This window comes from Companilactobacillus halodurans, assembly GCF_009600985.1.
In the GTDB taxonomy this organism is placed as follows: Bacteria; Bacillota; Bacilli; order Lactobacillales; family Lactobacillaceae; genus Companilactobacillus; species Companilactobacillus halodurans.
In genome coordinates, this window is record NZ_VDFP01000002.1 from 57,160 (window position 1) to 114,830 (window position 57,671).

At 36.3% G+C, this 57,671-nt stretch carries 53 protein-coding genes and 1 tRNA gene (2 of these 54 only partly in view); 46 read left to right on the forward strand and 8 right to left on the reverse strand.

Features of this window, described 5'->3' with window-relative positions:
* The 9 genes in view from purC to purD are tightly spaced (at most 15 nt apart) and all read left to right on the forward strand, a layout consistent with a single transcriptional unit that may run on beyond the window.
* Nucleotides 1–130: the 3' end of a phosphoribosylaminoimidazolesuccinocarboxamide synthase gene (gene purC / locus FHL06_RS01620; protein ID WP_153384504.1), read on the forward strand. 584 nt of this gene lie to the left of the window's left edge; 130 of the gene's 714 nt are visible here — the last part of the coding sequence; its start codon lies beyond the left edge, outside the window; its stop codon occupies nucleotides 128–130.
* A gap of 13 nt (nucleotides 131–143) precedes the next feature.
* Nucleotides 144–392, forward strand: coding sequence for a phosphoribosylformylglycinamidine synthase subunit PurS (gene purS, locus FHL06_RS01625; protein WP_153384505.1), 249 nt, complete (start codon nucleotides 144–146; stop codon nucleotides 390–392).
* On the forward strand, nucleotides 393–1,067 hold the full coding sequence (purQ, locus tag FHL06_RS01630) for a phosphoribosylformylglycinamidine synthase subunit PurQ (RefSeq protein ID WP_153384506.1): 675 nt from the start codon (nucleotides 393–395) through the stop codon (nucleotides 1,065–1,067). It abuts the gene before it with no gap.
* Nucleotides 1,067–3,277, forward strand: a complete 2,211-nt coding sequence (gene purL, locus FHL06_RS01635; protein ID WP_153384507.1) for a phosphoribosylformylglycinamidine synthase subunit PurL — start codon at nucleotides 1,067–1,069, stop codon at nucleotides 3,275–3,277. The genes purQ and purL overlap by 1 nt, the downstream gene beginning before the upstream one ends.
* A complete protein-coding gene (purF, locus tag FHL06_RS01640) occupies nucleotides 3,262–4,668 on the forward strand; it encodes an amidophosphoribosyltransferase (protein WP_162000183.1) in 1,407 nt (468 codons plus the stop codon). Before purL ends, purF begins: the two co-directional genes overlap by 16 nt.
* A 12-nt stretch (nucleotides 4,669–4,680) precedes the next feature.
* Complete coding sequence (purM, locus tag FHL06_RS01645; RefSeq protein ID WP_153384509.1) at nucleotides 4,681–5,703, forward strand: phosphoribosylformylglycinamidine cyclo-ligase; 1,023 nt, start codon at nucleotides 4,681–4,683, stop codon at nucleotides 5,701–5,703.
* Entirely contained in the window at nucleotides 5,700–6,263 is a 564-nt protein-coding gene (purN, locus tag FHL06_RS01650) for a phosphoribosylglycinamide formyltransferase (RefSeq protein ID WP_162000182.1), read from the forward strand. The genes purM and purN overlap by 4 nt, the downstream gene beginning before the upstream one ends.
* 15 nt (nucleotides 6,264–6,278) lie before the next feature.
* Nucleotides 6,279–7,820 (forward strand): bifunctional phosphoribosylaminoimidazolecarboxamide formyltransferase/IMP cyclohydrolase, encoded by a 1,542-nt coding sequence (gene purH / locus FHL06_RS01655; RefSeq protein ID WP_153384510.1) that lies wholly within the window; start codon nucleotides 6,279–6,281, stop codon nucleotides 7,818–7,820.
* 11 nt (nucleotides 7,821–7,831) lie between these two features.
* Nucleotides 7,832–9,088: a phosphoribosylamine--glycine ligase gene (gene purD, locus FHL06_RS01660; RefSeq protein ID WP_153384511.1), complete on the forward strand. Its 1,257-nt coding sequence runs from the start codon at nucleotides 7,832–7,834 to the stop codon at nucleotides 9,086–9,088.
* Nucleotides 9,089–9,166: 78 nt separating this feature from the next.
* Here purD and FHL06_RS01665 read toward each other — a convergent pair whose 3' ends face one another.
* The gene (locus FHL06_RS01665; protein ID WP_153384512.1) at nucleotides 9,167–9,793 is read right to left on the reverse strand and encodes a lysophospholipid acyltransferase family protein; all 627 of its coding nucleotides are present in this window, start codon (nucleotides 9,791–9,793) and stop codon (nucleotides 9,167–9,169) included.
* 62 nt (nucleotides 9,794–9,855) lie between these two features.
* On the opposite strand from FHL06_RS01665, the gene FHL06_RS01670 reads away from it, so the two are divergent.
* The 19 genes from FHL06_RS01670 (at nucleotide 9,856) to ribF (ending at nucleotide 31,234) form a co-directional block, all read left to right on the forward strand.
* Nucleotides 9,856–10,584: a tRNA1(Val) (adenine(37)-N6)-methyltransferase gene (locus FHL06_RS01670; RefSeq protein ID WP_153384513.1), complete on the forward strand. Its 729-nt coding sequence runs from the start codon at nucleotides 9,856–9,858 to the stop codon at nucleotides 10,582–10,584.
* Nucleotides 10,574–10,855 (forward strand): GIY-YIG nuclease family protein, encoded by a 282-nt coding sequence (locus FHL06_RS01675; protein ID WP_153384514.1) that lies wholly within the window; start codon nucleotides 10,574–10,576, stop codon nucleotides 10,853–10,855. Before FHL06_RS01670 ends, FHL06_RS01675 begins: the two co-directional genes overlap by 11 nt.
* Nucleotides 10,856–10,982: 127 nt before the next feature.
* The gene (gene rpsB / locus FHL06_RS01680) at nucleotides 10,983–11,804 is read left to right on the forward strand and encodes a 30S ribosomal protein S2 (protein ID WP_153384515.1); all 822 of its coding nucleotides are present in this window, start codon (nucleotides 10,983–10,985) and stop codon (nucleotides 11,802–11,804) included.
* A 69-nt stretch (nucleotides 11,805–11,873) separates the two neighbouring features.
* The gene (tsf, locus tag FHL06_RS01685) at nucleotides 11,874–12,749 is read left to right on the forward strand and encodes a translation elongation factor Ts (protein WP_153384516.1); all 876 of its coding nucleotides are present in this window, start codon (nucleotides 11,874–11,876) and stop codon (nucleotides 12,747–12,749) included.
* A gap of 168 nt (nucleotides 12,750–12,917) precedes the next feature.
* Nucleotides 12,918–13,652 (forward strand): UMP kinase, encoded by a 735-nt coding sequence (gene pyrH, locus FHL06_RS01690; RefSeq protein WP_153384517.1) that lies wholly within the window; start codon nucleotides 12,918–12,920, stop codon nucleotides 13,650–13,652.
* Nucleotides 13,642–14,199: a ribosome recycling factor gene (gene frr / locus FHL06_RS01695; protein ID WP_153384518.1), complete on the forward strand. Its 558-nt coding sequence runs from the start codon at nucleotides 13,642–13,644 to the stop codon at nucleotides 14,197–14,199. The genes pyrH and frr overlap by 11 nt, the downstream gene beginning before the upstream one ends.
* Before the next feature lie 7 nt (nucleotides 14,200–14,206).
* Entirely contained in the window at nucleotides 14,207–14,947 is a 741-nt protein-coding gene (locus tag FHL06_RS01700) for an isoprenyl transferase (protein ID WP_153384519.1), read from the forward strand.
* 18 nt (nucleotides 14,948–14,965) lie between these two features.
* Entirely contained in the window at nucleotides 14,966–15,760 is a 795-nt protein-coding gene (locus FHL06_RS01705; protein WP_153384520.1) for a phosphatidate cytidylyltransferase, read from the forward strand.
* Between the two features lie 19 nt (nucleotides 15,761–15,779).
* Nucleotides 15,780–17,042, forward strand: a complete 1,263-nt coding sequence (gene rseP / locus FHL06_RS01710) for an RIP metalloprotease RseP (protein WP_153384521.1) — start codon at nucleotides 15,780–15,782, stop codon at nucleotides 17,040–17,042.
* A 14-nt stretch (nucleotides 17,043–17,056) separates the two neighbouring features.
* A complete protein-coding gene (locus FHL06_RS01715; protein ID WP_153384522.1) occupies nucleotides 17,057–18,763 on the forward strand; it encodes a proline--tRNA ligase in 1,707 nt (568 codons plus the stop codon).
* Between the two features lie 37 nt (nucleotides 18,764–18,800).
* A complete protein-coding gene (locus FHL06_RS01720; protein WP_153384523.1) occupies nucleotides 18,801–23,102 on the forward strand; it encodes a PolC-type DNA polymerase III in 4,302 nt (1,433 codons plus the stop codon).
* A gap of 119 nt (nucleotides 23,103–23,221) precedes the next feature.
* A complete protein-coding gene (gene rimP / locus FHL06_RS01725) occupies nucleotides 23,222–23,695 on the forward strand; it encodes a ribosome maturation factor RimP (RefSeq protein WP_162853729.1) in 474 nt (157 codons plus the stop codon).
* Between the two features lie 10 nt (nucleotides 23,696–23,705).
* Nucleotides 23,706–24,962 carry a transcription termination factor NusA gene (gene nusA / locus FHL06_RS01730; protein WP_153384525.1) on the forward strand — a complete coding sequence of 419 codons (1,257 nt, stop codon included), beginning with the start codon at nucleotides 23,706–23,708 and terminating at the stop codon, nucleotides 24,960–24,962.
* A gap of 12 nt (nucleotides 24,963–24,974) precedes the next feature.
* A complete protein-coding gene (gene rnpM / locus FHL06_RS01735) occupies nucleotides 24,975–25,283 on the forward strand; it encodes an RNase P modulator RnpM (RefSeq protein WP_192917936.1) in 309 nt (102 codons plus the stop codon).
* Nucleotides 25,283–25,579, forward strand: coding sequence for a L7Ae/L30e/S12e/Gadd45 family ribosomal protein (locus FHL06_RS01740; RefSeq protein WP_153384527.1), 297 nt, complete (start codon nucleotides 25,283–25,285; stop codon nucleotides 25,577–25,579). The genes rnpM and FHL06_RS01740 overlap by 1 nt, the downstream gene beginning before the upstream one ends.
* 13 nt (nucleotides 25,580–25,592) lie before the next feature.
* Complete coding sequence (gene infB / locus FHL06_RS01745; RefSeq protein WP_153384528.1) at nucleotides 25,593–28,448, forward strand: translation initiation factor IF-2; 2,856 nt, start codon at nucleotides 25,593–25,595, stop codon at nucleotides 28,446–28,448.
* A 190-nt stretch (nucleotides 28,449–28,638) separates the two neighbouring features.
* On the forward strand, nucleotides 28,639–28,998 hold the full coding sequence (rbfA, locus tag FHL06_RS01750) for a 30S ribosome-binding factor RbfA (protein ID WP_153384529.1): 360 nt from the start codon (nucleotides 28,639–28,641) through the stop codon (nucleotides 28,996–28,998).
* A gap of 388 nt (nucleotides 28,999–29,386) precedes the next feature.
* Nucleotides 29,387–30,295: a tRNA pseudouridine(55) synthase TruB gene (gene truB / locus FHL06_RS01755; RefSeq protein WP_153384530.1), complete on the forward strand. Its 909-nt coding sequence runs from the start codon at nucleotides 29,387–29,389 to the stop codon at nucleotides 30,293–30,295.
* A 12-nt stretch (nucleotides 30,296–30,307) separates the two neighbouring features.
* Nucleotides 30,308–31,234, forward strand: a complete 927-nt coding sequence (gene ribF / locus FHL06_RS01760; RefSeq protein ID WP_153384531.1) for a riboflavin biosynthesis protein RibF — start codon at nucleotides 30,308–30,310, stop codon at nucleotides 31,232–31,234.
* A gap of 20 nt (nucleotides 31,235–31,254) precedes the next feature.
* On the opposite strand, the gene FHL06_RS01765 is transcribed toward ribF, so the two are convergent.
* Entirely contained in the window at nucleotides 31,255–31,797 is a 543-nt protein-coding gene (locus tag FHL06_RS01765) for a hypothetical protein (protein ID WP_153384532.1), read from the reverse strand.
* A gap of 179 nt (nucleotides 31,798–31,976) precedes the next feature.
* Between FHL06_RS01765 and hrcA the strand changes: the two genes are divergently transcribed.
* From hrcA to FHL06_RS01820, 11 genes are all read left to right on the forward strand, one after another.
* Nucleotides 31,977–33,023, forward strand: coding sequence for a heat-inducible transcriptional repressor HrcA (hrcA, locus tag FHL06_RS01770; protein WP_153384533.1), 1,047 nt, complete (start codon nucleotides 31,977–31,979; stop codon nucleotides 33,021–33,023).
* Between the two features lie 15 nt (nucleotides 33,024–33,038).
* Nucleotides 33,039–33,653 (forward strand): nucleotide exchange factor GrpE, encoded by a 615-nt coding sequence (gene grpE / locus FHL06_RS01775; protein ID WP_153384534.1) that lies wholly within the window; start codon nucleotides 33,039–33,041, stop codon nucleotides 33,651–33,653.
* Between the two features lie 47 nt (nucleotides 33,654–33,700).
* Complete coding sequence (gene dnaK / locus FHL06_RS01780) at nucleotides 33,701–35,566, forward strand: molecular chaperone DnaK (RefSeq protein WP_153384535.1); 1,866 nt, start codon at nucleotides 33,701–33,703, stop codon at nucleotides 35,564–35,566.
* Between the two features lie 137 nt (nucleotides 35,567–35,703).
* The gene (dnaJ, locus tag FHL06_RS01785) at nucleotides 35,704–36,843 is read left to right on the forward strand and encodes a molecular chaperone DnaJ (RefSeq protein ID WP_153384536.1); all 1,140 of its coding nucleotides are present in this window, start codon (nucleotides 35,704–35,706) and stop codon (nucleotides 36,841–36,843) included.
* Between the two features lie 111 nt (nucleotides 36,844–36,954).
* The gene (gene lepA, locus FHL06_RS01790) at nucleotides 36,955–38,802 is read left to right on the forward strand and encodes a translation elongation factor 4 (protein ID WP_153384537.1); all 1,848 of its coding nucleotides are present in this window, start codon (nucleotides 36,955–36,957) and stop codon (nucleotides 38,800–38,802) included.
* Between the two features lie 63 nt (nucleotides 38,803–38,865).
* The gene (locus FHL06_RS01795) at nucleotides 38,866–40,170 is read left to right on the forward strand and encodes a dihydrolipoyl dehydrogenase family protein (RefSeq protein ID WP_153384538.1); all 1,305 of its coding nucleotides are present in this window, start codon (nucleotides 38,866–38,868) and stop codon (nucleotides 40,168–40,170) included.
* Between the two features lie 67 nt (nucleotides 40,171–40,237).
* Entirely contained in the window at nucleotides 40,238–41,074 is an 837-nt protein-coding gene (locus tag FHL06_RS01800) for an AraC family transcriptional regulator (protein ID WP_153384539.1), read from the forward strand.
* Nucleotides 41,075–41,156: 82 nt separating this feature from the next.
* Nucleotides 41,157–42,344: an MFS transporter gene (locus tag FHL06_RS01805; RefSeq protein WP_153384540.1), complete on the forward strand. Its 1,188-nt coding sequence runs from the start codon at nucleotides 41,157–41,159 to the stop codon at nucleotides 42,342–42,344.
* Nucleotides 42,334–43,395: an alpha/beta hydrolase gene (locus FHL06_RS01810; protein WP_153384541.1), complete on the forward strand. Its 1,062-nt coding sequence runs from the start codon at nucleotides 42,334–42,336 to the stop codon at nucleotides 43,393–43,395. The genes FHL06_RS01805 and FHL06_RS01810 overlap by 11 nt, the downstream gene beginning before the upstream one ends.
* 319 nt (nucleotides 43,396–43,714) lie before the next feature.
* Nucleotides 43,715–44,056 (forward strand): winged helix-turn-helix transcriptional regulator, encoded by a 342-nt coding sequence (locus FHL06_RS01815; protein ID WP_153384542.1) that lies wholly within the window; start codon nucleotides 43,715–43,717, stop codon nucleotides 44,054–44,056.
* Between the two features lie 143 nt (nucleotides 44,057–44,199).
* Nucleotides 44,200–45,138 carry an NADP-dependent oxidoreductase gene (locus FHL06_RS01820; protein WP_153384543.1) on the forward strand — a complete coding sequence of 313 codons (939 nt, stop codon included), beginning with the start codon at nucleotides 44,200–44,202 and terminating at the stop codon, nucleotides 45,136–45,138.
* Nucleotides 45,139–45,228: 90 nt separating this feature from the next.
* Here FHL06_RS01820 and galE read toward each other — a convergent pair whose 3' ends face one another.
* The gene (galE, locus tag FHL06_RS01825) at nucleotides 45,229–46,221 is read right to left on the reverse strand and encodes a UDP-glucose 4-epimerase GalE (RefSeq protein WP_153384544.1); all 993 of its coding nucleotides are present in this window, start codon (nucleotides 46,219–46,221) and stop codon (nucleotides 45,229–45,231) included.
* A gap of 164 nt (nucleotides 46,222–46,385) precedes the next feature.
* Here galE and FHL06_RS01830 point away from each other — a divergent pair, with 164 nt between their 5' ends.
* The 4 genes from FHL06_RS01830 to FHL06_RS01845 all read left to right on the forward strand — a co-directional run bounded on the left by FHL06_RS01830 (nucleotide 46,386) and on the right by FHL06_RS01845 (nucleotide 50,138).
* Complete coding sequence (locus FHL06_RS01830; RefSeq protein WP_153384545.1) at nucleotides 46,386–47,045, forward strand: class A sortase; 660 nt, start codon at nucleotides 46,386–46,388, stop codon at nucleotides 47,043–47,045.
* 116 nt (nucleotides 47,046–47,161) lie between these two features.
* Nucleotides 47,162–49,471 carry a single-stranded-DNA-specific exonuclease RecJ gene (gene recJ / locus FHL06_RS01835; protein WP_153384546.1) on the forward strand — a complete coding sequence of 770 codons (2,310 nt, stop codon included), beginning with the start codon at nucleotides 47,162–47,164 and terminating at the stop codon, nucleotides 49,469–49,471.
* A gap of 21 nt (nucleotides 49,472–49,492) precedes the next feature.
* Nucleotides 49,493–50,011, forward strand: a complete 519-nt coding sequence (locus tag FHL06_RS01840) for an adenine phosphoribosyltransferase (RefSeq protein WP_153384547.1) — start codon at nucleotides 49,493–49,495, stop codon at nucleotides 50,009–50,011.
* A gap of 37 nt (nucleotides 50,012–50,048) precedes the next feature.
* Nucleotides 50,049–50,138 (forward strand) — tRNA-Ser (locus FHL06_RS01845).
* 141 nt (nucleotides 50,139–50,279) lie between these two features.
* Here FHL06_RS01845 and FHL06_RS01850 read toward each other — a convergent pair.
* Both FHL06_RS01850 and FHL06_RS01855 read right to left on the reverse strand, forming a co-directional pair.
* Nucleotides 50,280–50,441: a hypothetical protein gene (locus FHL06_RS01850; RefSeq protein ID WP_153384548.1), complete on the reverse strand. Its 162-nt coding sequence runs from the start codon at nucleotides 50,439–50,441 to the stop codon at nucleotides 50,280–50,282.
* A gap of 179 nt (nucleotides 50,442–50,620) precedes the next feature.
* Entirely contained in the window at nucleotides 50,621–51,586 is a 966-nt protein-coding gene (locus FHL06_RS01855; RefSeq protein WP_153384549.1) for a LacI family DNA-binding transcriptional regulator, read from the reverse strand.
* A gap of 227 nt (nucleotides 51,587–51,813) precedes the next feature.
* On the opposite strand from FHL06_RS01855, the gene FHL06_RS01860 reads away from it, so the two are divergent.
* Genes FHL06_RS01860 through FHL06_RS01870 form a run of 3 tightly spaced genes read left to right on the forward strand, consistent with a single transcriptional unit; the run spans nucleotide 51,814 to nucleotide 54,797 of the window.
* A complete protein-coding gene (locus FHL06_RS01860; RefSeq protein WP_153384550.1) occupies nucleotides 51,814–52,869 on the forward strand; it encodes a Gfo/Idh/MocA family protein in 1,056 nt (351 codons plus the stop codon).
* A 16-nt stretch (nucleotides 52,870–52,885) separates the two neighbouring features.
* Nucleotides 52,886–53,836: a GRP family sugar transporter gene (locus tag FHL06_RS01865; RefSeq protein ID WP_153384551.1), complete on the forward strand. Its 951-nt coding sequence runs from the start codon at nucleotides 52,886–52,888 to the stop codon at nucleotides 53,834–53,836.
* Between the two features lie 16 nt (nucleotides 53,837–53,852).
* On the forward strand, nucleotides 53,853–54,797 hold the full coding sequence (locus FHL06_RS01870; RefSeq protein WP_153384552.1) for a sugar phosphate isomerase/epimerase family protein: 945 nt from the start codon (nucleotides 53,853–53,855) through the stop codon (nucleotides 54,795–54,797).
* A gap of 128 nt (nucleotides 54,798–54,925) precedes the next feature.
* On the opposite strand, the gene FHL06_RS01875 is transcribed toward FHL06_RS01870, so the two are convergent.
* From FHL06_RS01875 to FHL06_RS01885, 3 genes are all read right to left on the reverse strand, one after another.
* Nucleotides 54,926–55,534, reverse strand: coding sequence for a hypothetical protein (locus tag FHL06_RS01875; RefSeq protein ID WP_153384553.1), 609 nt, complete (start codon nucleotides 55,532–55,534; stop codon nucleotides 54,926–54,928).
* A 63-nt stretch (nucleotides 55,535–55,597) separates the two neighbouring features.
* Nucleotides 55,598–56,044 carry an SHOCT domain-containing protein gene (locus FHL06_RS01880; protein WP_153384554.1) on the reverse strand — a complete coding sequence of 149 codons (447 nt, stop codon included), beginning with the start codon at nucleotides 56,042–56,044 and terminating at the stop codon, nucleotides 55,598–55,600.
* Between the two features lie 425 nt (nucleotides 56,045–56,469).
* A protein-coding gene (locus FHL06_RS01885; protein WP_153384555.1) for an alpha-L-fucosidase crosses the window boundary here: on the reverse strand, nucleotides 56,470–57,671 show its 3' portion. Its footprint extends 61 nt past the window's final position; 1,202 of the gene's 1,263 nt are visible here — the last part of the coding sequence; the start codon falls outside the window, past its right edge; its stop codon occupies nucleotides 56,470–56,472.

The window sequence follows — 57,671 nt, forward strand, 5'->3', positions numbered from 1 at the left end:
TGACAATTGTCGTCTTTGGGATAAACAAAGTCACGATTCAATGGACAAAGATGTTTTCAGAAAGCATGAAGCAGATTTAGTAACAACTTATCAAAAAGTTTTGGATCGCTTAGTATCGCAAGAAAATTAATTAGGAGAAGAAGATGAAATTAGTTAAAGTTTACGTTACCTTGAAAGAATCTGTTTTGGACGCGCAAGGAGAGGCAATTAAGTCTGCCATTCAAACTATGGGTTACAACCAAATCTCTGATGTCCATATGGGTAAATATTTTGAATTGAAATTTGAAAATGATTACGCAAATTTGGAAAAAGATGTTGATTTGATTTGTGATGATTTACTCGCCAATCCTAACGTGGAAACTTATCGTTATGAGATTTTGGAGGGAGAATAAATGAAGTTTGCGGTCATTAATTTTCCCGGTTCTAATTGCGATATGGATTTATATTATGCCATTCGCGACGGAATCAAAGAAGAAGTTGAATTAGTTGATTACAGAAAGACTAGCCTAGAAGGCTTTGATGGTGTTTTGATTCCAGGTGGCTTTTCTTATGGCGACTATTTAAGAAGCGGTGCAATTGCAGTTCATGCACCAATCGTGAAAGAAATTATTCGTTTTGCAAATGAAGGAAAAGTTGTTTTCGGAGTTTGCAATGGTTTTCAAATTTTAACTGAATTAGGACTTCTTCCTGGGGCTTTGATTAAAAACGAACAAGGACGTTTTATCTGTGAAACAGTCGCTTTGAAAGTTATCAATGATCAGACGCCATTTACGAATCTTTATCAAGCTGGTAAGAAAATCAGAATTCCCGTAGCTCATGGTGAAGGTCGTTATTATTGCGATGAAGCTACTTTAAAAGAATTGAAAGAAAATAATCAAATTGCCTTTCAATATGGCGACAATGTTAATGGCTCCGTCGACCAAATTGCTGGGGTTTTGAATAAGCAAAAGAATGTTTTAGGAATGATGCCTCACCCAGAACGAGCAATCGAAAAAATTCTTGGTTCTGACGATGGCTTAAAACTTTTCCAATCGATTATCAATTATCAAGTAAAGGTGAATAATTAATGGCTGAACCTACTCCAAAACAAATCAAAGACCAAAAATTATATCAACAATGGGGCTTAACAGACTCTGAATATGACTTAATCAGTGAAAAAATCCTTCAAAGATTACCCAATTACACTGAAACTGGTCTCTACTCAGTTATGTGGAGTGAACACTGTTCTTATAAGAACTCGAAAAAGGTTTTACGAAAAATGCCTAATAAGAGCAGCCGCGTTCTAGCAGGTCCTGGTGAGGATGCTGGGATTCTTGATATTGGCGATAACCAAGCGGTCGTTTTCAAGGCTGAAAGTCACAATCACCCATCAGCTGTTGAACCTTATCAAGGTGCAGCGACAGGTGTTGGTGGAATTATCAGAGATATTTTCTCAATGGGCGCTCAACCAATTGCACTTTTGAATAGTTTGAAATTTGGACCAATGAATAATGGTCATACGAAGCACTTGGTCAATGAAGTAGTTGCTGGAATCGGTGGTTACGGAAATTGTATTGGTTTGCCAACAGTGGGTGGCGAAATCTCTTTTGAAGATTGCTATGAACAAAATCCACTTGTTAACGCCATGTGCGTGGGTTTATTGAACAATGTCGATTTCAAACCAGGAACTGCTAGCGGCGATAATAATTTAATCATCTATGTTGGAGCAAAGACTGGACGTGATGGAATTCATGGTGCAACTTTTGCTTCTGACGAATTTACAGATACCAAGAATAAGCAACGTTCTGCCGTTCAAGTTGGTAATCCTTTTATTGAAAAATTATTGATGGATGCCTGTGTCGAAATTATTGCGAAACATCCAAACTGGGTCTTAGGAATTCAAGACATGGGAGCAGCTGGATTAGTTTCTTCAACTGCTGAAATGGCTTCAAAAGCTGGCAGCGGTCTAGTTTTGAATTTAGACAAAGTGCCACAACGTGAAACTGAAATGACGGCTTATGAAATGATGCTTTCAGAATCACAAGAAAGAATGGTCTTGTGCGTTAAGCCAGAATTTGGCGATGAGGTTATTCGTTTCTTTAAAAATTATGAATTAGATGCCGTTATTATTGGTCGAGTAACTAGTGATAAGCAGTATAAGATTTATCATCAAAATATTTTGGTCACTGATATTCCAGTCGATAGTTTGACAGAAGACGTTCCTGAATATGATCGAGCAGAAAAACAACCGGCAAGAATTGATCAAGATAAAGATTATCATTTCATTCCTGAAGTTAATTCACTGGAAGAAACTTGGAACAAGATGTTGCGACGTCCAAATATCGCCAGTAAAAAACACTTCTATCAAACTTATGACTCACAAGTTAAGGCTAATACCTTGATAAGGCCTGGCGGCGACAGTGGCGTCGTTCGAATTCGTGGAACAAAAAAAGCTATTGCGATGACTAACGATAGCAATTCCAAATATGTTTACCTCGATCCATACGTTGGTGGCCAAATCGCCGTAATGGAAGCTGCCCGAAATATTGTTGCCACTGGAGCATTGCCAATCGGAATAACCGATTGCTTGAATTATGGAAATCCCGAAAATCCTGAAGTCTTTTGGGAACTGGACCAAAGCGTTCAAGGAATCGCTAGTGCCTGTGAAGCAATTGATACACCAGTAATTTCAGGTAATGTGTCACTCTATAACGAATACAACGATGTGGCAATTTATCCTAGTCCGATGGTTGGAATGGTCGGCCTATTGACAGATATCGACGATTTAATGACGAGTGATTTCAAATCTGCCGGCGACTTAATTTATCTTTTTGGTAAGACAGAAGATGATTTCAATGGTTCAGAGATTCAAATGGAACAATTGGGTGAACTAAAAGGTGGACTTAGAGATCTTGATTTGAACCGAGAACGACTTCACCAAGACTTAATTAGACGCGCAATCAGTCAAAAATTGGTCAAGAGCGTTCATGATGTTTCGGAAGGTGGATTAGCGATTGCTCTTTCAGAATCTGCTTTTGACAATCATTTGGGCTTTGAAATCTCAACTGGCTTAACATCAGCCCAACTGTTCTCAGAATCACAATCTCGCTTCTTAGTTTCAGTAGCTCCAGAAGACCAATTTAAATTTGAAAAATTAATTCAACAAAATTTTGAATGTTTAGGAAAAGTTACTAACGAACCAATTTTTAACGTTAAAACTGCTAATGAAGCTGTCATGATTGATGGCAAAAAGGCAGCAACTAATTGGAAAGAGGCGATTGCGTGCTCAATGAAGTAAAGAGTTTAAATGAAGAATGTGGGGTTTTTGGCGTCTGGGGCGCTGAAAATGCGAATTACCTAACTTATTTAGGTTTGCACAGTTTGCAACATCGTGGTCAAGAAGGGGCCGGAATCGTTGCTAACGATGGTAAAAAATTGCGAACTTATCGTAATTTAGGATTGTTGACACAAGTTTTTTCTAAGCCTGAATATTTGAATAGTTTAGTGGGGAATTCTGCTATTGGCCACGTTCGTTATTCAACAGCAGGTGAAAACAAGATTGAAAATGTGCAACCTCTACTATTCGATTTTACCGATAGCCAGATTGCTTTAGCTCATAATGGTAATCTAACAAATGCTTTTACTCTAAAAAAAGAACTCGAAGAAAAAGGTCATATCTTTAAATCGAGTTCTGATTCAGAAGTATTGATTCATTTAGTTAAACAATCCAATCAACCAACTTTACACCAGCGCTTGATTGAATCGCTCAATAAGATTCAAGGTGGCTTTGCCTATATCTTGCTTACAAAAGACGCTTTGATCTTAGCTTTAGATTCACATGGATTTCGTCCTTTATCAATTGGAAGATTAGATAATGGCGGTTACGTTGTAGCCAGTGAAACTTGTGCTTTGGATGCCGTTGGAGCAACTTTTGTTAGAGATGTGTTGCCTGGTGAATTGATTACCATTACTGATCAAGGGATGGATATCGACAAGTGGACAGATAAAACACAATTGGCTATCTGCTCTATGGAATTCATCTACTTTGCTCGACCAGATTCCAATATTTTAGGAATCAACGTCCATTCAGCTCGTAAACGTATGGGGGCTAATTTAGCTAAAGAAGCTGATGCACTTGGAGATATCGTTGTCGGCGTTCCTAATTCTTCATTGTCAGCCGCTAGTGGTTACGCTGAAGCAAGCGGTCTGCCTTACGAAATGGGCTTAATCAAAAACCAATATATGGGTCGAGAATTTATTCAACCAACTAAGGAATTACGAGAAAAAAGCGTTCGTCAAAAATTAGCAGCCGTTAAAGGTGTCGTTGAAGGAAAACGCGTAATTTTAGTCGATGACTCAATAGTTCGAGGAACAACCTGTGCTTATATCGTGCAATTATTGCGTGACGCCGGAGCAACTGAAGTTCATCTAAGAATTGCCTCACCAAGATTTATGCATCCTTGTTTTTATGGAATCGACATCCAAGAAAAAAGCGAATTGATTGCGGCTCATAAGAGTATTGCTGAAATGAATGAAATGTTTGGCTCCGATTCCTTAGAATTCTTGAGTGAAAAAGGTTTGATCGATGCTATTGGGATGAATGCCGATGCACCATATACTGGCCTTGACATGTCTTATTTCAATGGTGATTATCCAACTTATCTCTATGATTATGAGTCAAAAAAATAAGGAGGACGAAAAATGTCTAATCCCTATCAAGATGCTGGCGTGAATGTTGAGTCAGGCTATAAGATTTCTAAGTTTGTCAAACAGCACACCAACAATAATGGAAACATCGGAAATTTCGGTGGTATTTATGAAATTCCCGAAGGTTATCAACATCCTGTTCTCGTTTCAAGCGATGATGGCGTAGGAACGAAATTGCTCTTAACTAATCAAGCTAAGAAGTGGGACACGATTGGAATCGACTGTGTCGCAATGTGCGTCAACGATATCTTGTCTCAAGGGGCAACGCCGCAGTATTTTCTTGATTATATTTCTACTGGTAAGGTTGACCAAAAAGTTGAAGAAATCCTTAAAGGCGTGATAGCTGGCTGCAATTTGGCTAATGCTAATTTAATTGGCGGAGAAACAGCTGAAATGCCTGGCGTATATGGCAAAAATGATTATGATATTGCTGGATTCAGCGTCGGTATTTGTGAAAAGGACGACCTTTTGCAAAAAGAAAACCTCAAAGCTAACGATGTTTTGATTGGTTTGAAATCTAGCGGGATTCATTCCAACGGTTATTCGCTTGTGAGAAAGATTTTCTTTGAAGACCATGATTTCACGATGGAAAACATTTTGCCAGAAGCACCTAAGAAAACTCTTGGTGAAATGCTGTTAACCCCAACGAGAATCTATGTTCAAGACATCGTTCCCTTATTAGATGAAAGATTGATTAAGGGAATATCTCATATTACTGGTGGCGGATTTTACGAGAATATTCCTCGGATGTTGCCGGATGACTTAGCAGCAGAAATCAACGTTGATATTTGGCCTGAACTTGAGATATTTAATATCTTGCAAAAATATGGTCAATTAAAACTGGACGATATGTACCATATTTTCAATATGGGTATCGGGATGGTTTTAGCAGTTGATAAATCAAAAGAAATCGAAGTTCTAGATTTATTGAATGAAAATCAAACTGTCGCTTACACGATTGGCGAGTTAGTTCCAAAAACAAAAGCTAGTTTAGTTTTAAAGGGGGAAAAACTGTGAAAGTAGCAATTTTTGCCTCTGGAAATGGCGGCAACTTTGAAGCTATTGCTAGTTCAAAAGAACTGAAAGCTGCGGGACTACAAATTGAAATCTTAGTTTGTGATCAGCCGAATGCACATGTCATTCAACGAGCAGAAAAGTATCAAATTCCGGTCTTTGTTAATAAATTGTCTGATTATGACAACCGGGGCCTTTATGAAAAAGCCATTATTGAAAAGCTTCAGCCTTATCAAGTGGATTATATTTTGTTAGCAGGCTATATGAAAGTAGTTACAAAGGTTTTACTGGGAGCTTATCCTAATAAAATCATCAATATTCATCCATCGCTCTTACCAAAATATTCTGGTTTAGAAGCAATTGAACGTACATTTGCTGCTGGAGAAGATGGGGGCGTGACGATTCATTATATTGATGAAGGAGTCGATACTGGTCCTATCATCAAACAAAATCGCGTGATTCGTTTACAAGGTGATACCGAAGAAAGTTTTGAACAACGAATTCACCAAACGGAACATCAGATGTATCGCAGAGTAATTCTTGATCTATTAAATAAAAAATAATGGAGTAGATAAATAATGAAGAGAGCATTGATCAGTGTTTCAGATAAAACAGGTGTTGTGGAATTTGCTAAGGGCTTAATTGCTAATGGTTATGAAATTATTTCAACTGGTGGTACTTACAAGAAATTGCAAGAAAATGATGTTGATGTAATTGAAATTGACGAAGTAACTAAATTCCCTGAAATCCTCGACGGTCGTGTTAAGACGCTTCATCCAGTAGTACATGCTGGTTTACTTGCTAAGCGCGACAATCCTGAACACATGAAGACTTTGGAAAAATTGAATATTGAAACGATTGATTTAGTTTGCGTTAACTTATATCCATTCAAGGAAACTATTTCTAAAGCTGACGTAACACCAGAACAAGCCATTGAACAAATCGATATCGGTGGTCCCTCTATGATTCGTTCCGCTTCAAAGAATTTCAAGAGCGTTTACGTTGTGATCGATGCTAATGATTATGAAACAGTGCTAGAAAGTATCAAGTCAAATGATGACGATTTAGTTTTGAGACGTCGTTTGGCTGCTAAAGCATTTAGACATACAGCTGAATATGACAGTATCATTGGTCACTACTTGACTGATTTGAATGGCGACGAATTCCCTGATGTAGAAGTTTTAGGTTACGATTATCACCAAGAATTACGTTATGGTGAAAACTCTCATCAAAAAGCTGCCTTTTATAAGAGTGCGATGCCATTTGAATATTCCATCGCTTCAGCTAAACAATTGCACGGTAAAGAATTATCATTCAATAATATTAAAGATGCTGATGCTGCTTTAAGAATCGTGGCTGACTTCAAAGAACCTTGCGTGGCCGCTTTGAAACACATGAACCCTTGTGGCGTTGGTGTCGATGACGAATCAATTTATCAAGCCTGGAGAAAAGCTTATACCGCTGATACGATGTCGATTTTTGGTGGAATCGTAGCTGTTAACCGCGAAGTAACTAAAGAAATTGCTGAAGAAATGCACAAGATTTTCCTTGAAATCGTGATTGCACCAAGTTTCTCAGATGAAGCACTTGAAATCCTTGAGGCTAAGAAAAATATTCGTCTATTAACTTTGGACTTCTCAAAAGCTAAGGATGCTCAAAAGCATGAATACGTTTCAGTTATGGGTGGTTTATTAGTTCAAGAACGTGATACGACCGTTGATCAATTATCAGAATTTAAGGTTGTTACTGAAAAGGCCCCAACTGATGAAGAAATGAAAGCTCTCTTGTTTGGTCAAAGAATCGTTAAGCATGTTAAGAGTAATGCGATTGTTATTTCAACAACTGATAAGACTTTGGGAATTGGCGCCGGTCAAATGAATCGAATCGGTTCCGTTAAGATTGCTATCGAACAAGAAGAACAAGCTACACAGCATTCACCGCTTGTTATGGCTTCTGATGCCTTCTTTCCCATGGATGACTGTGTCCAATATGCAGCTGAACATAATATCACTGCTATTGTCCAACCTGGTGGTTCCATCAAGGATCAAGATTCAATCGACATGGCCAATGAACATGGCATCGCTATGGTCTTCACAGGCAGAAGACACTTCAAACACTAAGAGGTGATTTAATGAAGATACTAGTTATTGGTTCCGGAGGTCGAGAAGATGCAATTTGCAAAACTCTTTTGAAAGAACCAACTAATACAGTTTTTTGTGCTCCAGGAAATGATGGCATGCGCTTATCAGGAATCAAAACTATTTCAATCGATGAAGATGATTTTTCTCATTTGACCAATTTTGTTCAAACTAACAATATTGATTTTACGATTGTGGGTCCAGAAGAGCCATTAGTTAACGGCATTGTTGACTTTTTTAAAGAAAGAAAATTAAAAATTTTTGGCCCCAATAAAAAAGGCGCTCAAATCGAAGGATCCAAGTCGTTTACTAAAAAAATAATGGCTGATGCTAAAATTGCCACAGCCAAATATCAGGAATTTACTAAACTCGAAGATGCGATTGAGTATTTGACAAATGAAGCAGATTTTCCGATTGTCATTAAAGCAGACGGTTTAGCTGCCGGTAAGGGAGTTTATATTTCCCAAAATCTTGCTGATGCTAAAAATACCGTTAGTGAATTATTGGATGGACATAAGTTCAATACGAGAAAAGTTGTTATTGAGGAATTCTTGTTGGGTGAAGAATTTTCATTAATGGCCTTCGTTGACCACAAAAGATTTTATCCCATGCCAATTGCACAAGACTATAAGAAAATCTATAACGATGACCAAGGTCCAAATACTGGTGGTATGGGGGCAATTTGTCCGGTGCCTAATATTTCAACACAAATCACGCAACAAGCAATCGATGAAGTATTAGAACCCTTTGTCAAAGAATTATATCAACAAGGTATTAAATATACCGGGATAGTTTATGCTGGTTTGATTTTGACAAAAAAGGGCATCAAGGTAATTGAATTCAATGCTCGTTTTGGAGATCCGGAAACGGAAGTCGTTTTGCCAAGATTGAAAACTAGTTTGACTGAAATAATCGTTTCTATTTTGAATCACAAAAAGATTTCTCAAATTGATTGGGAAGAAAATAATTTGAATTTAGGAGTCTTTGCTGTCAGTAAAGGTTATCCTCAAAAACCTATCTTTGGTGATTTAGGAAGCGTCGATGATTTTAAAAATTGTCCATTGTCAATCAACTTTGCTGGCGTTAGAAAAGAAAATCACCGTTTAATCAGTAATGGTGGTCGTCTTTATTTAATGCAAACAAAGGCTAAAACTTTAAAAGATGCACAAGATTTAATTTATCAGAATTTAGAAAAAATGAATCAAGAGAATATTTCTTATCGAACCGACATCGGTAAAAATGCTCTTTAAACTAAAAAAGCCGCTAATTCTATTAGAATTAACGGTTTTTTTGATGGTTCAAAAGTTTTTTTATTGTTATATAATAAATTAATGTTTCTTTTTAGGTGGGACATAATCAAAATCAGGATTGATTTCTTGATCAATTTGGTCCCAAGCTTTTTCCATGTCATCATTGACTTGTTTAGTTTGTTTCTCATCTAATTTAGCTTTGAAATCAAAATCGATTTCTGGTCCAATTCCGACGGTAATTTTTTGATGCTTCAATAGGCCGCCGAAAGTTAAGGGTCCTTGATAAACAAAGGGCACCAAAGGTGCTTTTGACAATTTGGCAATTAATGAAGCACCGCCCTTTAATTCTTCCGAGTAGCGGGTACCAGATGGAAACATGATTAAGACTCGACCTTGTTTTTTTAAGGCCTTAACTGGTATTTTGATAGCTGATGGTCCAGGGTGTTTTCGGTCAACCGCAAAAGCGTGAGCGTGAAGTAAAATGAAACGCAAGATTGGATTTTTAAAAAGTTCTTTTTTTGCCATAAATGTGGCATCACGTGGTGCAATTACTAGTGCGAAGAAAATTGGCTCCCACCAAGTTCTATGTGGAGCAACTAAAATATAAGGTTTGTCAGGCAAGTTTTCTTTACCGACAACATCAAAGTGACCGTTTAATAGAAAAATTAGGCCACGGACAAATATACGAATAGCTTTATAAAACATAAAAATATCATTCTCCCAAAAATAATTTTCACTTATTTAAAATACCACAAAGAAGGTGCAGCATGTCGATTAATTCTCAAGATATTATTTCCAATAGCGGAATTATCATTAATCAGGATAAAAAACTTTACTCATTTAATCTTGATACTATTTTACTCTATAATTTTGCTAAACCAGCAAAAAAAGGCAAAATTGTTGATCTATGTTCAGGAAATGGGGCAATTGGTCTCTCACTAGCTTCAAAAACTAAGGCTCAAATTTATTTAGTTGAAATTCAAAGCCAGCTGTCAAAATTAGCCAGTCAAAGTATTGAAGATAATCATTTGCAGGACCAAGTTCATTCGATCAATGATGATTTAAAAAAGTTACCGCAATATTTTGACCATGACACGATTGATACGATTGTCTGCAATCCACCATATTTTAAAGTTTCCAAACAAACAGTCTTAAAAGATAATCAAGTTTTGGCGATTGCTCGACATGAAATTAAAACTAATTTAGAAATTATTCTAACGACAATTAAGATTATGTTGAAAGAAAACTCGCATGCTTATTTAGTTTATCGCCCAGAACGCTTAAGCGAGTTGCTGACTATTATGGCACAACAAAAGATTCAAGCCAAACGGATGCGTTTTGTTCGTTCGAAAAAAGATCAGGATGCCAATTTAGTTTTAATAGATGCTGTTAAAACAGTTAAAGAGGCTTCGTTAAAAGTTGAACCAGATTTAGTGATTTATGATGATAATCATCAATTAAGCAAAGAGGCCAGTTTATTAATCAATGGAAAATAATCAATATTTTGTCTATATATTATTATGTAGCGACCAAACTTTTTATACAGGTACGAGCAATGATGTAAAAAAACGGGTCGCAACTCACAATGCAGGCAAGGGTGCTAAGTATACCAAGACTAGACGACCAGTTAAATTAATGTATCAAGAAAAATTAGCCAATAAGTCGCAAGCATTGAAACGAGAAATTGCTATAAAAAAATTGTCGCGCCAACAAAAGGAAAGCTTGCTAAAAAGTAATGGAATAAATTGGCGTGACTACTTGATTTAACGATAGTCTTCCCTTATAATATTTGTTTGTATTGAATACACACACTTAATGATTCGGTTGACGGTGCGCGAGTCGCGTTTTGATCGAATAAGATTTAAGTGGAGGTAAAAACCAGGAGGAACTTTTTATGTCAGTTATTTCTATGAAACAACTTCTTGAAGCCGGTGTACATTTCGGTCACCAAACAAGAAGATGGAACCCAAAGATGAAGCCATTTATCTTTACACAAAGAAATGGTATTTACATCATTGATTTACAAAAGACTGTACGCATGATTGATGATGCATACAACTATATGAAGGCTGTTGCCGGTGATGATGGTATTTTCCTATTCGTTGGTACTAAAAAACAAGCCCAAGACGCTATTGCTGAAGAAGCAACACGTGCCGGTCAATACTACGTTAACCACCGTTGGTTAGGTGGAACTTTGACTAACTGGAACACAATCCAAAAACGTATCAAGAGATTAAAGGACATCAAGGCTATGTCACAAGATGGTACTTTTGATCGTCTACCTAAGAAGGAAGTTGCTTTGCTTGAAAAGCAAGAAGCTAAGTTAGAGAAATTCCTTGGTGGTATCGAAGATATGCCAAGAATCCCTGATGTTATGTTTATTGTTGACCCTCACAAGGAAAACATTGCTGTTAACGAAGCTAAGAAACTTAATATTCCTATCGTAGCTATGGTTGATACAAACACAGATCCAGATCCTATCGATGTTATCATTCCTTCAAACGATGATGCTATTCGTGCCGTTAGATTAATCACATCTAAGATGGCTGATGCAATCGTTGAAGGTAAGCAAGGTGAAGAAAACATCACTGATGCTGATTTTAAAGATGGTAAGAAGGATGATGCAAAGGATTCAAACGATGATGCTGCTGATGCAAAATCAATCGAAAATCTTGAAGAATCAAAAAACACAAGTAATAATGAAGACAACAAATAATAAATAATATCCGTAAAATAGAGTCATCTGTGCAAGATGGCTTTATTTATACGACTGGAGGATTTACGAATGGCTAAAATTACTGCTGCTCAAGTTAAAGAATTACGTGATAAGACAAGTGTTGGTATGATGGATGCTAAAAAAGCATTGGTTGCTGCTGACGGCGATATGCAAGAAGCTATCGACAAACTTCGTGAAAAAGGTATTGCTAAAGCTGCTAAGAAGAGTGGAAACATCGCTGCTGAAGGTTTAGCACATATCGAAGTTTCAGGTAACAAAGCTGCTATTATTGAAGTTAATTCAGAAACTGACTTTGTTTCAACAAATGATAAGTTTAAAGACCTTGTAAATAAGATTGGTAAAGTTATCGTTGAAAACGAACCAAAGACAATGGACGAAGCTATGGCTTTGAAGCTTGATGATGGAACTGTTAACGATGCTATCACAGGCTTAACAGCTGTTATCGGTGAAAAGATTTCCTTGAGACGCTTCAAGGTTCTTGATAAGACTGACTCACAAGTATTCGGTTCATATCTACACAATGGTGGTTTGATCGGTGCTATCGTTACTCTTGAAGGCTCTGATGAAGATGCTGCTAGAGACGTTGCAATGCACGTTGCTGCCATCAACCCTGAATACATGACTCGTGAACAAGTTCCTAGCGATGTTCTTGATCATCAAAAGAAGATTTTCACTGAAGAAACAAAGTCTGAAGGTAAACCTGAAAAGATTATTCCAAGAATCGTTGAAGGCCGTGTAAACAAGTACTTGTCAGAAATTAGTTTGGCTGACCAAGAATTTGTTAAGGATTCAGATATGACTGTTCAACAATTTGTTGAATCAAAGAATAGTAAATTAGTTTCATTCGTTCGCTTTGAAGTTGGCGAAGGAATCGAAAAGAAACAAGAAGACTTTGCTGAAGAAGTAAAGAACCAAATGAAGTAATAAATCATACATTTTTGAGAAAGGTCGCTTAATTCATTGTGAATTAAACGGCCTTTTCTTGTATAAAGGGTTGTATCTTCGCTTTTTTTATTTAAAAATAGTGATTAGATAAATTTAGTGTAGTGAATATGTTAAAATGTTTAATAGCAAAATTAAAGGAGAGTACTTATGCCTGATATCAAGTATAAAAGAATAATTTTAAAGGTTTCCGGTGAAGCCTTAGCTGGAGAAAAGGGTTTTGGCATTAACCCACCTGTCATCAAGAAAATTGCTGAACAAGTTAAAAGTATCCATGACTTAGGTGTACAAATTGCAATCGTCTGTGGTGGCGGAAATATCTGGCGCGGTGAAACTGGTGCTGAAATGGGAATGGATCGTGCTCAGGCTGACTACATGGGAATGATGGCTACAGTTATGAACGGCTTGGCTTTACAAGATGGTCTTGAACACATTGGCGTTCCAACTCGTGTTCAAACATCAATCGAAATGCGTCAAGTTGCAGAACCATACATTAGAAGAAAAGCTGTTAGACATCTAGAAAAAGGCCGTGTAGTGATTTTTGCTGGTGGTACAGGTAATCCTTACTTCTCAACTGATACTACTTCTGTCTTACGTGCTGCTGAAATTGAAGCTGACGTTATTTTGATGGCTAAGAATAATGTTGATGGCGTTTATTCAGCTGATCCTAAGAAAGATCCAAAAGCTAAGAAGTATTCTGAATTAACACAACTTGATATTATCAATAAGAACTTGGGTGTTATGGATACAACTGCTTCATCGCTATCAATGGATAACAACATTCCATTGATCGTATTCAACTTGAATAAACCTGAAAATATCAAAAAGGTTGTTCAAGGAGAAAATATCGGAACAATTATAAAGGGTGGTAATGATGACAAATAAAGCGATAACAAAAGCTAAAGAAAACATGAACAAATCAATTGATGTTTTAAAGCATGACTTGAGCAATATTCGTGCTGGTAAAGCTAATGCTTCAATTTTGAATAATGTTAGAGTTATGTATTATGGAACTGAAGTACCATTGAATCAAGTTGCTTCAATCAATATTCCTGAAGCACGTGTTCTAATGGTCACTCCTTATGACAAATCATCACTTGATGACATTGAACATGCTATCAATTCAGCTGATCTTGGCTTGAATCCAGCTAACGATGGAACTGTTATTCGTTTGGTCATTCCACAACTCACAGGTGAACGTAGAAAAGAAATTGCTAAAGAAGTAGGTAAAGAGGCTGAAGGTGGCCGTATTGCCGTTAGGAATGTTCGTCGTGAGGCTATGGACGACTTAAAGAAGCAATTAAAGGCTAATGATGTAACTGAGGATGAATTCCATACTTTGGAAAAAGATGTTCAAAAAGTAACTGATGCAGCGATTGCTGATATTGATAAAGTTGCAGCAGATAAAGAAAAAGAAATCACTGAGGGATAATCTCTTCATGACAGAAATTAAAGAACAATTAGATCCAGAAATGTCTATTCCTAAACACGTTGCTATCATTATGGATGGTAATGGTCGTTGGGCTAAAAAAAAGGGTCAACCAAGGATTGCTGGACACAAAGAAGGCATGAATAACGTTAAGACGATTGCTACAGCAGCTAGTCATTTAGGTGTAAAAGTTTTGAGTCTATACGCTTTTTCAACTGAGAATTGGAGTCGCCCTAGTAAAGAAGTAAATTTCTTGATGAAGCTCCCCGTAGATTTTTTTGGAACATTCATGCCGGATCTAATTAAAGAGAATATTAAAGTACTAGTGACTGGATTTACTGATCATTTACCTGATAGAACCAGAAAAGTAGTATTGAAAGCAGTTGAGGACACAAAGGATAATACTGGGATGATCCTCAACTTTGCTTTTAATTATGGTGGTCGTGCCGAAATTATTAATGCTGCAAAAAATTTGGCTCGTAAGGCAGCTGATGGGTCAATAGATCCTGATAAAATAGATGATTCAATGTTTGCTGAACAGTTGTTGACTAAGCAGTTAGGAGAACTCGCAGATCCTGATTTGTTGATTAGAACAAGTGGAGAAGAGAGAATCTCTAATTTTATGCTGTGGCAATTGGCTTATTCAGAAATGATTTTTGATAAGACATACTGGCCAGAATATTCTGTTGATAATTTGATTGCAGATATTAAGGAGTTCGATCGCAGAGATCGTCGCTTTGGGTCAGTTTAGTTAATTTGGGGGAAAATTATGAAACAACGAGTAATTACCGCCGTTATTGCCTTAGCAATTTTTATTCCCATATTGCTGGCAGGCGGAATCTGGCTTGAAGTAGCTGCAGCTGCTTTAGCCTTAGTTGGCGTATTTGAGATTTATATTATGCGTAAGAGAATTATTGTTTCCATTGATTTCTTAGTTACTATTTTGGGAACATTAGCTTTAGTAGTACCAAATGGATTTTACAGTGGCTGGTTGCCAACTCACTTTTCACGATTAGATTTATTTTATATATTTGCCGTAATCTTATTAGTGATTACAGTTTTGAGTAAAAATAAATTTAACTTTGAAGATGCTGGGGTTTCGATTGCTTCAATGCTTTATATCGGAACTGGTTTTCACTATTTAGCAGCAGTGAGAAATTCTGATCCAGGTCTTGGTTTGTTGATGTATGCCTTGATAGTTGTTTGGTCAACTGATATATTTGCTTATACGTTTGGTCGCAAGATTGGTAAGCACAAGTTATGGCCTGCTATCAGTCCAAATAAGACTTGGGAAGGAACAATTGCTGGTATAATTATGGCATTGATTCTTTCTGGAGTTTATATGTATTTCGTCCCACAAGAGTATTCAATGGTTACTATGTTAATGATTGCTTTTGTACTTTCAATCATGGGACAAATGGGCGATTTGATCGAATCAGCCTATAAACGTTTTTACAAAGTAAAAGATTCAGGAAATATCTTACCGGGTCATGGTGGGATTTTGGATCGATTCGATAGTATGTTGATCGTACTACCGTTGCTACACATTTTTGGTTTAGTATAAACAGCTCGTGGAGGTTAAAATGACCGCGATAATTACATTTATAATCGTTTTTGGAATTCTAGTAATTGTTCATGAATTTGGGCACTATTACGCAGCAAAAAAATCCGGAATCTTAGTTCGGGAATTTTCTGTTGGTATGGGGCCTAAAATTGTGGCGTACAGAAAAAATCATACGACATATACTTTGAGACTTTTACCTTTAGGTGGATATGTTCGTATGGCAGGTGCCCAAGAAGATGATTCCGAGATTCAACCAGGAACGATGGCATCTCTAGTTTTAAATGATGACAATAAAGTAACAAAGATAATAACTTCCAGTAAGGTTTATGATGCAAACGCGGTTCCAGTTCAAATCTCCAAGGCTGACCTTGTTGATGATCTAGTAGTCGAAGGCTACGAAAATGGTGATGAGACAGTTACTAAAAAGTATTCTGTCGACCATGATGCAACAATCGTTGAAGAAGATGGAACAGAAGTTCAGATTGCGCCACGGGATGTGCAGCTGCAATCAGTTTCTGTTTGGAAACGAATGATCACAAACTTTGCTGGACCATTTAATAATTTTATTCTGGCAATCGTCGCAGCAATCATTGCTGCTTTTATGATGAACGGCGTAGCAACTAATCAATTAGGTCAAATCCAAAAGAATTCAGTTGCTCAAGAAGCTGGTTTAAAAGTAAATGATACAATCCTAAGCGTTAATGGGAAAAATACTAGTTCATGGACGGCTTTGTCAGAGAATATTCAAAATAATCCTAGTAAAAAGATTACTTTGAAAGTTCAATCTGGTAAAAAAGTCAGAAACGTTAAATTGACGCCAAAAACAGTTAAATCTGGTGGACAAAAGTATGGCTTGATTGGGATTATTCCAAAGCGTGATTCAAGTGCAATGGCAAAAATCAAGTATGGCTTCACTTACAGTTGGGGAACGACCGTAATGATTTTCCAAGCTTTAGGAAAGATGGTATCAGGTGGATTCAATATTAATCAATTGTCGGGTCCAGTCGGAATTTATTCCATGACTTCAAAAGTGGCTTCGCAAGGCTTGCTTAATATTGTTTTATTCACTTCGATGTTGTCGATGAACTTAGGAATCGTTAATTTGATTCCAATTCCTGCCTTAGATGGTGGAAAGATTTTAATGAATATTGTTGAAGCAATCAGAAGAAAACCAATTCCAGAACAGTATGAAAATGTCATCACTCTAATCGGTGTTGGAATTTTAGTTCTGTTGATGATTGCTGTCACTTGGAATGATATTCAGCGTTTCTTTATAAAATAGGGGGATAAAAAGACTTGAAACAATCAAAATTATATATTCCAACGTTGAAACAAACTCCTTCAGATGCTGAGGCTATCAGTCACCAGTTGATGCTGAGAGCCGGTTATGTTAGACAAGTTTCTGCTGGTGTCTACAGTTACTTACCATTAGCTTGGTCAGTAATTCGTAAGATTGAAGATGTTATTCGCAAAGAAATGGAAAAGGTTGATGGTGTTGAAATGCAAATGCCAGCAATCTTGCCTGCTGATTTGTGGAAGGAAAGTGGTCGTTATGAAACATATGGCGATAATCTTTTCAAATTAAAGGATCGTCATGACCGTGAGTTTGTTTTAGGACCTACACATGAAGAAACTTTTACAAGTGTAGTTAAAGAAGGTTTAAATAGTTACAAGAAATTGCCTCTTATTTTGTATCAAATGCAAATGAAATATCGTGATGAAGACCGTCCACGTTACGGATTGCTCCGTGGTCGTGAATTCTTGATGCAAGATGCTTATTCATTTACAGCTAACAAAGAACAATTAGACGTAATTTTCAATCAGATGGAACAAGCTTATCGTAATATCTTTGATATTTGTGGCTTGAATTATCGTGCTATTATTGGTGATGCTGGAGCTATGGGTGGAACAGATTCAAAAGAATTCTCTGCTATTGCTGCTATCGGTGAAGATACGATTGCTTATTCAGACGATTCTGATTATTCTGCTAACCTTGAAATGGCCGCAAGCAAGATGGAAGAAAATCCTAAAGAGGATAAAAAAGAAATTGAAGAGGTTGATACTCCTGACGTTCACACCATCGAAAGTCTTGCTGAATTATTAAAAGTTGAATCAAAACGTATCATGAAAGCTGTTGCTTATATAGCTGACGATGAACCTGTCATGGTTATGATTCGTGGCGATTATGATGTTAACGATGTTAAATTGAAGAACTATTTAGGTTGTGACTTCTTACGTGAAGCAACTCCTGATGAAGTTAAAGATGTTTTCCACAGTGTTCCTGGATTTATTGGTCCTAAGGGCATTGATGAAAATGTTAAAGTTCTTTATGATAGTTCATTAGTTGGCTTGATGAATTTCGTGGTTGGTCCTAACAAAGCGGATCGTCACTTTATCAACGCAAACTTTGAAGATATCACTGCTGAAATGCCAGAATTTAGAGATTTACGTGTCATCAAAGAGGATGAAACTTCACCTGATGGTCACGGCCAAATCAAATTTACTCGTGGTATTGAAATTGGTCATATCTTCAAATTGGGTACAAAGTTCTCCAAAGCTTTAGGTGCTAACTTCCTAGATGAAAATGGAAAATCAAATCCATTGATCATGGGATGCTATGGTATCGGAATTTCTCGTTTGTTGTCAGCTATTATTGAACAACATAGCGACGAAAATGGTATTATTTGGCCTGAAAGTTTGGCTCCATACCAAGTTCACGTTGTGCCAATTAAATACAATAACGATGTTCAAGGAAAACTCAGCGATGAGATTGTTGAATTGTTACAAGATGAAGGTTATGATGTTCTCCTTGATGATCGAAAAGAACGTCCTGGTGTTAAATTTGCCGATTCAGATTTGATTGGTATTCCAATCAGAATCACTGTTGGTAAGAAAGCAGCAGACCAAATTGTGGAACTAAAGATTAGAAGTACTGGTGAAACAATTGAAGTAAGTAAAGATGAATTAGTAAATTCAGTAAAAATATTGCTTAAGAATCAGTAATGAGGCTTAGGCCTTTTTTATTTGTAAAGGATAGAATATGTCAGATACAAAACAACTTTTTGAAATTTTAATTAAGCAAATCAAGCTCAATGACCTTTTAGGTCCTGACAATTCATTTGCTGATGGTAAATTAGATAAATTAGAAGTTCATAAAAATAGTAAACGTTGGACATTCTATTTTGAATTCAAAGACGTGATTCCATTTAAGGAATTTATGATTTTTGTGAAAGCCTTAAAAGCTAGTTTTGAAGGAATCGCTCAAGTTAATTTTGAGATTTCAACGACGCAAGCTCAATTGAAGGAAAACGATATTAAGGATTATTGGAATTATGTTCTCAATGATGCTGATATCGATTCTCCGATGGTAATCGATAAAATCAGTCAAACGCCGCCTCGAATTGAAAATGGACAGGTCTTTTTAGATGTTTCTAATAGTTTCATGGCTGATTTTGTCGATGGCAAACTAATCAATGGCTTGCAGTCAGAATATACTAGCTTGGGTTTTCCAGATTTTAAAATTCGGACGAATATTGATGAAGTCAAGTCGCAAACTAAAGAAGTCGCCTTAAAAGCTGCCAATGCTGAGAAGACCAAGAAATTTCAAGCTAAGGCTAAAGAAGTCAGCGAGAAAAAAGCTGCCAAGCCAGCAGGGAATGTTTCAAAAGTTGGACGCAAGATTTCTGATGACCAGGAAATCACGCAAATGGTTGATATAGTTGAAGAAGACCGCAATAAAGTAGTTGAAGGACATATCTTCGACAAAGAAGTCCGTAAATTAAAATCCGGGCGTTCTTTGTTGATATTAAAAGTGACCGACTATACTTCATCATTTAGTATCAAGAAATTTTCCAACGGCGAAGATGATGAAAAATTCTTTGATAATTTAGATGAGGAAGCCTGGATTCGAGTGCGTGGGAATGTTCAAGAAGACAACTTTTCGCGTGAATTGGTCATTATGGCTAACGATATCAATGTTATTAAACATCAGTCTCGTCAAGATACAGCTGATGAAGATAATAAGCGAATCGAATTGCATGCGCACACTAATATGAGTCAAATGGACGCTATTCCTAGTGCCACGAAACTTATCAAACGAGCTAGCGAATGGGGTCAACCAGCGATTGCTATCACTGACCATCATGCTCTTCAAGCCTTTCCAGAAGCCTATAATGCAGGTAAAAAGTTTGGCGTTAAAATTGGTTACGGCGTTGAAATTGACTTGGTTGACGAGGGCAATCCTATTGCCTTTAATCTTCGTGATCAAGAACTCAAGGGTGCAGAATACGTTATTTTTGATACTGAAACTACTGGACTTTCAGCAGTTTATGATTCAATGATTGAAATTGGTGCTACCAAAATGAAAGATGGCAAAGTAATCGACCGTTTTGATAAGTTTATCAATCCGGGTCATCCGTTATCTGAAGTGACAACTAATTTAACTAGTATCACAACCGATATGGTCAAAGATGCTCCTGATGAAAAAACGATTGTGTCAGAATTCATGGACTTTATCGGTGATGACATTTTGGTTGGTCACAACGTAACCTTTGATATGGGCTTCATGAATGCCGCTTTGACCAGAATGGATCGAGACAGGTTGCAGATGCCCGTAATCGATACTTTGGAAATGTCGCGGACTTTGCACTCTGAATATCGGAATCATAAGTTGGATTCATTGGCTAAACGTTACAATATCGTTTTGGAACATCACCATAGAGCCGATTCCGATGCGGAAACCACTGGTTACTTGATGTACAAACTGTTCGATGAGCTAGAAGATAAGTTTGAAACGACCAATGTCAATCAATTAAATGACCATATTGGTGGAGAGGATGCATATAAACAAGCTCGTCCAAGCCATGCCATCTTGATTGCCAAAACGCAAGCCGGTTTGAAGAATATGTTTAAGATAGTTTCTTATTCAATGACGCAATATTATTATCGAACAGCTCGTGTTCCTCGTCGTTTATTGAATAAATATCGTGAAGGAATCATTGTCGGTTCAGCTTGCGAAAACGGCGAAGTCTTCACAAGTATGATGCAAAAGGGTTATGATGATACTCGAGAATTAGCTGAGTATTACGACTATCTTGAAGTTATGCCACGTTCGCTTTATCAACACTTGATTGATATCAAGATTATTAAAGATGAAGATGCTTTAAAAGAAATTATTAAAAATATTATTAAATTAGGTAAAGAATTGAAGAAACCAGTTGTGGCAACTGGTGATGTTCATTATTTAGATCCTCATGATAAGGTTTATCGAGACATCGTTATTAAAGCAGTTAAAAGTAATGCTTTGGCAAGAAGACCGCAGTTGCCTGATGTGCAATTTAGAACGACAAATGAAATGTTTGATGAATTTAGTTATTTAGATAAAGCCACTCAACAAGAAATCATCGTTGACAATCCAAAGAAAATTATGGATTCAATTGATGAGATGTCTCCGGTCAAAGACAAGCTCTACACTCCAAAGATGGATGGAGCTGAAGAAGAAATTCGCAATTTGACGATGAACAAAGCTCACGAATTGTACGGCGACCCATTGCCAGAGTTAGTTCAAAAACGAATGGATCGAGAACTGAAGAGTATCATCGGTAATGGATTCTCCGTTATTTACTTGATTGCTCAGCGTTTGGTTTATAAATCAAATAAAGATGGGTATTTGGTAGGATCCCGTGGGTCTGTCGGTTCAAGTTTCGTTGCGACGATGACAGGAATCACTGAAGTTAATCCCTTGCCACCACATTATCGTTGTCCTAAGTGTAAGTATTCCGAATTCTTTACTAAAGGTGAAGTTGGTTCTGGATATGACTTGGAAGACAAAAAATGTCCAAAATGCGGTACCGAATTGAAAAAAGATGGTCAGGATATTCCCTTTGAAACTTTCTTAGGATTCAAAGGTGATAAAGTTCCTGATATCGATTTGAACTTCTCCGGTGATTATCAACCAGTAGCTCACAACTATACCAAAGTTTTGTTTGGTGAAGATCACGTATTCCGCGCTGGTACGATTGGTACGATTGCCGATCGGACAGCTTTTGGTTATGTAAAAAATTATGAAGAATTGACTGGCGAGAATTTGCGCAATGCTGAAGAAGAACGTTTAGCTAAGGGTTCGACTGGTGTCAAGCGAACGACCGGTCAACATCCTGCGGGTATCATTGTTGTGCCCGATTATATGGATATCTTTGACTTTACGCCTATTCAATATCCAGCTGATGACCAAAATGCGGCTTGGAAGACGACCCACTTTGATTTCCACTCGATTCACGATAATATCTTGAAACTCGATATCTTAGGCCATGATGACCCAACGATGATTCGTATGCTGCAAGATTTATCTGGTATCGACCCTAAGACGATTCCGGTTGATGATCCCGATGTGATGGAATTGTTTAGAGGGACGGATTCATTAGGTGTTACGCCAGAACAAATTTTCTCTAAGACTGGAACTTTAGGTGTGCCGGAATTTGGAACGCGTTTCGTTCGCGGAATGTTAGAAAAAACACATCCAACGACGTTTGCGGAATTGTTGCAAATTTCTGGTCTATCTCACGGTACCGATGTTTGGTTAGGTAATGCTGAAGAATTGATCGACAAGGGTATAGTTACCTTAAAAGATGTTATCGGTTGTCGTGATAATATCATGATGGATTTGATTCACTACGGAATGGAATCGCAAATTGCCTTTCAAATTATGGAGCATGTTAGAAAGGGTCGCGGTATTCCTGATGAATGGAAACAGAAGATGAAAGATGCTAATGTTCCTGATTGGTATATCGACTCTTGTTTGAAGATTAAATACATGTTCCCACGGGCCCATGCGACAGCCTATATTTTAATGGCGCTTAGAATTGCTTACTTTAAAGTACACTATCCACTTTATTACTACAGTGCTTATTTCTCTGTTCGTGCTGACGACTTCGATCTTGTTGCAATGACAACTGGAAAAGAAGCTGTTAAATCGGCTATGAAAGCTATCAATGATAAAGGGATGGATGCTTCTACTAAAGAGAAAAACTTATTGACCGTTTTGGAACTAGCTAATGAATGTTTAGAACGTGGTCTAACGATTAAAATGGTCGACTTGGATAAGTCAGATGCCTTTAATTTTAAGATTATCGATGATAAAACATTGTTGGCTCCATTCAATGCTATTCCTGGTTTGGGTGACAACGTTGCTAAACAAATCGTTGCTGCTAGAGAAGAAAAGCCTTTCTTATCTAAGCAAGATTTGGGAACGCGAGGCAAAGTTTCTAAAACAATTATTGAATATATGACAGAAAATCATGTTTTAGATGGCATGCCGGAAGAAAATCAGTTATCATTATTCTAGGTACGGGCATTATAAGTTGCTTTAGTAATTAATATATGTTAAATTAACTACTAGTTAATTATTGATTAATGAGTGAGCAGAGATGCTCACTCTTTTTATTGCCGAATTACTTTGGAGGAATGTCCTTGGATACAAAAGTTGAAGAATTAAAAGCCATTTTACAGCCAATCTTAGATCAACATGATTTCTTTTTAGTTGATTTAGAGTTCGTACACGAACGCGGAGATTGGTATTTAAGAGTGTATGCAGATAAAAAAGGCGGAATCAGTATCGATGATTGTGCCGTCATCAGTGAAGAATACGGTGAAAAATTGGATGAATTGAATCCAATCGAACCAGCGTATTATTTAGAAGTTTCATCTCCAGGTGCTGAACGTCCCTTGAAAAATGATGCTAGTTTAACTGACTATGTTGACGATTATGTTCATGCTTCTCTTTATCAAAAACAAGATGGTCAAAAGGCTTTTGAAGGAACAATGACTGAGGTAACGGATACCAAGATAACTTTGATCGTTAAAGTTAAGAATTTAAAGAAGCAAGTGGAGCTTAGTCGTGACAACATCGCTAAGATTCGTCTTGCAATAGAATTCTAAGGAGAAAATCATGAGTAAAGAAATGGTTGAGGCCCTTGATGCACTTGAAAGCGAAAAGGGTATTAAAAAAGAATACGTAATTGAATCATTAGAAGCTGCTCTAGTTGCCGCTTATAAGAGAAATTATAACCAAGCTCAAAATGTTGATGTTGAATTTGATGCTAAAAAGGGTAATATACATGTTTATGCGGTTAAAGAAGTTGTTGAAGAAGTAGCTGACGACCGTTTAGAAGTTAGTCTTGAAGATGCCCAACAAAAGAGCAAGGGTTATGAAATCGGCGATCATATCAAAGAAGAAGTTACTCCAAAGGATTTTGGTAGAATTGCTGCTCAAACTGCAAAACAAGTAATTATGCAACGAGTACGTGAAGCTGAGCGCGATATCATTTATAATGAATATAGTCAATATGAACATGAAATAATTCAAGGTACTGTTGAACGTAGCGATAATCGCTATGTCTATATTACTTACGGTAAAATTGAAACAGTTATGCCAAAAGCAGACCAAATGCCTGGCGAAACATATAACTCTCGTGATAGAATCAGAGTTTATGTTACTAAGGTAGAAAATGCTACCAAAGGACCACAAGTCTTCGTATCAAGAACAGACCCAGGTTTGGTCAAACGTCTATTTGAACAACAAGTTCCAGAAATATATGATGGAACAGTTGAAATCGTTTCGATTGCCCGTGAAGCTGGCGACAGAACAAAAATTGCTGTTAAGTCAGATAATCCTGACGTTGATCCAGTGGGTACTTGCGTTGGTCCAAAGGGTTCGCGTGTCCAAGCAGTTGTTGATGAATTAAATGGCGAAAACATCGATGTTGTACCTTATGTCGATGATCCAGTTGATTTCATTGCTAATGCTTTGAACCCAGCTGAAGTCATTGCTGTTCAATTTGATGAAAATGATAAGAAACAATGTATCGTAATCGTGCCTGACTACCACTTATCGCTAGCTATTGGTAAGAAGGGTCAAAATGCTCGTTTAGCTGCTAAGTTAACTGGTTATAAGATTGATATCAAACCAGAGTCTCAAGTTGAGTTCGTTGATGATAACGATCAAGACGTTAACCTTGAGGATGTTGAAAGCGGCAAAATCGATATCGACAAGACTCGTGAAAATGCGGCTAATGCTGATGACGCAAAGAATCCAGCTGCTGACGATTCAGATGAAACAACTGATGATTCAACAGATACAACAGCTGATTCAGAAGATACAGATACAGACGACAAAGATTCAGATAACACAGACTCACAAGATTAAGGGGTGATGGATTTGGCAACTCGTAAGATACCAATGCGTAAAGATATTTTGACCAACAAGATGTATCCCAAAAGAGAAATGGTTAGAATTGTCAAAGATAAAGAAGGCAACATTTCAATAGATCCAACTGGCAAAAAGCCCGGTCGCGGTGCTTATGTAGGACTAGATCCAAAAGCCGTTAAGGAAGCTAAATCAAAGAAATCATTAGAAAAAGTTTTTTCACATGCTGTTCCGAGTGATTTTTATGATGAATTGTTTGAATTCGTCGATCATCAAAAAGCTCGTATGGACCTCTTTGGTGATTTAGGCAAGAAACACTAATGAATAACTTTTTAAACCTTTTGGGTCTAGCTGTCAGAGCTCGTAAAGTAGTTAGTGGAACTGAGTTCACAATTGATGGCATTCGTAAGAATGAAGTTAAATTAGTGGTCATGGCAAATAATTGTAGTCCACGAACAAAAAAAGATTTGCACAATAAAGCTAGTTATTATAATGTACCTGTGGTAGATACATTGAATGATGATGAATTAAAAAAGGCTATTGGAAAAGACAGAAAAGTTATGGGAGTAACTGATCAAGGTTTTGCTAAAAGGTTAAAAGAAATTATGGACAATTAAGGAGAGTGATAGGATGGTCAAAAAAAGAATTTATACTATTGCAAAAGAAAATAGTGTTGACAATCAAGTAGTACTCGATGCCGCAGAAAAATTAGGTATCGACGTTAAGAACCATATGTCATCAGTAGATGAAAGTGTTGAAAAGAAAATCGTAAGTAGTTTGAAAGGTAACAAGAAGCCTGCCAAACAAAACATGACTCAACAACACAGTGCACAGCATGCACCTAAATCTTCAGGTGAAAAACACGAAAGTAGTAATCACAACTCAGGTGATCATAAGACTAAGATTAAGATTACTGCTGTAAGAAGAGATGCTAATAAGGGTAAGGGTCACTTTGACCATCGTAACAACAATCACACATCCAACAGTAATCGTCCAAACAGCAATAATAACCACCGTCCAAACAATGGCAATAATAATAATGCCAATAATAATCGTAATGAGCGCAATAATAACAATCGTAACAACAATAACAACAACAGCAACAATAATAATAATCGCAATAATAACAACAATCGCTCAAACGATAATAGAAGAAATGACCACCGTCCATCACAATCACGTGATAACCGCAATCGTAACAATAATAACCGACGTGATCGTTCAACTGTACAAGGACAAGCTCCACGTCCAAGACAAAGTGCAGGTAATAAGTATCTAGAACAATTTAAGACTAATATCCAAGATGCTAGTCACATTCCTAGTCACCCAACTAGAAATAACAATAATCGTTCTAACAATCGTAATAACGATAACAACCATAAGAACAATCACCGTCCTAACAACAATGAGAACCACTTTAATAGAAACAATAACCATAACAACAATAATAACCGTAATAGCAATAATAATAACCAAAACAGAAGACCAGGAAACAATAACAATACAGCTGCTAAGAAGGAAACTCCTAAATCAACTGTCGCTAAGGTAAATGTTCCAAAACCAGAATACAAGAAGCCAAAACCAACGAATAATAATCGTGATTTCGGTCATAAACAAAACTTGGCTAACCCATTTGGTACTCGTAAGAAGAAGAAAGCTCGCAAACGTCAACAACGTCAAAGAACTGAACCAAAGAAGCCAATGCCACAAAGAAAAGATCGTCCATTACCAGATACATTGGTTTACACCGTTGGTATGAACGCTCAAGATATTGGTAAGTTGATTCACAGAGAACCAGCTGAAATTGTTAAGAAGTTGTTCATGCTTGGTATCATGATCAACCAAAACAAGTCCTTGGATAAGGATACAATTGAACTTTTGGCAACTGATTATGGAATCGATGCTAAAGAAAAGGTTCAAGAAGATGTTGCCGATATCGACAAGTACTTCGATGCTGAAGTTAATACAACAGAAAACCTTGAAAGTCGTCCTCCAGTAGTAACAATCATGGGTCACGTTGATCATGGTAAGACAACCTTGCTTGATCACTTGAGACATACTCATGTTACTGCCGGCGAAGCTGGTGGTATCACTCAACATATCGGTGCTTACCAAGTTCGTTTAAAGGACCGCTTGATTACATTCTTGGATACTCCAGGACACGCTGCCTTTACTAACATGCGTGCTCGTGGTGCTGATATCACTGATATCGTTATCCTAGTTGTCGCTGCTGATGATGGCGTTATGCCACAGACAGTTGAAGCTATCAACCATGCTAAGGCCGCAAATGACCCAATTATCGTAGCGATCAATAAGATTGATAAGCCAGGTGCAAATCCTGAACACGTAACTGAAGAATTGATGAAGTATGACTTAGTTCCTGAAAGTTACGGTGGCGATACGATTTTTGTTAATATTTCTGCTAAAGTCGGTACAAACATCGATGAATTGTTGGAAATGATCTTGCTTGAAGCTGATGTTTTGGAATTGAAGGCAAATCCTAAGCAAAAGGCTATCGGTACTGTTATCGAAGCTAAACTTGATAAGGGCCGTGGACCAGTTGCATCACTATTGGTACAACAAGGTACATTGCATGTCGGAGATCCAATCGTTGTTGGTAATACCTTTGGTCGTGTCAGAACCATGACTAATTACAATGGTAAAGAAATCGACAAGGCTAAGCCTTCACAACCAATTGAGGTTACAGGTCTAAATGATGTTCCTGAATCAGCTGATAAGTTCGTTGTCTTCGACGATGAAAAGACAGCTCGTGCAGCTGGTGAAGAACGTGCTAGTCGTGCTCTTCAAAAAGAACGTCAAAATACTAACCCTGTTACACTTGACAACTTATTCGAAACAATGAAAGAAGGAGAACTTAAACAAGTCGACGTTATTATTAAAGCCGATGTTCAAGGTTCTGCTGAAGCCATTGCCGGAAGTTTGAAGAAGATTGAAGTTAAGGGCGTTCGTGTCAATATTATTCACCAAGCCGTTGGTGCTATTACTGAAAGTGATGTTAACTTAGCTTCTGCAAGTAACGCTATCATCATTGGATTTAATGTTCGTCCAACTGCTCAAGCTAAAGTACAAGCTAAGGATGAAAATGTTGATATCCGTCTTCACAGAGTTATCTATAAGGCTATCGATGAAGTTGAAGCTGCCATGAAGGGTATGCTTGAACCTGTTTACGAAGAAAAAGTTATTGGTAATCTTTCAGTTCGTGAAACATACAACGCATCTAAGGTCGGAACTATTGCTGGTTGTTACGTTAACACCGGTAAGATTGAACGTGACAGTGGCGTAAGACTTGTCAGAGATGGTATTGTTATCACCGAAGGCAAGCTTGGTTCACTCAAACGCTTCAAAGATGACGTCAAAGAAGTTCGTGCTGGATTCGAATGTGGTATCACAATCGAAAACTACAACGATATTAAGATTGGTGACGAAATCGAAGCTTACGTAATGGAACAAGTTCCAGTTAAATAAAGCTAATAAATCAAATAAAGCCATTATGTTTTAAAAAACATTTTGACTTTATTTTTTTGAAATCAATTCCAATTTGGAAGAAAAGATTTTCAGCTTGAATGTGATATAATCAAGCAGTGATGAATAAAAAAGCGACAAGTAAACTATTGAGTTTTCAAATAGTAATAAAAAGTATTAATGGAGGTACAACATGGTAAAGCATCGTATTGGTCGTGTTGAACAAGAGATTCAAAAAGAAGTCAACGAGATTCTTTTAAAACGAGTTCGTGATCCACGAGTTCAAGGTGTGACGGTTACTGGTGTTGAGATGACAGGGGACTTGCAACAAGCAACTATCTATTACAGTATCCTTTCTGAAAAAGCTAGCGACGTTGAAAAGACACAAGCAGGTTTAGATAAAGCCACTGGACTTATTAGACGTGAATTAGGTCAAAATCTAACTTTGTTTAAGGTTCCTGAACTTGAATTTAAACAAGATCAATCTGTTCGTTATGGTGAAAAGATTGATAAGTTGATTGCTAAGTTACATCAAGACGAAGCAAATCGTTAATTTCTAAGTCTTAAATTGAACAAAGATACTACTAATTTCCTTAGGGGTTAGTAGTATTTTTAGTATTATGTAGATTTTGGTTAGTGCGTCATGCCGGACTAGATAGTGGTTATGTTTTTGATTGGTAATCGCTTGGAATAAGCAATATGTGACGTTATCTGGTCGGTAGTGACAGTTTTGTGGATGCTCAGTACAAGGTTATGGAATTAATTTTAGGTTGTGTCCAGTACGTTTCAGCGTCCATAAAGTAGAATGGACTAGTATTAACCTAACTTAAGAAAGCACCTAATTTGACATTGCTAGTTTACTTTTAGAGAAGAATATCTTCCTATTGTTAAAAAAGACTAGTAAAATTGTCTATGATATTATCACGAGATGGAGATTTAATATGGACGGAGTAATTCCATTAAATAAAGAAATTGGTCAAACAAGTTCTGATTATGTTTATAAATTAAGAAAAATATTGTATACGAAAAAAATTGGCCACACAGGAACACTGGATCCTTTGGTCGATGGAGTTTTGCCAATTTGTGTCGGACAAGCGACTAAATTAGTGAATACTTTAACGGGGACGCCGAAAGAATACGACGGGGAAATCACTTTAGGTAAGTCAACGACCACTGAAGACCGGGAAGGCGAAACAGTAAAAGAGCATAAGTTGACGCAGCCATTTACAAAGGAACAATTACAAGAGACTTTTGCCAAAATGACAGGTGATATTAAACAGATTCCACCAATGTTTTCGGCCGTCAAAGTCAAGGGTAAGAAACTGTACGAATATGCACGCGCAGGTATTGAAGTTGAACGTCCAGTGCGAGAAATCCATATCTATGATTTTCAAATGGTCGGTGAACCGGAATTCGATGAAGCAACTGGTTATCAAAAAATCAAGTTTCACGTCCGCTGTTCCAAAGGGACTTATGTCCGGACTTTAGCAGTTGAATTCGGCCGAATACTTGATATGCCGGCCTTTATGTCACAATTGACTCGTGTTAAGAGTGCTGGCTTCAAACTATCAGAGACCTTTACCTTAGGCCAAATCAGAGAAATGATGGACAATAATGATCACAGCTTTTTGAAGACAATCGACGAAGTCCTAAAAGACGTTCCTAGTCATGAATTGACAGATGAAGAGTGGGAAGTCCGCGTCTTGCACGGTGGCTTTTTAGAAAAAATTGATTCAGATAAAACAAAGCAGCTACGTGTCACACGTCAAGGTATAACTAAGGCTCTTTACAAGTATGATAAAGTAAGGGATATGTGGATTCCTGATTTAATGTTATTGAACAATAAGTAAAAGAGGGTAAAAATGCAGATTATAAACGTAGAGCATCCGTTGCAAGAAAAGCAACGTCCGCTTGAAGATACAGTTTTAATCATGGGCTTTTTTGATGGCGTTCATCTGGGTCATCAAAAAGTTATTAAAACTGGAGTCGAATTGGCTAAGGAACATAACCTAAAGTCCATCCTCTTAACGTTTGATCGTTCACCAAGAACGGTTTATCAACATGAAAAGAATTTTAAGTATTTATCGACGCCAAAGCGAAAAGCTGAGTTGGTTGAAAAATTAGGAGTCGATTATCTATATTTTGTTAAATTCAGTGAAGCGTTTGCTAAATTAAAACCACAAGAATTCGTTGACCAATATATGATTGATTTAAAGGCCAAATATGTTGTCGCAGGTTTTGATTATACTTATGGGAAAAAAGATATTGCCAATATGGCTAATTTGCCAAATTATGCCCGCAATAGTTTTGAAACTGTGACGGTTCCTGAACAGTTGATCAATAATCAAAAGATTGGTTCAAGTGCCATCAAGAGATTCATTACTAGCGATAAAATTGCAATGGCCAATGAATTTTTAGGTTACAATTACCAAAATCAGGGAACTGTAATTCACGGACTGCAAAGGGGCAGGACCTTAGGCTTTCCGACAGCTAATATTGCTGTTGATGGCGACCAAGTTCTGCCTTCAATTGGGGTTTATGCGACGAGAATCAAGGTTGACGGCGTTTGGTATAAATCGATGACTTCTGTTGGCTACAATGTAACCTTTAAAGAAAATACGGGAATAACTGTTGAAACCAATATTTTTGGCTTTGATCGTGATATTTATGGAAAACACGTGAGTGTAGAGTGGGTCAAATACTTACGTGGTGAAATCAAATTCTCTGGAGCAGAAGGTTTGATTGCACAATTAGAATTAGACAAGAAAAATTCAATTGAAATTCTATAAAAAAAGGAAACAAGGATAAATTATTGATTATCATCCGAGTTTCCTTTTTGATTGTTGTCTGAATTTTTAAAAGTAAGTTTGCCGTAAACGACGGGATGCAGCTGTTCGATTATTCGATCCTGTTTATCGAGCTTTCTTAACAGTGATTTCAGGTTAGGATCGTCTTGTGCCAATTTTTCGATTTCCTTGCGTTTTTTGATTCTTTGATAAGCGTCGTCAAGTTCTTCAGCAATTGTTTCACGCTTTCTAAGTTGCGTATACACTTCTTTAGAATATTCCTCAACTTGGTAAATCTGTTCTTGAGGGATGACGGCTAAAATTGGCTTTTTAGCGAATTCTAATCCAGCTTGATAATCGACATTAGTTACGACTGCGCAGACCACAGGCGTTTGATTATAACCACTATTAGGTACGATTACGAGATCATCAACGTGAACTTTAAAACCGGTACTGATATAGGCATAGGTTTTGCCAGCTGTTAATGAAAGTAAACTTGGTGTTTCAATTAAATCTTGATAATCTGAAGTAGTCAAAAATTTGACGCCAATGATTTGATTTTTCAATATTTTGAACCTCTCTAATCGATTTTTACTTCTGAATATCATTATAAACTCTTGTTTAAAATAAAAATGGAAATAATTTTGAAAAATAAGCTTGCATACTTGACACTAATAGGATAGATTGTTATATTTTACATTGTTAGCACTTAGGTATGAATAGTGCTAAAAAGGAGGACGGTATAATGCTATCACAACGTCAAGATGCAATCTTGAGAGAAGTCGTGCGCATATTTACAGATACCGGCCAGCCGGTTGGTTCGAAGACATTGATGAATGAATTACCGTTCCATGTAAGTTCTGCGACAATCAGAAATGAAATGGCAGTTCTTGAAGAAGTGGGCTATCTCGAGAAAACTCATCTTTCTTCAGGAAGAATTCCTTCAGCGATGGGATACCGCTATTATCTTGATAATTTGGTGCAACCAACTAGTGTACCGCAAGATATTGCACAAAGAATCGATGAGGACTTTGGGAAAACTTATCATCAAATCGGTGATATCATTGAACAATCCGCAAAGATTCTGTCTCATCTTACAAGTTATACAGCAATCACCTTGGGTCCAGAGAGCAGTTCGATTCTCTTAACGGGATTTAGAATCGTGCCTTTGAATCCACACCAACTTATGGCAATCATTGTCACAAGTGATAATAATGTTGAGAATAATATTTATACAATTGATGATGATTTTGATACTTCACTGATTGAAAAAATCGTCAATATCGTTAATGACAAATTGGTTGGACAACCCTTGCCAAAAGTTATTAGGATGTTGCATAACGATGTTCCAGCAATTCTTTCCGAGTACATGTACTCAACTAGCGGTCTGTTAGATATGATGGATCAACTGTTTAAGAAAGCTGGCTCAGAGAAGTATTACGTCGATGGGCAATTGAACCTGTTAAATTACGCTAACAATGATGATCTATCGCAAGTTCAGTCGTTATTCTCGATTATCAATCAAAGTAATGATTTAAGAAAGTTATTGGACCCAAGTATTAGTGATGACGGCATCAAAGTTCGTCTCGGTAGTGAATTAGGTAGCGATGCTTTAAAGAATTATAGTATCATTACAGCGAACTACGATGTTGGTCACCATGGTAAAGGTGTAATTGCGTTACTTGGTCCGACAACAATGCATTATTCACAACTGATTGGATTGTTAGGAGAATTCAGAGTTGAATTAGCCAAACGATTGATTGACTATTACTCAAGGTATGATGATTCTTGAAATTAGGAGGAAGCAATGGCAGATAAAGAAAAAAATCAAGATTTGAAGTCAAAAGAAACTGCAGAAAAGTCTACTGCAAAAGATACAGCAGAAAAAACAGCTGCAAAGGATACTTCAAAGACTGATAAGGCAACTGAGAAATCAGCTAAGAAAGAAAATGCTCATCAAGATCCTAAGGATCAAGAGATAAAAGATCTGAAGGCAAAGAATGGGGATTTGGAAGATAAATTCTTAAGAAGCCAAGCTGAAATTCAAAATATGAATAATCGTCATAAGAAAGAAGTTGCTGGCATTCTGAAGTATGACGGTCAAAAATTGGCAACTGAAATTCTTCCAGTGATCGATAATCTTGAACGTGCCCTAGATGTTAAAGCTGATGATGAATCTAGCAAGCAACTAAAGAAGGGTATCGAAATGGTGCAACAACATATGATGAAAGCTCTCAAAGATAATCATGTGACTGTAATCGATAATGCTGGTGAAAAATTTGACCCAGCATCAAGTCAAGCCGTTCAAACTGTTCCCGCTGATGACAAACATCAAAAGGATACAGTCGTTCAAGTTTTGCAAAAGGGTTATAAATTAGAAGATCGTGTGCTTCGTCCAGCAATGGTCGTTGTAGCACAATAATAAAGTTAATAAATTTAATAATATAAAATTAAAAGAGGTTTAGGTTTATGTCAAAAGTTATTGGTATTGATTTAGGTACTACAAACTCTGCTGTAGCCGTTCTTGAAGGTGGCTCTCCAAAGATTATCACTAATCCAGAAGGCGCAAGAACAACTCCTTCAGTTGTTGCTTTCAAAGATGGTGAAATCCAAGTTGGTGAAGTTGCTAAGAGACAAGCTATCACAAATCCTGATACAATTTCATCTATCAAGCGTCACATGGGTGAAGCAGATTACAAAGTTACTGTAGCTGGTAAATCATATACGCCACAAGAAATTTCAGCATTCATCTTGCAACATATCAAGAAGTTCTCAGAAGATTATCTTGGTGAAAAAGTTACAGATGCTGTTATCACAGTTCCTGCATACTTCAACGATTCACAAAGACAAGCTACTAAGGATGCTGGTAAGATTGCTGGTCTAAACGTTCAACGTATCGTTAACGAACCAACAGCTTCAGCACTTGCTTATGGTCTTGATAATGACAAGGGTGACGAAAAAGTTCTTGTTTATGACCTTGGTGGTGGTACATTTGATGTTTCTATCCTTCAATTAGGTGACGGAGTCTTCGAAGTACTTTCAACAAATGGTGATACACATCTTGGTGGTGATGACTTTGACCAAAAGATCATCGACTGGCTAGTTGCTCAATTCAAGGCTAAGAATGGCGTTGACTTGAGTCAAGACAAGATGGCATTGCAAAGATTAAAGGATGCTGCTGAAAAAGCTAAGAAGGACTTGTCAGGTGTTGCTCAAACATCAATCAGTCTTCCATTTATCTCATCTGGCGACAATGGCCCACTTCACTTGGAAGAAACTTTGACACGTGCTAAGTTCGATGAATTAACATCAGATCTTGTTGAAAGAACTAAGGTCCCAGTTGACAGTGCTCTTAAAGATGCCAACTTAACAAACGCTGATGTCGACAAGGTTATCTTAAACGGTGGTTCAACACGTATTCCTGCTGTTCAAGATGCTGTTGCTAAGTGGACTGGCAAGACACCAGATCACTCAATCAACCCTGATGAAGCTGTTGCTTTAGGTGCTGCTATCCAAGGTGGTGTTATCTCTGGTGATGTTAAAGACGTTGTTCTACTTGATGTCACACCACTTTCATTAGGTATTGAAACAATGGGTGGAGTATTCACTAAGTTAATCGATAGAAATACTACAATTCCAACAAGCAAGTCACAAGTCTTCTCAACTGCTGCTGATAACCAAAATGCTGTTGATATTCACGTCTTACAAGGTGAACGTCCAATGGCTGCAGATAACAAGACCTTAGGTCGTTTCCAATTGACAGATATTCCTGCTGCACCTCGTGGCGTACCACAAATCCAAGTTACATTCGATATTGATAAGAATGGTATCGTTAATGTTTCTGCTAAGGATATGGGTACCAACAAGGAACAAAAGATTACTATCAAGAGTTCATCAGGCTTGAGCGATGAAGAAATCGACAAGATGATGAAAGAAGCTAAGGAAAACGAAGAAGAAGATAACAAGCGTAAGGAAGAAGTCGATGTTAAAAATGATGTTGAACAAACATTGTTCGCAACTGATAAGACTCTAAAAGACGTTAAGGGTAAGGTTTCTGACGATGAAATCAAGAAAGCTCAAGATGCTCGTGACGCTTTGAAGAAAGCTCAAGACTCTGGCGATCTTGAAGACATGAAGAAGAAACGTGACGATTTGAATAAGATCGTTCAAGACTTATCTGTAAAACTTTATCAACAAGCTCAACAAGCACAACAAAAAGCTGGCGGCGACAAAGACGCAACTGGCAAGGACTCAACTGATGGCAAGAAGTCAGGCGACGACAATACCGTTGATGGCGACTTCTCAGAAGTAGATCCTGATAAAGATAAGAAATAATCAAAATTATTAATTATTGTGATAAAGAGCAGTGGTTTAATTACTAAAGCCAGTTATGGTATAGTAAAATAATAACTGCTCTTTTGAGCGTTAAAAAGGAATAGGACAAAAATGTCCTGTCACATAAAGGTGATTTAATGGCAGATAGAAATCCATATGATGTACTAGGCGTTGATAAAAACGCTTCTGATGATGAGATAAGAAAAGCCTTCCGGAAACTTTCTAAGAAGTATCACCCTGATATCAATAAGGCTCCTGATGCTGAAGATAAGTTCAAGGAAGTAAATGCGGCTTATGAGATTTTAAAGGATCCTCAAAAACGTGCTCAATATGATCAATATGGTTCTGCTGGAATAAATGGCAGCCAAGGTGGATTTGGCGGCTTCGGTGGCGGAGCTTCCGGAGATCAGTTCGGCGGTTTCGAAGATATTTTCAGTCAATTCTTTGGCGGCGGCGGCGGTGCTCGTCAAAATCCTAATGCCCCTAGACAAGGTTCTGACTTACAATATCGGATGGATCTAACTTTTGAAGAAGGAGTCTTTGGTAAAAAGACTAATATTTCCTACAATCGTGAAGAAGAATGTTCAACTTGTGGCGGTTCTGGTGCCAAACCTGGAACACATCCACAAACTTGTTCAAAATGTCACGGTTCAGGTTATGTTGAAGTTGATCGTCAAACTCCACTTGGTCGTATGCGTACTCGAGTTGTCTGTGATGTCTGCAATGGTACTGGTAAGGAAATCAAAGAAAAGTGCAATATTTGCCACGGTTCAGGTAAGGTAAATGAAAAGCATGAACTCAAGGTTACTGTGCCAGCCGGTGTTGAAGACGGACAACAAATGCGCTTAGATGGCCAAGGTGAAGCCGGAACTAACGGTGGACCATACGGTGATTTGTATATCGTTTTCCACGTCGCTCCAAGTAAAGAGTTCAGACGTGACGGCGCTACAATCTACGCCTCAGTAAATATCAGTTTCCCTCAAGCAACTTTGGGAGATAAGATTAAAGTCAATACAGTTCACGGACCAGTTGAATTGAATGTTCCTAGTGGTACTCAAACAGGAACAACATTCAGATTGCGTGGCAAAGGTGCTCCAGTTTTGAATAGCAAGAGTATCGGTGACGAAAAGGTAACAGTTAATATCGTTACACCTCGTAAATTATCCAGCGAACAAAGAAGTGCTTTGAAGAAGTTTGCTGAAGCCGGTGGCGACAAGGTCAAAGAAAAAGATAGCAATTTTTTCAATAAAGTAAAAGATGCCTTTAAAGGCGAATAAGCTCTTAAAAGAAGAAGTGAGAAGCTTCTTCTTTTTTGCTATCTAGAACATCACGGTACAATAGTGTAAAATAGAAAGAATGAGAAAATATCTGATAGAAGGGAATAATTTATGGATTTAGATCTTGATAAGTTAAAAGAAAGACAAAAAAGAATTCGTAATTTTTCTATCGTGGCGCATATCGACCATGGTAAATCAACCATTGCCGATCGAATTTTGGAAAAAACTAAGACTGTATCTAAACGTGAAATGAAAGCACAGATCCTGGATGATATGGATTTGGAACGTGAACGTGGGATTACTATTAAGTTAAACGCGGTAGAACTAGAATATGAAGCAAAGGATGGCAAGACTTATATCTTCCATCTGATCGACACACCGGGACACGTCGACTTCTCTTATGAAGTTTCACGTTCTCTGGCTGCCTGTGAAGGAGCTTTATTAGTTGTCGATGCCGCTCAAGGTGTTGAAGCACAAACGCTAGCTAATGCCTATTTGGCAATTGATAACGATTTGGAAATCGTGCCAGTTATCAATAAAATCGATTTGCCATCAGCTGAACCCGATAAGGTCAAAGAAGAGATTGAAGAAATGATTGGTATCGATGCTGGATCATCAATTTTGATGAGTGCTAAAACTGGTGTTGGCGTTGACGAATTGCTTGAAAGAATCGTTTCTGACGTTCCAGCACCTACCGGCGATTTGGATAAACCATTGAAGGCTTTAATCTTTGATTCTGTTTATGACAGTTACCGTGGCGTCGTCTTAGATGTAAGGGTCCGTGAAGGCGTTGTAAGGGTCGGAGACACGATTGAATTGATGAGCAATAAGAAGACCTTTGAAGTCACAGAAGTTGGTGTTATGTCGCCTAAGGCCGTTAAACGCGACTACTTGATGGCAGGAGATGTTGGCTATATCACCGCTAGTATCAAGTCAGTTCGAGAAACTCAAGTTGGTGATACGGTTACTTTAGCAAGTAATCCAACTGATGAACCTTTGACTGGTTATCGCAAGAGTAAGCCAATGGTCTTTGCTGGTTTATATCCAGTTGATAATGCTAAATATGAAGATTTACACGAAGCTTTGGAAAAGCTGCAATTAAATGATGCAGCGTTAGAGTTCGAGCCAGAAACTTCTGAAGCTTTGGGCTTTGGTTTTCGTTGTGGTTTCTTAGGACTATTACACATGGATGTCGTTCAAGAACGCTTGGAACGTGATTTTAATCTTGAATTGATTACAACTTCGCCCTCAGTTGACTATCATGTCACAACTAACGATGGCAAAGAGATCATCGTCGATAACCCTTCCGAGTTACCAGATGCTTCAGAAATCAAAGAAGTTCGTGAACCTTATGTCCGTGCCGAAATCATGGTACCAGAAGACTTCGTGGGTCCAGTTATGGAGCTTTGTCAAAGAAAACGTGGCGAGTTCGTAACGATGGACTACTTGGATAAATATCGTGTGAACGTTATTTACAAGTTGCCGCTACTCGAAATTATCTTCGATTTCTTCGATGATTTGAAGTCGAATACTAAAGGTTACGCTTCACTTGATTACGAAGTGGAAGATTATTTACCAAGTCAATTGGTCAAAATGGATATCTTGTTGAATGGCGAACCAGTCGATGCTTTGAGTTTTATCGTCCATAAAGACTTTGCGCAAAAGCGTGGTCGTGATATCGTGGCTCGTTTGAAAGAAGTTATTCCACGTCAAATGTTTGAAATTCCAATTCAAGCTGCAGTTGGGAACAAGGTTGTCGCTCGTTCGAACGTGAAAGCTTATCGTAAGGATGTTACTGCTAAACTCTATGGTGGTGACAGAACTCGTCGTGATAAGCTGTTGAACAAGCAAAAAGAAGGTAAGAAACGGATGAAGGAAGTCGGAAAAGTTTCGATTCCTCAGGAAGCCTTCATGTCAGTCTTGAATCTCAATCGAGGCAAAGAAGACAGTAAAAAATAAGAAAACGCTTATAATGTAATTAGTGAATACATTATAAGCGTTTTTTTAATTGGAGGAATTCTTATGGAAAAATTTGATTCGATTATCATTGGTGCCGGCCCTGGCGGACTTGCAGCTGCTTATAAATTGAAGAGCAGCGGCCAAAAAGTAGCCGTGATTGAAAATAACCTCTGGGGTGGAACTTGTCCTAATCGGGGCTGTGATCCTAAAAAAGTCTTCATTGCAGGAGTTGAAGCACGTGATAAAGTACTTCAGTTGCAAAATAAGGGCTTTTCAGACGTTCCTTACTTAAATTGGAAAGAGATAGAAGAATTTAAAGAAACCTTCACAGATCCCGTTTCTCGTGGCAGCCGTGGAGGAATCGTTAAAGCAGGGATTATGGCAATCGATGGCCAGCCCAAGTTCGTTTCTGAAAATGAGTTGACTGTTAATGGCGAAAATTACCAAGCCGACCACTTCATCATTGCGACCGGGCAACGTCCAAGTTATTTGGATATCCCCGGGAAAAACCTCTTGTTATCAAGTACCGACTTCTTGTCATTGAATAAAATGCCAGAAGACATCACGATTATTGGTGCCGGTTATATTGCCTTTGAACTAGCAACAATTGCTAACGCAACTGGTGCTAAAGTGCATGTTGTCCATCATAATGACCATCCATTAAAAGGATTCAATGAAAAATATGCTTTGGAATTAGTTAAGCAATTGGAAAATAAAGGCGTTGATTTCAATTTCAATATCGATACTAAGTCGATTGAAGCAAAAGATGGCAAATATATCATTAAAGCGGATGATTTTGAATTGACGACTGATTTAGTCTTTGGTGCAACAGGACGGATACCTAACGTTGATGCCTTGGATATTGAAAAAGCTAACGTCAAAGTTGATCGTCACGGTGTGATTGTTAATGGTAAATTGCAATCAAGTAACGATAAAATCTTTGCCATTGGGGATGTTGTTTCGACAAAACAGCCTAAATTGACCCCAGTAGCAGGTTTTGAAGCAAATTATGTCGATGACGTTATTTTGGGTAAGACTTCAGATGATATTGAATTTCCATTGATTCCAACAACGGTTTATGGCAGTCCCAAGTTGGCCGAAGTAGGCGCTAAAGATGGTGCTAAAGTCGTTGATCAAGATGTTACTAGTTGGTTTACTTATCACCGGACTAATGAACCTAAAGCTGAAATTAGAATTGTTTTGAATAATGAAGACCAGATCATTGGTGCCACTGTTTTGAGCAGTGAAGCTGATAGCTTGATTAATTTGTTGACTATGGCTATTAAAGATAAGATGACGCATGAGGATGTTACTAAGCAGATTATGGCTTATCCTACTGACGCCAGTGATTTGGAGTATTTGTTTTAAATAATAAAGCTAAATAGTAAGATAATCGTGATGAGTAATCACGATTTTTTTATTAGGAGAAGAAATTATGTATCGTCATGAGCAAGTACTTACGAATAAAATTCCGGTTAAATTGGTTGTCCACACTAAAAATATTGAAGCGCAAACAGTTTTACGTCATTGGCATCTGGCAGTAGAAATCGATTATATTGTTGATGGTGCGGCAAAATTTGTTGTTAGTGGCGAAGAGATAATTGTTCAAAGTGGTGACTTAGTGGTAATTAACTCGAATGAAATCCATTCAGTTCAGCCACTTGGAGTTAAGCAAAATACATTGTCTTTAACCTTTTTATTACCATATGAATTTTTGAAAAAGGAGATTTCACAGCTTGATGGTCTTTGGCTAATTTCACCCAATTCCAAAGAAAAAACAATCGTAGAAAAACATTTATATCAATATTTTAAAGATACTAAATTATCTAAAAATAAAAATTTATTCTTGAAGCGTGATATCTATCAAATTCTATTAGATTTAGTAAATTATTTAGCTACCAAACGTCAAAACAGGCCTAATATTGTAACGCCACCGATTCTAAATAAGCTATCAAAAGTCATTACGTTTATTGACCAGCACAGTAATGAAAAATTAAGTGTTTCTAAAATTGCTCATAATGTTCATTTAAGTGAAGGGTATTTATCGAGAGTATTCAAAAAGCAAATGGGAACTAGCATCATGAAATATGTTAACTTGGTTCGTTTGATTAAAGCATTTGAAATGTTGACGAATACTAATAAAACGATTGATTCCATCTCTGATTTAGTGGGTTTTCCTAATCCTAAAGCCTTTCGAATGTTATTTCAAAAAAGTTACCAAAAAACACCAGGAAAATATCGATTAGATTTAAAAAGGTCAGTAATTGACTGAAAATAGGTTAAGATAAAACGTTTACAGTAAGCGATTACATAATATTATTAACTTGTTCTTTAAAAAGAAGGAGTTGATAATTTTGACAAAAGTCAATTCAAAGTCATTTATTTTTAAAATCGCTTTGTTATCTATTTCAATGTTATTGATGGCTGCACCAAACATTGCAGCTGCAATACCCTTGATGAGTAAAACCTTTGTTGGACAATCGGATTCAGCTATTGAAACTATTTCAACGATTCCTAATGTAGGTATTATTATTGGTATTTTTCTGAGTAGTATTTTAGTTAATTATTTAGGTCAGAAAAAAACAGTTATTTTGGGTTTATTGATTGCACTAATATTTGGTGTTACTCCAGTTTTCTCGAATAATTATTATTTGGTTTTGAGCTCTAGACTTCTTTTTGGGGTCGGGATTGGATTTTTCAATTCTTTAGCTATTAGTATGATTTCAGATTTTTATCATGGAGATGAAATGTCAACAATGATGGGATTTCAAAGTTCTGTCAGTTCTCTAGGAAGTTCGATTTTATCCTTTTTAGTTGGTTATTTGTTGATTTTTGGATGGCACGCTACATTCTGGATTTATGCAATAGCTTTACCAATTTTAATTATTTTTAGTTTAGTAATCCCTGATGTCAAAGTAGAAAAGACATCATCTGCTCAAAAAGTCCATCAAAAAATAAATTGGGAAGTTTTGTTGATTTCTGTTTTGACGTTCTTTGTCTATGTTTTCTTTATGGTTGTAACTGTTAAATTGGCTAATTTGTTGGATTATAAAGGAATTGGCACTGCCAGCCAAGCAGCAACTATTTTAGGAGGGTTCACCTTAGTTTCAATGCTCGTTGGTTTTGTTTATGGATTTGTCCATAAAGTTTTGAAAAATTTAACTTTAATTATTGGTTTCTTTCTAATGTCAGTTGGATTTTTAGTTTTAGCTAGCGCAAGTTCTTTAACTATGATTACAGTTGGTACAGTAATTATCGGCCTTGGATTTGCAATTGTTATTCCCTTTATTTATACAATTATTAATACAGTTGCACCAGCTGGGTCTAAAAATTTAGCATCGTCAATTATGTTGATTTTTACTAATGTTGGAGTTTTCTTATCGCCAACTTTAATTAATTATTTATCAAGTTTGTTTGGATCAACTACTCCAGATGTCAACATGAAAGTTTGTTCATATGGATTTGCTATCTTATTTGTTCTTTCTGGATTGGTTTATGTATACCAAAAATTTGTTCAAGGAGTGAAAAAAGTTGTTAAGTAATAAATTGCAATTAATGAAAAAGGTTAATGTTTTAAATACAGATTATCAAATGAAATTAGTTCCAGGAATGGATTCAGAAGGGTACTTGGATCCTAAGGCAAAAGATGAGCTTGAAGATTCTATTAAACAAACTAACACTGGTTCATTTGGAAGCGAGGTTGAACAAGATGTTAATGTTGACGAAATCAGATCTTCAATGGGATGGAAGAAAGCCAATCACACTTTGATAAACAAGTTAAACATTGAGAATCAAGTCTTTCAAGGAGTCAAGGTTAGAAGTTATGTTCAAGAAGATTTGCAGACAAAAATTTTGCCGACGATTCTATTTATTCATGGTGGTGGTTTCATTGGTGGCAGTTTGGATAATGTCGAGTTTCCCTGCGAAGCTTTAGCTGATTATGGACAGGTTAAGGTGGTTTCGGTCGATTATGGATTGGGTCCTGAAAATCCTTATCCACAAGGATTGATCGATAGTTATAATGTTTTGAATTATCTGGCTACTAACAAGAAAAAACTTAATATTTCAACGATTACTGTCATGGGTGATTCTGCAGGTGGTAATTTGACTTATAGTGTATCTCTGTTGGATCGACAACTTGGAACAAATTATGTTGATAAGGCCATCACTTTGTATCCAGTAACTTATCAAGGAAATGATTCTGCTAGAAGAAAGTATTTTGATTCACCTAAACAATTAGCTGCTAAAAAAGATGCTAAAGAAATCGATACTTTTATTAATAATTTTAATGGTAGTCAAAAAATGATTAACGATTGGTATATTAAGAGTAATGATTCTGAAAGCATGTATTTGTCACCTCTGAATGCACCTGAGAGTCTCTTGAAAAAAATGCCGAAGACTTTATTTATGGTGGGTGAGTTTGATCCATTGCGTTTACAAGGTGAGGCTTTTTACAACAAAATGAAGTTAGCTGGTGGCGATATTACTTACATTAGATATAATGGTATGATTCATGCCTTTATGGATAAGGTAGGCGATTTCTCTCAAGCAGATGATTGCTTGTTAGAAGCCTTGAATTTCATTGAAAAATAATTAATTTATAAATTGATTGGAAGCATCTCATAATTATTATGGGATGCTTTTTTACTTGTTAATTTGTTATTAATGATTATAAAGATCAATTTCAACTATTCCTAATATTGACGGCTTACCAAAGACTTTAGTTACTTTGCTTGACCAAGTCAGGAACAGTTTTTGGATTGATGGCTATGTAAATTCTAATAATCTATAATTTAATTGTTCCAATCATTTAACCTGAATAAAATCAGCTCAAGTGATTTTTATTTAAATAATGATAATATCTGCGTATACTTTACAAAGCATGTACTTTCAAAAAAGAGAGGTATTGAAGATGTTAAAACAAGAAAATTCAGATAAAAGCTTTTTAGATTGTCCAGTCGCTGGAATCAAAGATATTATTAAAGGTAAATGGACAACCGTGATTTTATATTTTCTCAGTCAGTCCACTCTTCGATTTGGCGAACTAAATCGTAAAATGCCGATGGTAACACAGGCTTATTTGACTAAAGAATTACGAATTTTAGAAAATTATGGTTTAATTCACCGGGAAGTTTATCCACAAGTTCCACCTAAGGTTGAATATTCATTAACAGCAATGGGTAAAAAATTTATTCCTGTACTCGATGCTTTAGAAAAATTTGCGATAGAGTACGAACAAGATAATCAAAAATAAATTCAGAATTCACTCAGCCATAAGTACTGATATCGTTCATTACAATCTAAAAAGATAGTAGCTATTAAACTTATTAGTACTATTTAAAATTATTTGTATATTGTATAGTGAACCGATACAAAAGGTTAGGAGAAATATTTTTAATGAAGAAAATTATTGTTGACGCTTATGGTTCTGTAGATGTAATGAAAGAAATTGAAGTTTCAAAACCGAATCTAAAACCTGATCAAATTTTAGTTAAAACGGCTGCTATTGGAGTAAATGATCCCGATGTAGTGATGAGAAAAAGTGGCCCTTTTCCTACTATGCCAAAAGAAATGAGACCAACTTTACCTCACATGTTAGGTCAAGATTTTTCTGGAGTTGTTTCAGAAGTTGGAGCCTCAGTTACTAAGTTTAAAGTTGGTGATCATGTAATTGGTTTTTCAAAAAATGGGACTTATGCTGAATTTTTGGTCTTGAACGAGACTGATTCAGTAGCCAAAGTTCCCGATGATTTGGACCTTGTACCTTTAGGAGCATTTGAACTAGAAGCTGCTACGGCTTGGAGCGCAGTTGTAAATAATGGTGAAATAAAAAAGGGACAAAAAGTCTTGATTCATGGTGGAGCTGGCGGAGTTGGTACGATGGCTATTCAAATAGCCAAAGATTTTGGCGCCTATGTTATTACAACAGCAAAAGCAAAGCATAAAGATTATTTAATGTCTTTAGGAGCAGGCCAAGTAATTGATTATCAAACGCAAGATTTTAGTAAGTTGGTTAATGATTTGGATTTAGTAGTTAATTTAACTGGGCCTAAAACCTTAAAATCTAGCTATCAAATTATTAAAAAGGGTGGTCGACTTGTTTCAGTCAATGGAATGCCAAGTAAAGTAAAGGCTACTGCATATGGAATTACGGCTACTTATGCTTTTGGTGACTTGTCACAAGACACTTTAGAAAAATTGATTGATTTGTATAGTAACGACAAACTTAAAGTAAACATTAGTCAAAAATATCAATTTAATTTAAATGATGTTAAGCAATCTCACTTGGATTTTGAAAAAGGTAGTAATCAAGGCAAAAGAGTAATTGTTTTTTAGAAAATAAAAAGCCGCTTCCTCAGTTTTTTGACTGAAAAATCGGCTTTAATAAATTCATGAGTTCAGTATATCTGAGCTCTTTTTTAATATTTAATTTTCTTCATAACCATTGAGATGCTTTGACTTAAAATTCCAGGCATCAGTGATGACTTTTTGAACATCGTCATACTTTGGTTGCCACTTCAAAACAGTTCTAGCTTTAGTTGAGTCTGCAATCAAAGTACTTGGGTCGCCGGCACGTCTAGGACCAATTTTAGCAGGAATTTCTTTGCCAGTAGCTTTACGAGCAGCTTCCAAGATTTCTTTATTAGAGAAGCCATTGGATGAACCAAGATTGAAGACGTCGCTGTCATTGCCATCACGCAAGTATTCCATCGCTAGACGGTGAGCTTCAGCTAAATCTTCAACGTGGACGTAATCACGAACATTGGTACCATCTTTTGTGTCATAGTCGTCACCAAAAATCGTCAATTCGTCACGTTGTCCTGCAGCTACTTGAAGAACAACTGGAATCAAGTGAGTTTCTGGATTATGGTCTTCACCGACACTCCCATCAGGCTTAGCACCACCGACATTGAAGTATCTTAAGGCAACAAACTTGATGCCGTAAGCAACATCGCACCAGTGCATGATTTTTTCCATTGCTAACTTGCTTTCGCCATAAGGGTTAGTTGGAACTGTTGGATCAGTTTCCTTAATAGGAATTTGTTTTGGCTCTCCATAAGTTGCGGCAGTTGAGGAGAAGACAATATGCTTAGTTCCAAAATTGTGCATAACTTGCAAGAGTGAAATCATTCCATAAGTGTTGTTATCGAAGTATTTCAATGGATCCTTCATTGATTCAGGAACGATAGAAAAGGCCGCAAAATGAATGACATCAGTGATATCTTCATTTTGGAATAATTTAATCAAAAATTCTTTATCACGAACATCGCCTTGATAGAACTTGGCTTTTTCATTTATTGCTTGTTCGTGACCTGTTGATAGGTTATCTGCTACAATGACGTCGTATCCCATTTCACATAAGTGGTCGACAGTATGTGAACCGATATATCCGGCACCACCTAAAACAAGAATGCTCATAAAATTACCTCCAGATTCATTTATAGGTTTATTATAACTTACTTGACGAGTTTTAAAGGGAGTTAAATAATAGAAAAGTCGGAAAAATTTAAAACTTAACTTTTCTTTCGAGATAAGCTAGTATTAATTTATAATGCAAAATTCATTGAAATGGAATGAAAAAAATGAAGAAATTCTTTTCAATTTTTGGAACTGTCCTTTTACTTTTGATTGCATTAGTCTTGATTTTTAATCAGCCGATTAAAGAGTATGCGGTCAAACGAATCGCACAACGTAATTTAACAACTTTAACGGCAAAAAAAGCTAAGGCTAATTCCAAGAAGAGTGGACAGTTTGATTTTAGTAAGGTCAAACCAATTTCAGCTTCACAAGTTGCCAAAGCTTCAGTTAACAACGATGCAGCTGTGATTGGAAAAATGGCCGTTCCTTCAGTTGACCTTAAGCTACCAATCGTGGTTGGTTTAAGCGACAATGCGTTGTCAACTGGTGGTGGCACCATGAAAAAAAATCAAAAGATGGGTAAATCAAATTATGCACTGGCGGGTCATTATATGACTAATAAAGGTGCCTTGTTTTCACCCTTAGAAAATGCTCAAATTGGTGATTTAGCTTATATCACAAATATGAAACGAGTTTATACTTATAAGATTTATTATAAAAAAATTGTTCCCCCAACAGCGGTTTATTTATTGGATGATGTCAAAGATCAAAGTATTTTGACATTGATTACTTGTGCTGATGGAGGGACCAATCGCTGGGCTTTACAGGGGTCGTTAGTAAGCAGTAAACCAGCTAATAAAAAGACTCTAGCAGTATTTTCTTAAAGATAGCTGAAAAGTTTTGAAAATCGATTTACGAAATTAATAGTAAATGATCTTTCAAGGCTTTTTTTTTACGTTTGAAGATTGCTATAATTAGTAAGTTGTTAGTAGGTGATGGATTGACATTAATAAATTGGGAAAAGCGTAAAAATCCCACAAAAGAAGAAATAACTAAATTTGCTCAAGAGAAGAAACTGACACCTTTAGTTTCAGAGTTACTCTTAGAGCGTGATATCACAAAAACAGTCGACATCGAATCGTATTTGCACAGCAATGCGGATGAATTACAAGATCCCTTTGGCTTGCACGATATGGATAAAGCGCTAGATTTAATCGATCAAGCAGTTGAATCGCAAGCTAAAATTGCAATTTATGGCGATTACGATGCTGATGGCGTTACCAGTACCTCAATTATGAAATTGACTTTGCAAAAATTAGGCAACAAGCCGATTTTTTATATTCCTGACCGTTTTAAGGATGGCTACGGGCCTAATTTAGAACGTTATAAGTTTTTAGCTGACCAGGGCATCGATTTATTAATAACGGTCGACAACGGAGTTAGTGGAAAAGATGAAATCAAATACTTGAAGGATCGTGGCGTGAAGGTGATTGTGACGGACCACCATGATTTGCCAGAAGAATTGCCAGAAGCCGATGCAATCGTTCATCCAAGCATTCCAGGTTCTGAATACATCTGTCCATACTTATCAGGGGCTGGTGTGGCTTTTAAGATTGCTGACGCTCTGTTAGGAGACGAAGCATTGGAGCTGATTGACTTGGCTGCCATTGGTACTGTGGCTGATTCTGTGGCTTTAAAGGGCGAGAATCGGGTCATTGTAACTGAAGGTTTGAAACAGATGAAACAAAATCATCACGTCGGTCTCAGTGCAATGTTGAAAAAATGTAAAATTAAGGCTAGTTCTGTTAGTGAAGAAGATATTGGCTTTAAAATTGCTCCACGAATCAATGCTTTAGGACGTTTGGAGAATGCCTCATCTGGCGTTGAATTATTGACGACTGGGGATGCCTCCTTTGCCAAAGAAATCGTTGATGAAACAGAAGAGATTAATTCCAGACGTCAAGAATTAGTTGCCGCAGCTTTTGCTGATGCCCAGTCACAAATTGCTGACCAAAAAGATAACGGCGTCTTAGTATTAAAAGGCAATAATTGGCATCAGGGCGTTTTGGGAATCGTCGCTAGTAAGGCGATGGATCAAGAAAATAAGCCCGTCTTAGCCACGCAATTTGACGAGAACAGTCAAGTTATGAAAGGTTCTGGTCGCAGTCCTGAAGGATTCAATCTTTTTACAGCTCTAAATTCTCATCGAGATTTATTCACGAGTTTTGGGGGACATGCCCAAGCCTGTGGTTTTTCGATTGAAGAGAGTAAATTGGATGAATTAACGAAGCTAGTTCAAGCACAACCAAAGAAACAAGATTTTGATCCAAAGGCACCTATTGTTAAAAAGTATGACTTGGATTTAAAGGTCAGTGACTTGAACTTTGACTTAATAAAAGAGATTCAACAATTAGCTCCCTTTGGGATGGGTAATCCTAAACCCGTTTTGAAATTGAGCAATGTCAGTTTAGAACAAGCACGGTCAATTGGAAAAGATGCCACGCATTTGAAAACGATGGTGGCCGATAATGGTCATCAGGTTGGTGCAATCGGATTTTCGATGTTTAGTCAGTATCAAAATCTTAATTCTGATATTTGCGATGTTTACGGTGAACTGGGAATCAACGAATGGGCTGGACGAAAAAATCTCCAGTTAATGCTAGATGATTTTCAAGTTTCTCCAAAAGCTCAAAAGATTGGCGAATTGAAGAAAGTTTACTTGGATTATCGTAATAAACGTTTATCTGCTAGTGTTTTAGACCACTTCGATGACATTGTTTTCTTCAATGATGTTTACTATGAAGCAGCTAAGCGTTCTAACGTTAAGGCTAAATTGATTCACTACAATGAAAAGTGTGATGGGAATAATGTTTTGATTTATGACCGCCCACATAATTTGGACTTGTTCAAAGAATTTATTAAAAATAATAAGACGCAACACACAGCGCTATTTTTCCACACGGATTTGACGCAAAGATACTTGGAACCTGATATGGCAAAGATGAAAACGTTATTGAAATATTTATACTCCCATCCTGATATCAAAGCTGATGGCATGGATTTGGTCGCGAAATATTTAGAAATGCAAAAAAATGACGTTGATTTCTATTTAAAAGTGTTTTTTGAGTTAAATTTTGTTAAAATGGTAAATGGCTTTGTTGAAAAGGCTAATGCTTCACAACAACGCGAATTGATTGAATCTCCGACTTACTTGAAGAGATTGAAACGCAATGATGTAGAAAAAATATTAATTGAATCCAACTTTGACGATCTCTTGTCTTGGATAAGTGATTATGATTGCCATTGTTAGATTGAATGGGGAATTTAAAAAATGGATATTGATTTTAAGAAATATGTAGCTAATGTTCAAGATTTTCCAGAACCTGGTGTACTATTTCGAGATATTTCACCATTGATGGCTGATGGTAAAGCTTACGCTGCCGCAACTGATGAGATTGTTAAATATGCCAAGAGTCGTGGTGCAGAAATGATTGCTGGACCTGAAGCTCGAGGATTTATCGTAGGCTGCCCAGTTGCTTATAAGATGGGAATCGGTTTTGCACCTGCTCGTAAAAAGGGCAAGTTGCCTCGTGAAACCGTCTCAGTTACTTACGATCTAGAATATGGCCAAGGGTCTTTGTACATGCAAAAAGATGCAATCAAACCAGGTCAAAAAGTTTTAGTTGTTGATGATTTGATGGCAACTGGTGGCACATTGGCTGCAACAATCGATTTGATTGAGAAATTAGGCGGTATCGTAGTAGGTACGGCTTTCTTAATTGAATTAACGGATTTACACGGTCGTGATAAAATAAAAGGGTACGACATGTTTACTCTTATGCAATATTAATTTAAAATAGACTTGAAGCGATTCAAGCCTTATCTATGGAGAGTTGGCAGAGTGGTAATGCATCGGACTCGAAATCCGACGAACCCGTCTTATAACGGGCGCGCAGGTTCAAATCCTGTACTCTCCTTTATTAGAACAAAAGTTTTCATATATATGAATATAGGAATGCTGTTAAATCAGCATTCCTATTTTTGTATGAAATTTAAATTTTTTTAGCAATAAGGGTAGACATGGCCGTATCTTTTACACTTATAGTTTATCTTTCTATTTAGAACAAAGCTAAATATAAACCAACCAGTAGGGCAATGATATACATGCCTAATTTTCCAGATAATATTTTTGTGCCGAATTCTTTAGAATTACTGATAAAACCTACTATTGCTACGATGACTAAGAGTACTAACCCCCAACCTAGTAGTCTGATGATCATAAATAAATCTCCCTTTAATGTGGTTTCAGCTTTTAATGTCTTCAGATGTTGGACGTGTAATTTAAAAATAATACAATTTTGAGCCTTTACTAAATACTTGTTTAGTTTATAGAGAAAGTTTCTTACATATCTAAAATGACCCTTTGAGAGAGTTCGTTAGAACCCATAATCATTTTAGTTTAGGTAGTTTCTCTACCAATCAACTCGGTTTTTAGGAATAGATGGTTTCTTTTATGATTGCTACTTCGCAATAATTCCACAGCTGAATATCCTTCTTGAAACTTTGGCTGATTGATTGTTGTCAAAGATGGACTAATGATTTTGGATATTATTGTGTTGTCAAAACCAATAATAGAAACGTCTTCTGGAATTTTCAATTTGAATTTTCGTGCGGCTGATATAACAGCTGCCCCGAGTGTATCTGAAACACAGAAAAAAGCATTGGGACGATCAGAGGAATTTAACATTTGAGAAACTATTGGGTAGGCAATGTCATAACTTATTGAAGGCAGAGAAATACACCATTTAGGATTGAATAAAATGTTATGTTCTTTTAATGAACTTTTAAATCCTCGTAAACGTTCTTTAGAATACTTGAAGTCCGTTGGACCATTTAAAATGGCAATTTTATTCTTCCCAGAAAAAATCAGCTCATTAGTGGCTTTTTTAGCAGCTTCAAAGTCATCAACAGAAACGGAAGGAATATTCGATTCAATATTATATTCGCAACATTGAATAACTCTCGTATGTTTAGATAGCATATTTAATAAAGAGGTTGGCAATAGGTTTAACAAAATGATTCCATAAACATTTGAGGTATCTAAGAAATTGATGAATCCTTCGATGGTTTCTTTAGAAATTTCAGTTTGGTCGATAAGGATTCTAAAGTTGTTTGCAGTGGCAGAAGCTTTAGATCCTTCAAGTATTTCCGAGTAGAAGATATTTGTCAGCTCAGGAACATTTACAATAATTAAATCTTTTTTCTTATTATTTTTTATTGAATTAAATTTAAGATTATCAATTGCTTCATCAACTTTTTGAGCAGTATCAGTATTTACTTTAGAGCGATGATTTAAGACTCTGGAAACAGTGGAGGGCGAAACATTTGCTTCTTTTGCCACTTGGTAAGCATTAATTTTAGCCATTAATTTGACCTCCAAAAAAATTGCTAATTATTTCAAAAAATTTCATAAATTATAAATATCATAACATTGTGAAAAAACGGTTTCAATATCATATTAATACTGACTTTAACTTAACAATACATTTATAAGCTAAATGAAATATTTCAAGTTTTTCAGTAATTATTGAAATGTAAGCGGTTATAAAATAAGATTAATTTTGTTGAATTAAGAGAAAGTTGAGGAGAAAAATGGAGAAAAAAGTAATTAATGTTGGAATTATCGGGTGTGGTCGTATTGCTCAAACTAGACATATTCCAGAATATGCATCTAATGAGAATGCTAATATTGTTGGATATTTTGATTTTAATGAGGATCGTGCTAAAGAAATTGCAAAAAAATTTGGAGGCAAAGTTTATGCTTCAGTCGATCAAATGCTAGCAGATTCAAATATTGATGCTGTCAGCGTTTGTGTGACTAATTCCGCTCATGCATCTGTTTCTATCAAAGCATTAAATGCTGGGAAAAATGTTCTTTGCGAAAAGCCAATGGCAACAAGTCTTGAAGAAAGCGAGGCCATGGTTAAAGCAGCAGAAGATAATCACAAGACACTGATGATTGATCAAAATCAACGTTTTGCAAAATCGCATGTTTACGCTAAGAAACTCTTAAAAGAAGGTCAAATTGGAAAAGTTTTAACTTTTAAATCAAACTTCGGACATGGTGGCCCAGAAACATGGAGCGTTGATGGTGGTCCCAATACTTGGTTTTTCGATAAAAATAAGTCCAAATACGGTGCTATTTTTGATTTAGGAGTGCATAAGATTGATTTGATTCAATATCTTCTGGAGAGCACAGTCAAAGATGTTACAGCTAAATTGGCAACTTTAGATAAAAAAGATTCCCAAGGTAATTTAATTGGCGTGGACGATAATGCCATCAGTATTTATGAACTTGAAAATGGTGCTTTAGGGACTGTCACATCAAGTTGGACATATTATGGTGAAGAAGACAATTCTACTATTATTTATGGAACTAAAGGGATTATGAAAATTTATGATGACCCCAAATATTCAATCAAAGTAATTTTAAAGGACGGTGGAGAAATTTTATACAACATCGATCAGATTCAAACAAATAATAACCAAACTAAGTCAGGCGTAATGGATGAGTTTATTTCATCGTTAGTTGAAGACAGAGAACCCAGTTCAGATTCTGGCTCAGTAATCAATACAATGCGTGCAATTTTTGCAAGTATTGAATCAAGCAAAACAGGTAAGAATATTGTAATAAATAAAAATAATTAAAAATGAGGGATGAAGAATGGCTATTTTAATCGCATTAATTCCGTCGCTTTGTTGGGGATCCATTGGATTATTTTCTACAAAATTTGGAGGCAATTCGTCGCAACAAACCCTTGGTTTGACATTTGGCGGCTTGATCTTTGGACTTCTGACTTACTTTTTCTGGGTTATTCCACATGGTTACGTAATGAATAGCAAGATTATTATAATTGGTCTTATTTCGGGTATTTTATGGACCGTGGGACAAGGATTTCAATTTGTAGCTATCAAGTCTATGGGAGTCTCAAGAGCAGTTCCATTATCAATGACAAGTCAAATTGTCGGGAATGCATTACTTGGTGCTGCAATTTTAGGAGAATGGCAAACTGTTCAAACTTGGATTGTAGGCATCATCGGAATCATTTTAATTGTTATTGGTGCTTTTTGGATTCAAACAAAAGAAAAAAGTTACTCAGACTCAGAAAAGAGCAGTTCATTGAGCGGATATATTCCATTAATTTTTTCTACATTAGGATTTATGGGCTATTTTATTGCTCCTAAATTGCTTCAGCGTTGGCTCAATGTTTCCAGTGCTGTTATAAATGCGGATAATGGTGTTCAATACATGATTGCTATTATTTTTCCACAATCAATCGGGATGGTAATAGGCGGCTTCTTATTTGTATATTTGATTACGCATGAAACGAAGAACATGTTTGATATTTCGACGCTTAAAAATTGTATTACCGGGTTTATTTGGGCCATTGGTAATGTGGCATTATTTGTTTCTATTGCTAATCCTAATTTGGGCCAGGCTGTTTCATCAACTCTTAGTTCCTTAGGATTTATTGTTGGAGCCTTTGGTGGGATTTTTCTACTGCATGAAACAAAGACGCATCATCAAATGAAATTAATCACCGCTGGTACGGTGGTTGCAGTTTTAGGTGCTGTTGTAATGAGTAATTTAAGTTATTTTGCTCAAATTCTTTAATAGAAAGGAAATAATTATGAAATTTGGATTTTTAACTGGCTGTTTGAAAAATATGACTCTTGAGGAAAAAATGGAATATGCTCATAAGGTGGGTTTTACAGCATTAGATATCTCATGTTGGCCTAAGCAAAATTCCAGAGATTTTTCGGGTAGCGATATTGATGTTGAAAACTTAACAGATAAAGATGTAGAGACTTTAAAAGCAGCTCAAAAGAAATATAATATTAGTTTCTCTAGCTTGGCTTATTATGACAATATGCTAGATCCTAATCCAGATACTAGAAAAAAGTTTTCCAATCATTTAGTGGCTGTGATTAAAGCAGCTTCTCGATTAGGTACCCCTTTGGTCGGATGTTTTGTTGGAAAAGATCAAACCAAGTCTTTAACTGAAAACTTTGATGAATATGGAAAAATCTTTACAAAGTATGTAAAACTTGCTGAAGATAGCAATGTCAAATTAATGATAGAAAATTGTCCAATGCCTGGTTGGCAAGAAGACGGTTTACCAGCAACGATTTCATATTCTCCTGAACTATGGGATGAAATGTTTAGAAGAATTCCAAGCAAAAGTATTGGCTTAAATTTTGATCCATCTCATCTTGACTGGCTTCACATTGATTATCTTCAAGCATTACGAGATTATAAAGATAGAATTTTTCACATTGATGCAAAAGATATGATTGTCGACGAGAATAAATTTTCTTATTATGGAATTTATGGCAAAAAATTAAATAGAACTCAACCAGAAGATTTAGGATTCTGGACACCGGTTATTCCAGGATTAGGTGATATTAATTGGTCTCAATTTTATGATGTTATGAAGGAAATTGGATTTGATGGTTGTTTCAGTATTGAACACGAAGATAGAAGATTTGCAGCAAATAATGCTGAAGTTGAAAAAGGATTAGAATACTCGTTCAATCACCTAAATCCAATAATTCATGATTTTGTTGAAAAGTAGTTTTGAGGATTTGATCTTTTTTTAGATGTACTATTAGATATAAATAAGCACAGATAAGGTAAAAAACTTATCTGTGCTTATTTGAATATACCGATTAAAAAACTTTAGAAAGGCTTATATTTTTCCGATTAATAACCGTATTGATTTGATGGATCACCATTAGAATTTAATGAGCCATTTTCCATTTGCTGTTGAGTCTGTTTTTCTCCAAATGTCTTCATGTTATCAGGAGTACTTTGTAAAGCCTGTAATGTAGACATACCTTGTTGCGTTTTGTAAAGAGCAGGAGATACGCCATATTTGTTAACAAAACCACTCAAAGTGTTTTCATCATAAGAAATATTACTATCATTTGTTTGTTGGGACTGAGATGGTGCAGCACTTTGCTGAGTTTGCTGCTGACTTTGTTGGGTGCTGTTATTTGATGAGTACGATGATTGTGAAGATTGGTTAGGTACTTGTCCTTGTGACTGCTGATTGTTATTTATTGGCTGTTTGCTAGCCGTTTGATTCGTATTTTGAGAATCGTTTTTAGATTGATTTTTGTCCGTAGATTCCTTTGATGTTTTTTCTTTGGTAGGAGAAACTTTCTTTTTATTATTGGTTTTCTTCTTTTTTGAAATTAAAGAAGATTTATTTTCCTTTTTGTTAGAAGAAGCAGTTGATTTATTATTTGAACATGCTCCAAGTGATAAGACAGTAGTTATCAGAATCAGTGAACTAATTAATCGTTTCATTTTCTTCTCTCCATTTCTTCCTAAAATATATTGTTTTTATTTTTAAGAATTGGAATTAAATGATTATAAATTAAGTATTTCTTTCTTTTTATCGTCAAATTCTTCTTGAGTAATAGCACCGTCATCAAGAAGTTTTTTTAATTTGTCGATACTATTAATATCGTTATTGTTCATTGAACTGTTTTGAAATGGCTTGATATTATTATTTACATATTGTTTTGAAAGTAAAATATTTTTATCCGATTCACTTTGTGGTCTAAATCCCTTTTCGATTAAATCTTTTGTATACCATTGATTATAGAAAAAAGCGATTGCAATATGAGCAATTAGAGTACCAAATCCCAATGTAAAAGATGTTAGCAAAATATTTACGATAAACAAAATTGCAAACCATTTAAAATCCCCTCTAAACAATGGAGACAAACTTCCAAAAAAGAATTCTGTCCAAGAGAAACCAACTTTTACTTGCTTAGTCTGGTGAGTTAATTGGTTTGTTAAGAGTGCATGCATAATATAAAATCCCCCTATAAGTCAGCTTTTAGTGTCAATCAGATTTTGGACATTATATAAACAATTTAAATGAAGCATTATTTACATGACAACGTTTTATTAAAAAGTATAAAAAGAACCCATTAGTTACTAAAACAAAACATTCATTGATTTAGAAATGGGTTAGATCAATTAGTGATATAAATCATCAAGAATTAAAGAATAATTTCAAATTGATTTTTATATAATATCGGAAAAAGTTGCCAATACAGTAATTTATTACAATTATGATAACAAAAAATAAGCATATCATGTGAAAAAATTATAATAAAAAGTCAAAAAAACGTTTACAAAATATGAATAAAAAAGGTTTTAATATAAATTTATTTATTAATAAAAAGTGGATACATTAATTGACAATAATTAATGTATCCACTTTTTTTATATTATGATTTGAACTGTACTTTAGCTACTCTGATGATCCAGTTACTGCCATATGTGAAGCCATTAGCATCTATTGTTAGGAACCCATTTGATTTATCATGCATAAATTTTAAATCTTGATTATTATCCAGCCAAGTGATTTTGGAAATTGGTTTATAAATATTCGTGAAAGATCTTAAATTTGTACCTTCACCACCAAGTACAACATTATCGTTTCCAACATTACCTAGACCATCTATAAAAAGATATAACGAATTATTTTTATCTTTTACCATATTCAAAGTATGATTGAAATTGTTCAATCCAAAAGGTTTTACACTATAAATTGCTGATGAATTGGTTTTCAACCATTTACCGATTATCATCATGTAATCTTGACTAAATCTAGGTATACTTCCGTCTCCATTTAAACCTATATTAATCAGGATATTTGCGCCTACGCATCTGGCTTGAACAATTGACTTGATTATTTCAGCCGGTGATTTGTAATTTATATCATCTGTCGCAAGGCCCCAATGTTTATTTAAGGTTAGTGATATTTCGCCAGCAACATATTTCTTACCGTTTCCGATATGATTTATTGATTTAGGATTTCCTCTTTCATAAGTTAAAACATCAACATTTTCATTTTCAAGAATGCCACGTTTTTTAAGACCAGTGTTATTGATGATAATAGCTTCAGGTTGTTTCTTGCGTATTATTTCATAAAGTTTATCCATTTCCCAGTTTGCTTCTTTCTTATTCCAATTACCATCAAACCAAAATCCTCCAATTTTTCCATAATTTGAACAAAGAATATCAACTGACTTTCTTAAATATTTTAGATAATCTTCAAAATTTTTCTCATAGTTATCAGTGTGCCAATCATAAGTGGCCATATAAATAAATGGTTTGATATTTTCCTTGTGGCACGCATTTACAAATTCTTTAATAAAATCACGTTTTGCCGCACTATGAATTGAGTCAAAGTTGCTTAAGCCTTTGGAATCATATAAAAAGAAGCCTTCATGATGTTTAGATGTTAATACAATATATTTTGCTCCCATTTTCTTTGCTGATTGCACTATCTTATTTGCATCAAAATGAGTGGCAGTGAATTTTTGTATTAACTTTTCATAATTTTTTTTATCTCTATTATGAATTAATTCTGTCCATTCACCTTTACCAAGTAAAGAATATAATCCCCAGTGAATAAACAAACCAA

Coding starts and splice junctions, on each gene's coding strand:
- FHL06_RS01795 (WP_153384538.1), top strand. CDS start 38,866: ATGGAAAAATTTGATTCGATTATCATTGGTGCCGGCCCTGGCGGACTT.
- FHL06_RS01870 (WP_153384552.1), top strand. CDS start 53,853: ATGAAATTTGGATTTTTAACTGGCTGTTTGAAAAATATGACTCTTGAG.
- grpE (WP_153384534.1), top strand. CDS start 33,039: ATGGCAGATAAAGAAAAAAATCAAGATTTGAAGTCAAAAGAAACTGCA.
- FHL06_RS01740 (WP_153384527.1), top strand. CDS start 25,283: ATGAATAACTTTTTAAACCTTTTGGGTCTAGCTGTCAGAGCTCGTAAA.
- rbfA (WP_153384529.1), top strand. CDS start 28,639: ATGGTAAAGCATCGTATTGGTCGTGTTGAACAAGAGATTCAAAAAGAA.
- FHL06_RS01675 (WP_153384514.1), top strand. CDS start 10,574: ATGGAAAATAATCAATATTTTGTCTATATATTATTATGTAGCGACCAA.
- purM (WP_153384509.1), top strand. CDS start 4,681: ATGTCTAATCCCTATCAAGATGCTGGCGTGAATGTTGAGTCAGGCTAT.
- dnaK (WP_153384535.1), top strand. CDS start 33,701: ATGTCAAAAGTTATTGGTATTGATTTAGGTACTACAAACTCTGCTGTA.
- FHL06_RS01705 (WP_153384520.1), top strand. CDS start 14,966: ATGAAACAACGAGTAATTACCGCCGTTATTGCCTTAGCAATTTTTATT.
- FHL06_RS01820 (WP_153384543.1), top strand. CDS start 44,200: ATGAAGAAAATTATTGTTGACGCTTATGGTTCTGTAGATGTAATGAAA.
- purL (WP_153384507.1), top strand. CDS start 1,067: ATGGCTGAACCTACTCCAAAACAAATCAAAGACCAAAAATTATATCAA.
- FHL06_RS01875 (WP_153384553.1), bottom strand. CDS start 55,534: ATGAAACGATTAATTAGTTCACTGATTCTGATAACTACTGTCTTATCA.
- ribF (WP_153384531.1), top strand. CDS start 30,308: ATGCAGATTATAAACGTAGAGCATCCGTTGCAAGAAAAGCAACGTCCG.
- FHL06_RS01815 (WP_153384542.1), top strand. CDS start 43,715: ATGTTAAAACAAGAAAATTCAGATAAAAGCTTTTTAGATTGTCCAGTC.
- FHL06_RS01800 (WP_153384539.1), top strand. CDS start 40,238: ATGTATCGTCATGAGCAAGTACTTACGAATAAAATTCCGGTTAAATTG.
- purS (WP_153384505.1), top strand. CDS start 144: ATGAAATTAGTTAAAGTTTACGTTACCTTGAAAGAATCTGTTTTGGAC.
- FHL06_RS01830 (WP_153384545.1), top strand. CDS start 46,386: ATGAAGAAATTCTTTTCAATTTTTGGAACTGTCCTTTTACTTTTGATT.
- purH (WP_153384510.1), top strand. CDS start 6,279: ATGAAGAGAGCATTGATCAGTGTTTCAGATAAAACAGGTGTTGTGGAA.
- frr (WP_153384518.1), top strand. CDS start 13,642: ATGACAAATAAAGCGATAACAAAAGCTAAAGAAAACATGAACAAATCA.
- FHL06_RS01850 (WP_153384548.1), bottom strand. CDS start 50,441: ATGATCATCAGACTACTAGGTTGGGGGTTAGTACTCTTAGTCATCGTA.
- purD (WP_153384511.1), top strand. CDS start 7,832: ATGAAGATACTAGTTATTGGTTCCGGAGGTCGAGAAGATGCAATTTGC.
- FHL06_RS01665 (WP_153384512.1), bottom strand. CDS start 9,793: ATGTTTTATAAAGCTATTCGTATATTTGTCCGTGGCCTAATTTTTCTA.
- FHL06_RS01840 (WP_153384547.1), top strand. CDS start 49,493: ATGGATATTGATTTTAAGAAATATGTAGCTAATGTTCAAGATTTTCCA.
- infB (WP_153384528.1), top strand. CDS start 25,593: ATGGTCAAAAAAAGAATTTATACTATTGCAAAAGAAAATAGTGTTGAC.
- truB (WP_153384530.1), top strand. CDS start 29,387: ATGGACGGAGTAATTCCATTAAATAAAGAAATTGGTCAAACAAGTTCT.
- galE (WP_153384544.1), bottom strand. CDS start 46,221: ATGAGCATTCTTGTTTTAGGTGGTGCCGGATATATCGGTTCACATACT.
- purQ (WP_153384506.1), top strand. CDS start 393: ATGAAGTTTGCGGTCATTAATTTTCCCGGTTCTAATTGCGATATGGAT.
- rimP (WP_162853729.1), top strand. CDS start 23,222: ATGTCCTTGGATACAAAAGTTGAAGAATTAAAAGCCATTTTACAGCCA.
- pyrH (WP_153384517.1), top strand. CDS start 12,918: ATGCCTGATATCAAGTATAAAAGAATAATTTTAAAGGTTTCCGGTGAA.
- FHL06_RS01670 (WP_153384513.1), top strand. CDS start 9,856: ATGTCGATTAATTCTCAAGATATTATTTCCAATAGCGGAATTATCATT.
- FHL06_RS01855 (WP_153384549.1), bottom strand. CDS start 51,586: ATGGCTAAAATTAATGCTTACCAAGTGGCAAAAGAAGCAAATGTTTCG.
- lepA (WP_153384537.1), top strand. CDS start 36,955: ATGGATTTAGATCTTGATAAGTTAAAAGAAAGACAAAAAAGAATTCGT.
- rpsB (WP_153384515.1), top strand. CDS start 10,983: ATGTCAGTTATTTCTATGAAACAACTTCTTGAAGCCGGTGTACATTTC.
- FHL06_RS01720 (WP_153384523.1), top strand. CDS start 18,801: ATGTCAGATACAAAACAACTTTTTGAAATTTTAATTAAGCAAATCAAG.
- FHL06_RS01700 (WP_153384519.1), top strand. CDS start 14,207: ATGACAGAAATTAAAGAACAATTAGATCCAGAAATGTCTATTCCTAAA.
- FHL06_RS01860 (WP_153384550.1), top strand. CDS start 51,814: ATGGAGAAAAAAGTAATTAATGTTGGAATTATCGGGTGTGGTCGTATT.
- tsf (WP_153384516.1), top strand. CDS start 11,874: ATGGCTAAAATTACTGCTGCTCAAGTTAAAGAATTACGTGATAAGACA.
- rseP (WP_153384521.1), top strand. CDS start 15,780: ATGACCGCGATAATTACATTTATAATCGTTTTTGGAATTCTAGTAATT.
- FHL06_RS01880 (WP_153384554.1), bottom strand. CDS start 56,044: ATGCATGCACTCTTAACAAACCAATTAACTCACCAGACTAAGCAAGTA.
- FHL06_RS01865 (WP_153384551.1), top strand. CDS start 52,886: ATGGCTATTTTAATCGCATTAATTCCGTCGCTTTGTTGGGGATCCATT.
- hrcA (WP_153384533.1), top strand. CDS start 31,977: ATGCTATCACAACGTCAAGATGCAATCTTGAGAGAAGTCGTGCGCATA.
- nusA (WP_153384525.1), top strand. CDS start 23,706: ATGAGTAAAGAAATGGTTGAGGCCCTTGATGCACTTGAAAGCGAAAAG.
- dnaJ (WP_153384536.1), top strand. CDS start 35,704: ATGGCAGATAGAAATCCATATGATGTACTAGGCGTTGATAAAAACGCT.